The sequence below is a fragment of the Micromonospora sp. MW-13 genome (assembly GCF_003434305.1).
GTDB lineage: Bacteria > Actinomycetota > Actinomycetes > Mycobacteriales > Micromonosporaceae > Micromonospora.
Window position 1 is genome coordinate 57,672 of sequence record NZ_QKKX01000032.1, and the last position, 42,746, is coordinate 100,417.

Below are 42,746 nucleotides of genomic sequence, written 5' to 3' on the forward strand. Positions count from 1 at the left end.
CGCGATGAGCTGGGTCAGTCGGGTGCGGGCCTCACGCAACGGCAGGGCACGCGGCGGGGTGGGCTCGTGGGCCAGGGCGGGGGCAGCCATGCGTCCATGCTGACGGCGGGGTACGACAATAAATGTCCGGCGACCGTCCACGGTGGCCCCGACCGGCCCTCTGGTCAGTCGACCAGGTACCGGGCGGGGACCGCGTCGGTCAGCCAGACCCCGTTGGCGCTGCGGTGGAAGACGTGCCCGTCCCGGGCCATCGCCGCCGCGTCGACGGTGAGCACCACGACCTGACCGCCGCGCCGCGCGCCGACCCGCCGGGCGGTCTCGACGTCCGGCGACAGGTGGACGTGGTGACGACCGCCCCGGTGCAGCCCCGTCGCCCGGATCGAGTCGAGGGCGGCGGCGCCGGTGCCGTGGTGCAGCCGGTCGGGCGGCACGGCCGGCGGCAACCCGAGGTCCACCGGGATCGAGTGCCCCTGGTTGGCCCGGATCCGCTCGACCCCGTCGGGGCCACGCTCCACCGCGAAGCGCTGCTTGTCGTTGCCGGCGACCACCGCGTCGAGTTCGGCCCGGCCGGTCCGCAGGGCGGCGAGCAGGTCGTCGACGGGAACCCACCCCGCGCCGTCCGGCGCGAGGCCGAGGCGGTACGGCTCGTGCCGCAGCGCCCGGGAGATCCGCTTGCTCAACTTGACCATGGCTCGGTGATCCACCCGGGCATTGTGGCGTCACCACCGCGCCGCCGCACGGAATTTCCGGGCGTCCGGCGGCGACGTGGACCCGGACCGGTGACGACGCGGCACCGGGAAGGGAGCGGCACCGCGCGGCCGGGCCGCGGCGACGGACCCGGCCCCAGAGGAAAAGGCGGTACGGGCGGCGGACGGGCTGCTAGCCTCTCGCGTTGACGCGGAACCACCACCGGGAGGCCGACCGTGCCCAGGGAGACCGGACGCACCCTCGTCGCGTCGAACAAGAAGGCCCGGCACGACTACACCATCCTCAAGACGTACGAGGCGGGGCTGGTGCTCGTCGGCACCGAGGTGAAGTCGCTGCGGGCCGGGCGGGTGTCGCTGGTCGACGCCTTCGCCCAGGAACACGACGGCGAGCTGCTGCTACACGGCCTGCACATCGCCGAGTACGGCTTCGGCACCTGGACCAACCACCAGCCCCGCCGCACCCGCAAGCTGCTGCTGCACCGCGTCGAGATCGACCGGATCCTCGACCGGACGCGCGAGGGCGGGCTCACCCTGGTGCCGCTGTCGCTGTACTTCGCCGACGGCTGGGCCAAGGTCGAGCTGGCCCTGGCCAAGGGCCGCAAGTCGTACGACAAGCGGCAGGCGATCGCCGAGCGGGACGCCAACCGGGAGATCGCCCGCGAGTTCGGCCGCCGGCTCAAGGGCGCCCGCACCCGCCGCGACTGACCCGGCCCGGGCGACGCCGACCTGGGCGCGGTGGTATCAACGAACCGGAGTCGGCGGAGGAGGGGCCGTGCAGAGCTTCACCCGTACGTTCGTCCGAAACCTCGTGATCTTCACCGTCTGCGGGCTGGCGGGGCCGGTCTTCCTCGTCGTGGGTGCCCTCGGCGTCAGCGACGTCGGCTGGGGCGAGCAAGGCGTCCCGCTGGCCTTCCTCCTCACCGGCCTGGTGCTCACCCTCGCGATCCCGGTCGGCGCCTTCCTGTTCACCCGGGCGCACTACCGGGTGATCAACGACCGCGACATGGTGTACGACGCGCACCGGCGCGACGACGACAGCTTCGCCATGTGGACCCCCACCGCCCGGATCCCGATCCAGGACGGCCGGTTGGCCACGGCCGAGGTCCGCGAGGCGACGCTCGTGTCGTACGGCCAGGACTGGGAGGCGACGTACCAGAGCTACGGCGGCGACCTCGACCCCGACGAGCCCAAGCCGCGCATCCGGCTCAGGCTGTGGGTTCACCCCGAGGGCGGCGAGCCGTTCGAGTCGACGGCCACGTGGCGGGTGCCGGCCCTGTGCCTGGCGGCCGTCACCGCGGGACGACTCGTCGCCGTCACCCACCCGGGCGTCCCCGCGGAGTTCGGCATCGACTGGCCGCGCAGCGCCCTGCTGTCGGGCGCCCGGGCCTGCAAGCTGGTCGGTCTCGACGGCCGGCGCGTCGACCTGACCGGGCACCCGGATCTCCTCCTGGAGCAGATGAGAACCGCGATGGCCACCGGCCGGATCGCCCTGGACGGCGACACGATCGACCTGCGACGCATCGACCCCGCCGCGGCGACGCGGCTCCAGAGCCTGGTCGAGCGGGCCGCAACCGGTCGACCGCAGCCCGAGCCGGTGCCGGACGGCAGGGCCAGGTGGGTGATCGACCGCCTGCCCGGAGCGGAGGGGGCGTTCGGCGGTGTCGACCGCCGGTGGGCGCGGCACGGCGGGCAGCTCGTCCGGGGCCGGTTCCTGGAGCTGCGGGGCACGGACACCTTCCAGTACGAGGGCCCGGTGCTGGAGACCGTCCTGCGGATCTTCCCGGCCGACGGCGGCACTCCGTTCGACGTCCGGAAGAAGCTGACGGTGCCGATCAACTACCTCGCGCTGCTGCACCGGACGAAGCAGCTCGTCGTGCAGGTCGGCGGGGACCGCCGGTCGTACGAGATCGACTGGGAACGCACCAACCTCGCCGCCGGGGTCAGCCCCGCCGTCGTGATCGGTCCCGACGGCCGGCAGTTCGACCTGACCGGCCGGTTCGACCCCCTGCTGGCGATCATGCGGCTGCTGGTGACCCACCGCGTGGGCGTCCCCGGCACCGTGCTGGACCTGCGCGACCGCCGTCCCTCCGGCGCGGCGGCGCAGGTCATGGACGTGATCCGACGCACCCCGCTGAGCCTTCGATCAGGCTGACCCGAGGCTCGCGCTGCGAGCGGAGGACTCGAACCTCCATCGCCCGTTCCAGAGACGGGTGTGCTGCCCATTGCACCAGCTCGCAAGGGTCCCGGCCGGCGCCGGAGAGGGCGCCGGCCGGGCCGTCTCAACCCTTGACGCAGACCACCTGCTTGAGGTGGGCGACCACCTCGACCAGGTCCTCCTGCTGCGCCATCACCTCCGTGATGTCCTTGTACGCGGCGGGGATCTCGTCGACCACCCCCGCGTCCTTGCGGCACTCCACCCCGGCGGTCTGCCGCGCCAGATCGGCCGTGCTGTACGTCCGCTTAGCCTGCCCGCGCGACATCCGCCGCCCGGCCCCGTGCGAGGCGGAGCAGTACGCGTCCGGGTTCCCCTTCCCGCGCACGATGTACGACCCGGTGCCCATCGAGCCGGGGATGATGCCGAGGTCCCCGGCGCCGGCCCGGATCGCGCCCTTGCGAGTGACCAGCACGTCCACCCCGCCGTACGTCTCCTCGGCGACGTAGTTGTGGTGGCACGAGATCGGCTCCTCGAAGCGGACCTGCGGGAACTCGTCGCGGACCACGTTGCACAGCAGGGCCAGCATCACCGCCCGGTTGCGGCGGGCGTACTCCTGCGCCCACCACAGGTCCCGCCGGTACGCCTCCATCTCCGGCGTGCCGGCGAGGAAGACCGCCAGGTCCCGGTCGGGCAGCTCGGCGTTGTGCGGCAGCCGCCGCGCGATGCCGATGTGCCGCTCCGCCAGTTCCTTGCCGATGTTGCGCGACCCGGAGTGCAGCATCAGCCAGACCCGGCCGGCGTCCGGGCCGTCCTGCTCCAGGCAGACCTCGATGAAGTGGTTGCCACCGCCGAGGGTGCCCATCTGCTGCCGGGCCCGGGTCTCAAGCTGGGCCACGCGCTTGTCGAGGGTGCCGAAGCGCACCCAGAAGTCGGTCCAGCCGCGCTGCTCCAGCCCGCGTACCCGGCGCGGGTCGACCGCGTCGTCGCGCCTGGCGAAGCCGACCGGGATGGTCGCCTCGATCGCGGACCGCAGCCCGGCGAGGTCGTCGGGCAGGTCGGCGGCGGTGAGCGAGGTCCGCACCGCCGACATGCCGCAGCCGATGTCCACGCCGACGGCCGCCGGGGAGACCGCCTGCCGCATCGCGATCACCGAGCCGACGGTGGCGCCCTTGCCGAAGTGGACGTCGGGCATCACGGCGACGCCCTCGACCCAGGGCAGCGCGCCGATGTTGCGCAGCTGCCGGGCGGCCTGCTCCTCGATGGCGTACGGGTCGGTCCAGACCCGGACGGGCGCGCGGGTGCCCGCAAGCGGGGTGAATGCCATCGTGTTCTCCTTGTTCGTTCTCGTCTTTCGCGGAGCGGCTGGCCGGATTCGAACCGGCGATCTTCACCGTGGCGGGGTGACGCGCTGCCGGGCTGCGCTACAACCGCGAGGCCGACCCACCGGTGGCGGGACGGACGTGGGCGATACGTTCTGGCCGGCGGGCGGGCACCGGGGACGAAAAAGCCGCCCGGTCCCGGATTCGGGATGGGCGGCTGCGCGTGTCGCGCTGGCGCTATCCGCGCCACCACCCGAGTTGTCGGCGCTGCAACCGGCCGAGGGTCTGCCCGCCGGTGAGCAGCGGGGCACCGCCGCGCGGCGTTGGCCGCGAGGACGTGGTGCGTTTGCGCTGCGACACGGCATGCTCCCTGGATCAGCTCGGGTTGACCTTGCTCGATGACCGTAGGCGAGGGCCCACGGTGGCCGCAATGGATATTCGGCCGCCCCGGGAGAGAGCGGGCGAACCGGCGAACGAACCCGGCTCCTCTTGAGCGGGCGCGGCCAGAAGAGCGCACTACTCCTGGCCGCAGGCGCCCATTCCGCCGGCCCTACCGACGGTGACATCTCAGCACAGCCGGGATGAGTACGTCCGACGTCGCGGAGGTGGCGGCCCTCGGCGCGGTCGGGGTGGCGGTCAGGCCAGGGCGCGGTCCTCGCCGACCGGCTCGGTCACGTGGTCGAGGAAGGGAAAGCGGGCACGCAGCTCGGCGAGCCCCACGCCGGCACGCCAGGCGTCGGCGATCCGCACGACCTGCTCCAGGTCGGTGGTGTCGCCGTCGGCCCGGGACCCGTCCGATCCGGCCATGTCGATCATGAAATAGCGGGCCTGGGACCCCAGCCCCACGCAGATCGTCCCCCGCTCGGAGGTCAGCTCGGCGCACGTGAACCGGCTCCGCCCCTGCTCGGGAGCCTTGATCCGGCCCACGTCCACCTGACACCGGGTGGCGGTCAGGGCCAGCGCGGACGCGAGCCCACCCAACTCGACCAGGTCGGGGTAGAGGCGCACACCCAGGGCCGCCGACACGTCGCTCATCACTGACTCCCACTTCCCTGTGACAGATCCAGCAGCGCGGACGTTACAGCCTGGTAAAGCTTTGATCTAGCCTCATGCACGCCCCAGGGCAAAAACACTCCTCCGTGGCCGGTCCCGATTGCGACGCCGCGGCGGACCGGGACGCCGCAGCGCCAGCCGCAGGACGCCGGCCCGCGCCGCGTAGCATCCACGCCCATGGCGCTGATCCGCTGCGACTTCCACTCCGAGGCGCTGGGCATGGGCACCTCGATGACCGTGCTCCTGCCCGACCCGGCCGGCTCCGGGATCGGCCTGGCCGGGCGCGCGCCGGCCGGTGACCCGCCCGTGCTTTACCTGCTGCACGGCCTCAGCGACGACGACACCGTCTGGACCCGGCGCACCGCCATCGAGCGGTACGTCGCGCCGCTCGGCCTGGCCGTGGTGATGCCGCAGGCCGGCCGCAGCTTCTACACCGACGGGGAGCACGGCAACCGGTACTGGACCTTCCTCAGCGCCGAGCTGCCCGAGCTCTGCCGGTCGTTCTTCCGGCTCTCCGAGCGGCGCGAGGACACCTTCGTCGCCGGCCTGTCGATGGGCGGGTACGGCGCGGTCAAGTGGGCGCTGCGCGCCCCGGGCCGGTTCGCGGCGGCAGCGAGTCTCTCCGGGGCGCTGGACTTCGCGCAGCGGCGCGACCACCCGACCAGCCCGGTGGACCCGGCCGTGTGGCACCCCATCTTCGGCGACCGGCACGTCCCGGGCAGCGACGACGACACGATCGCGCTGCTGGAGCGCGCCGGGGACGACCTGCCGGCGCTGTACGTGGCCTGCGGCACCGAGGACTTCCTGTTCGACGACAACACCCGGTTCGTCGAGACGGCGCGGCGGCGCGGCGTGCCGCTGACCGTGGACTTCTCCCCCGGCGCCCACGACTGGGCGTACTGGGACGCGAAGATCCGCGACGTGCTGGCCTGGCTGCCGCTGCGCCCGCCCAGCGGGGCGTGACGACCGGGTCCCGCAGACGCTGCCGGGAGACGGCCCCGGCGGGGCCGGCGTCGTCCAGGAGTTCCGGGTAGCCCCTCGACCGGGCGCGGCGGGGGGTCACACGCCGACCGAGCCGTCGACGGCCTCGCGCAGGAGGTCGGCGTGGCCGTTGTGCCGGGCGTACTCGTGCATCATGTGCAGCATCACCAGGCGCAGCGACACGTCCTCGCCCCAGCGGGGGTTGTGGGCGACGACGGCCAGCGACTCGGCCTCCCGCTCGATGCGCCGGGCGTGTTCGACCTCCCGCCGCCACGCCTCGAACGCCTCGGCCCCGCTGGCGGTGCGGGCGTCGTAGGCCTCCTGGTAGTCGCCGGTCGCCGACCAGACCAGCGGCATGTCCTCGCCGCCGATCACCCGGCGGAACCAGGTGCGCTCCACCTCGGCCATGTGCCGGAGCAGGCCGAGCAGGCTCAGCGTGGACGGCGGGCATGCCTGCCGGCGCAGTTCCCCGTCGGTGAGACCCTCGCACTTCATGGCCAAGGTGGCGCGGTGGAAGTCCAGGAACGCGCGCAGCATCTCGCGCTCGTCGGCGATCAGGGGTGGGCCGATCCGCTCGGTGGTCATGTCCGGGTCCTCTCGGGTCGCCGACGGCCCGGTCCCCGGGCCGGCGGAGCGGAGGCCGCCGAGGGGCGATGCTCGCCGGGCGAGCCTAGCGCCGGGGCCGCCGGGCGGTCGGGCAGGACCCGCCGGGTCAGCGGGACGGGCAGGCCACGGGAAAATCGAAGTACGTCTCGGGGTACGGCTCGTCGTCGTACCGGTAGTGCCACCACTCACGCGGATAGTTGGTGAACCCGCCGTCGGCCATCAGCCGCTTCAGCAGTTCGCGGTTGTCCCGGGCGGCTCCGGTGACCCGACCGTCGGCGGTGTGGGCGCGCGGGTCGAAGCAGTCGAAGCCGGTGCCCATGTCGACGCCGTTGTCCGGGAAGCGGTCGTCCTTCGGTGCGGTGCAGGCGACCAGGGGCTCGCCGGGGACGTAGGGGCGTTGGCCGGGCGGCGGGTCGACGACCAGGGTCAGGTCGACGGTGCTGCCCCGGCTGTGCGCGGTGGGCGCGCCGAGGTAGCCCTCGGCGAACAGCCGCGACTTCGCCACCCCGGGGTAGAACTCGGCCTTCGCCTGCTCCTCGCCGGGACGCTTCGCCCAGGCCACGAAGTCGTCCACGGCGCGTTGCGGGCGGTAGCAGTCGTACACCTTGAGGCGGTGACCCGTGGCGCGGGCGGCCTGCTGCACCCGGCGCAGCGCCTCGGCGGCGGGCCGGGTGAGCAGGCACAGGGGCTCCCGGTAGCCGGCGATCGGCCGGCCGACGAAATTGTGCGCGGTGGCGTACCGGATGTCGGAACCGATGGTCGAGTCGATGTCGGACAGGACCACGAACCCGGCCGGCGGGGGCGGGGCGGGCGCGGGCCGCTCCGGCGCGGAACAACCCGCCAACAGCAGCGCGCCCCCGGCACCCACCCGCCCTGCGGCGGTGATCAAGAGGTTTACGTCAGGTCTGACGCAGAATCCTGACGTAAACCTCTTGATCGACCCGCGAGGGGAGCCCTGCGCCGCCATTTGTCCGTTCTAGCAGCATCAGGCACGGTTCATGGCGGACCGGTGGATTACGCTCCGGGGTGGGGTTGGCCGGGTGTCACAGCCGGCGGGCCGCCCGGCAGATCTCCACCGGCAGCGCGGGCGCGCCGTCGACCGGGGCCGGGTCCTCGGCCGTGGGGGCGATCCCGCCGGCGGCGATCCGGTCCAGGGTGGCCAGGCCGGCGGCGTCCACCTCGCCGAAGACGGTGTAGTTGGGGCGCAGCGCCGAGTTGGCGTACACCAGGAAGAACTGGCTGCCGTTGGTGTCCGGGCCGGCGTTGGCCATGGCCAGCACGCCCCGGGCGTACACCTTGCGCACGCCCGTCGGGTCCGTCGGCGCGGGCGGCAGGTCGGTGGGCAGCTCGTCGGCGTACCGGTAGCCCGGCCCGCCCGCCCCGGTGCCCGACGGGTCGCCGCACTGGAGCACGCTGAGCGTCGGGTACGCGGTGAGCCGGTGGCACGACGTACGGTCGTAGAAACGGTGCCGGACCAGGTGCAGGAAGCTCTGCACGGTGCAGGGCGCCTGCTCGCGGTCCAGGGTCAGGCCGATCGGGCCCTGGTTCGTCCGCAGCGTGACCCGTACGGTGCCGTGACCCGGCGTCCGGCGGGGGTCGGGTGGCAGCGGGACGGGCCGGGCGGCCGGCTCGTCCGGCGTCTCGGTGTACGCGCACGGGCCGGGGGTCGTCCTCGGCGGCGCGGCAGCGGCCGGGACAGCGGCGGCCGGGGCGGCCGGAGCGGCCACGGCGGCCACGCCGCTGCCGCCGACCAGGGCGGTGGCGAGCAGCGCGACACCGGTGAGGCGGGACAGCGTACGCGTTCTGGGGGGATGGGCCGGGAACAGTGGGACCGGCTGCCGACGGGATGACCTCGACACGGGGCGTCCTCCTGGGCTGGCGACTCCAGAAAGATCGCAGTCTATGGATCCGGCGGTCCTCCTGTCGACGGCGACACGCGCCCACCCGACGCGGCCGACCGCGGGGACGTGCCGGCGAGCCAGACGCCGGCCACGATGGCGGCCACCGCCAGCGCCAGCACGACGATCCGCGGACCGCCCAGGGTGACGGCCTCCCGGAACGCGGTCACCCCGAGCACGACGCTCACCACCGGGTCGGCGAGGGTGAGCGCGGTCAACGGAGCGGCGATCCGGCCGCTCTGGTAGGCGCTCTGGTTGATGATCAGACCCGCCAGCGCGACCAGGGCCGCGGCGGGCAGCAGCGGATCGACGAGGAGGGCGCCGAGGTCCCCGTGGAAGCCGGCGGCCAGCGCCTTGACGAGGGCGGCGGCGACGCCGTACAGGATGCCTGCGGCGAGGCCGAGCAGCGCGCCCCGGGTCGCCCCGGCCACCACCGCCGACAGCGCCAGCGCGACCGCGACGACCCCGCCCGTCCCGAGGGCCACCGCCCACCAGGCGTGCGCCGTCGGCGCCGGGACGCCCGCGCGGGGCTCGGCGGCGGCCAGGAGCACCGCCAGGCCCAGCAGCCCCGCCGTCGCGCCGAGCAGGTCCCGCCGTCCCACCCGCCGCCGGCTCCAGCCGGCCTCGACGAGGATCGCCAGGAACAGGCCGCTGGCCATCAGCGGCTGGACGAGCGTCAGCGGCCCGAACCGCAGGGCGAGCGCCTGGAGCCCCGCCCCGGCGACGTCGGGCGCCCAGCCGAGCCGCCACAGGCGGGTCCGCAGCAGCCTCAGCAGCAGCCGGGGGTCCAGCGCGGCATGCCGCCGCTGGCGTTTCGCCGCGCGCTGGTGCATCACCGTGGACACCGCGAAGCAGGACGCGGCGGCCAGGGCGCAGGCCACGGCCAGGATCGTCACACCGGGTCCCAGTGCTCGCCGAGCGGGCCCACGACCCACCCCCGGCGGCGGCACTCCGCCAGCAGCCGGGGCAGGGCGGCGAGGCTCGCCCGCCAGGCGCCGGGGGCGGTGGCGCTGTCCGCGTCGTGCAGCAGGACGGTGCCGCCGCCGGCCAGCCCGGCGGTGACGGTGCCGAAGACCGAGTCGGCGCTCGCCGTCGCCGTCCAGTCCCGGCCCCAGCAGGTCCACAGCACCGGCGCCAGCCCCAGCCGCGCGCTCGCCACCAGCGCCGGCCCGGTCAGCACCCCGTACGGTGGGCGGAAGAAGCGTGGGGGACGGCCGCTGGTGGCCTCGACGAGCGCGCGGGCCCGGGCCAGGTCCCGGTAGGTGGCCAGCGGGCCCCGGCGCAGCAGGGCGCGGTGGGTCCAGCCGTGGACGGCCACCTCGTGTCCCCCGGCGGCGATCTCCCCGGCCAGCCGGGGCGACCGGGCGAGCATCGTGCCCAGCAGGAAGAAGGTGGCCCGCACCCGGTGCTCCGCGAGCACGTCGAGGAACCGGGGGGTGGACTCGGGGTCGGGCCCGTCGTCGAAGGTCAGGGCGATCCGCCGTGGCTCGCCCGCCCCGGCGAGCCGGGGGAACAGCCGGCGACGCACCGCCGGCACCGCGGTGACCGACGGGGCGAGCTGGGCGGTGGCGAGCGCGACGGTGGCCGCGCCGACCAGCGCGGTGGACCGCCTTCGCGGCGGCCGTCCGGCGGGGGCGATCACCGCCGGCCCGTCCAGCGGATCGACGGCAGGACCGTGGCCAGCACCGCGACCGCCTCACCCACCGCGTCCAGCACCGACCTGCGGCGGTACGCCTCAGACGCGGCGACGGCCGACGGCCGGGCAGCCACCTCGGCTACCAGCCCGGCGGGGTCGGCACAGCGGGTCATCCCCCCGTCGGCGGACTCCAGGCCGGACGTGGACAGCACCCGGCGCAGGTGGTCGGCGGACGGTGCCAGCCGGGTCAGGCCGACTTCGGCCAGGATCGCGGCATTTGCCCGGCCATGACCCGGTATGGGGCGATAGGTGACCACGGGCAGTCCGCAGCTCAGCGCCTCCTGGCAGGTCAGCCCGCCCGCGTTCTCCACCACCACGTCGACGGCCCGCATCAGCGTGGGCATGTCGTCGACCCAGCCGAGGGCGTGCTGCGTGAACCGCCGCAGCCGCTGGCGCAGGGTTTCGTTGCGCCCGCAGACGACCACGGTACGCACGCCCTCGACGGCACCGACGTCCGCGACCGTCGCCTCGATGTCGCCCACCCCCCACGCCCCGGCGACGACGAGCGCCAACCGGCCCCGCTCCGGCAGGCCGAAACGCCGTCGCGCCTCGCTGCGGCTCGTCCCCGTGGCCGCCTGGAAGGCGATCGACACCAGCGGCTGGACCGTCCGGACGTCGAGGTCGGGGCCGGCCGTGCGGGGGCGGGCGTGCCGCAGGGCGCAGTAGACGTCGACGCCCGGCGCGACCCAGGTGGGGTGGATGACGAAGTCGGTGACGTAGGTGACCAGCGGGACGGCCAGCCCGCCGCTGCGACGCAGCGGCCCGAAGAGCTGGTTCGCGAACGGGTACGTGGTGACGACCGCCCGGGTGCGTGGCGGGACCGCACGCCGGGCCCGGCCGCGCAGCGGCGTGAGCGCCCCCCGCAGCACGGCGACCACCAGCCGGGACCGGCCGGTGACGGCGAACAGCGCATCGTAGCCCCACGGAGCCCAGCGCAGGACGCCCCGGTACGCCTCCCGGCACATCCACCGCACCGGGCGCGGCAGCAGGTCGAGGAAGTTCACCCGGTCCACGACGAAACCCTGGTCGGCGAGCCGGCGCGTCAGTTCAGCGGCGGCCGTGTCGTGGCCGGCGCCGACATCGGCCGACACCACGACGATCCGCCCCCGGTGCTCCGCGGTCACCGCCCGCGCTTACCCGCCCGACGCGGGTTGACTCCCCCGGGCCGGGCCGGGCGGACACCGGCCGGCGCCCGGGCCGCCTACTGGTGGTGTCGGCGGCGGGGACTCAGGCGCGGTGGCGTCGGCGACGCAGGAGCGCCGTGGTGAGCAGCGCGGCCACGACGACGGCAGCGGCGGCAGCCCCCACGACCACCGGCCACGACGCGGTCAGGCCGGGGCGGGCGACCCGGTCGGCGGCCACCGCCCGGGGCTCGGGCGTGGCCGCCGGGCCGACCGCCTCGGACGCCGACGGCGAGCCGTTCGCGGCCGTCTCCCCCGGGGAGACGAGGCGGCCCACCGAGGCGTCCCGGGGCAGCGAGAAGCCCCAGTCCAGCAGCGTGGCGCCCTGTTCCCAGCCGCGCATCGGGCTGGGCTCGGCCCCGACCAGGGTGACCACCAGCCGGCGTCCGCCGCGCTGCGCCGCCCCGACGTAGGTGTGCCGGGCGTAGTCGGTGAAGCCGGTCTTGCCGCCCAGCGCTCCGGGATAGCGGTAGATGAGCTGGTTCTCGTTCTGGATCTGGAAGCCCTTCTCCCGTAGCGCCGGCTGGGCGGGGATCCGGGTGCTCTCGGTCAGCGCGTACCGGCGGAAGGTGGGGTCGGCGAAGCAGACCCGGGCGATCAGCGCCAGGTCGTACACGCTGGTGAACTGGCCGGGGCCGTCCAGGCCGGAGGGGGTGACGGCGTGGGTCTGCAGGGCGCCGAGGCGCGCCGCCTCGGCGTTCATCGCCCGGACCCCGCCGGCCGCCCCGTCCGCGCCGCCGACGAGCCGGGCCAGCACGTTGGCCGCCTCGTTGCCGGACTGGAGCAGCAGCCCGAGGAAGACCGTCTCGACGGTGTAGCGACCGCCCTCCAGCAGGCCCACGGCGGAGCTGCCCGGGGCGATGTCGAGGTCGGCGTGGGTGACCGTCACCACCTGCTTCGGGTCCAGCCTCGGCAGCGCAGTCGCGGTCAGCAGCAGCTTCTGCACGCTGGCCGGGGTGGCGTACTCGTGCGGACCGCAGCCGCCGAGCACCGTGCCGGTGTCCAGGTCGGCGACCAGCCAGGAGGTCGCGGTGACCGCCGGCGGGGCGGGCACGCCGGCCGGCACGACGAGGCCCGGGGTGGCCAGCGCGACGCCGCCCACCGCCTGCTGCCCCGGCACCGACGGCGGGGGCGTCGGCTTCGCCGAGCGCGGCACCTTCGGCGCCACCGCCCTCGGGCAGGGCACGGTCGCGGCGGCCCGGCCGGCTGGGACGGCGCGGGCCGGGACGGCCGTCCCGACGCCGGCGATCAGGACAGCGGCAGCGGCGGCCAGCACCGGGGCTCTCATGCCAGCACCATAACGGGCAGGATCCGGCGGCGTCGGGAGGCGCGGTCGTCCGGCGGACCGCGCCACCCGCCCTGCACCCGGCAGGGCGGCGACGATCGGGAACGGGTAGCCGCCCCGTCGCAGCGCGACCGCCCGCAGCCGCCGTCCCGCTCGCCGCTCCGCCACGACGTCCGCCGCACTACTTGCGTGCCGTTTGAGACTTCCCGGCGCTTCCACCGCCGGTGACACGGGAAACGTCGCGGAAAGCCTCAACGGGTACGTCAATGAGACAATTGAATCGGCCAGGCCCCCAAGCAGCAACCGGGCAGGGTTCCCCCTGCCCACGATCGCCCGAAGGGTTCGCATGCAGCAGGCAACTCGGACCGTCGCCGACAACCACGACATGATCGAGGTACGTGGTGCCCGGGAGAACAACCTCGCGTCCGTCTCCGTGGACATCCCCAAGCGCCGCCTCACCGTCTTCACCGGCGTCTCCGGCTCCGGCAAGTCCTCGCTCGTCTTCGGCACCATCGCCGCCGAGTCGCAGCGGATGATCAACGAGACCTACAGCGCCTTCCTCCAGTCGTTCATGCCCAGCCTGGCCCGGCCGGACGTCGACTCGCTGCGCAACCTCAGCGCCGCGATCATCGTCGACCAGGAGCGGATGGGGGCGAACTCGCGCTCCACGGTGGGCACCGCCACCGACGCGTACGCCATGCTGCGCATCGTGTTCAGCCGGCTCGGGCAGCCGCACGTCGGGGCGGCCGGCGCGTTCAGCTTCAACCTCCCCGAGGGGATGTGCCCCACCTGCGAGGGGCTGGGCCGGGTCTCCGACCTCGACGTGCGCGAACTCGTCGACGTCGAGCGGTCGCTCAACGACGGGGCGATCACGGTGCCGAACTTCGCGGTCGACTCCTGGTACTGGCAGTCCTTCGTCGCCTCGGGCCTGTTCGACCCCGACGTCAAGCTCCAGGACTACACGCCCCGGCAGTGGCAGGACTTCCTCCACAAGCCGGCCACCAAGATGAAGGTCGGCGGCGGCAACCTCACGTACGAGGGCCTGGTCGTCAAGGTCCGCCGGCTGTACCTGAGCAAGGACAAGGAGCCGGCCCAGCCGCACATCAGGGCGTTCGTCGAGCGGGCCGTCACGTTCACGACCTGCGCCGACTGCGACGGCGCCCGACTCAACCGGGCCGCCCTGTCCTCCCGGATCGCCGGCCGCAACATCGCCGAGTGCTCCGCGATGCAGATCAGCGACCTGGCCGGGTTCGTCCGGGGCGTCACCGACCCGTCCGTGGCGCCGCTGGTGGCCAACCTGCGCGACCTGCTGGACTCGCTCGTCGAGATCGGCCTGGGCTACCTCAGCCTGGACCGGGAGGCGGGCACCCTGTCCGGGGGCGAGGCGCAGCGGGTGAAGATGGTCCGGCACCTCGGCTCCAGCCTCACCGACGTCACGTACGTCTTCGACGAGCCGACCGTCGGGCTGCACCCGCACGACATCGCCCGGATGAACGGCCTGCTGCTGCGGCTGCGCGACAAGGGCAACACCGTGCTCGTGGTGGAGCACAAGCCGGAGACCATCGCGATCGCCGACCACGTGGTCGACCTCGGCCCGGGAGCCGGCCCGGACGGCGGCCGGGTCTGCTACCACGGAGACGTCGCCGGGCTGCGTCGCTGCGACACCCTGACCGGCCGACACCTGGACCACCGGGCCAGCCTGCGCGAGCAGGTCCGCCCGCCCACCGGGCAGTTGCCGATCCGCGGCGCCGACCTGCACAACCTGCGCGACGTCGACGTCGACGTGCCGCTCGGGGTGCTCACGGTGGTGACCGGCGTCGCCGGCTCCGGCAAGAGCTCGCTGATCCACGGCTCGCTCCCCCGCCGCGTCGGGGTGGTGGTGGTCGACCAGTCGGCGATCCGCGGCTCCCGGCGCAGCAACCCGGCCACGTACACCGGTCTGCTCGACCCGGTCCGGGCCGCCTTCGCGAAGGCCAACGGGGTCAAGCCGGCGCTGTTCAGCGCCAACTCCGAGGGCGCCTGCCCGGCCTGCAAGGGCATCGGGGTGATCTACACGGACCTGGCCATGACGGCCGGGGTCGCCTCGACGTGCGAGCAGTGCGAGGGTCGCCGGTTCACCCCGAAGGTGCTCACGTACACCCTACGGGGGAAGAACATCAGCGAGGTCCTCGCCATGTCGGTGACCGAGGCCCGGGACTTCTTCCCCGGCGGGCCGGCCCGGTCGGTGCTGGACCGCCTCGCCGACGTGGGTTTGAGCTACCTCAGCCTCGGCCAGCCGCTGACCACCCTCTCCGGGGGCGAGCGGCAGCGGCTCAAGCTCGCCATCCACATGGGCGAGAAGGCGCACACCTACGTGCTGGACGAGCCGACCACCGGCCTGCACCTGGCCGACGTCGACAACCTGTTGGCCCTGCTGGACCGCCTGGTGGACGCCGGCAACACGGTGGTGGTGATCGAGCACCACCAGGCGGTGATGGCGCACGCCGACTGGATCATCGACCTCGGTCCGGGCGCCGGCCACGACGGCGGCCGGGTCGTCTTCACCGGCACCCCGGCCGACCTGGTGGCGCACGGCGACACCCTGACCGCCACCCACCTGCGGGAGTACGTCGCCCACTGAGGACCGGGCCGGGTCCAGCACGCCCACGGTGGACCCGGCCCGTCCTCGACCTACCCGCGAGCGCACCGGCCGTCGCCGGGTCCTGCCAAGCCCGGTGCTCGCACCACCCGGAACCTATCGGCGGCCGGCGCGTGCCACCGTTCCGATCCGGTTGACGGCCGCGCCGAGGGCCTGCCGCGCCGCGTCGAGTTCCTGTATCGCCGGAAGGAGAAGTTGACCGTTCTTCTCGTCCGCGGCGCGTGCACAGTCCTGGGCACTCTGCTCAAGCTGGGTGATGAACGTCCGCCAGTAGGACTGGGCCTCCGGGTCGGGGATGCGGAAGTAGGCGCGGGCGTCCCGCGCGACCCCGTCGAGGTCCAGGCAGTGGGAGCGCACGACGGAGCTGTCGAGCTTGGGCTTCCCGGAAGCGTCGGGCGTGGGCGCCGCCAGATATTCCGCGAAGCCTTTCGACTCGGTCAGGAACCGCTCCAGGAGGTCGCGCCCGCCGTACTGCATCCAGGCGGACACCTGTCTCATCCTGACCTCGGCGGACGCCACCTGTTGGTCGGCGGCGCCCATCCGTTGCGGGGCACTGGCGTCGAATCCCGTCGAACGCTTGGGTGCGGGGTGCGTGACCTCCAGCGCGATGGCTGCCAGCGTTGCGGCGCACAGCACGCCCACACCGACGCGGCGGATGACCAGTCCGCCCCGTCGGGTAACCCGCGACGGTACGTCCGCCGTACGTCGCGCCGTCGAGCGTCGCGCCGCGCGGACTGCCGATACCCCCGCCGTCGCCACCACCGAGGCGATCACGGCGAGTACGGGGCCGGCCTTCAGCACGAACGGGATCTCCTGCCACAGCGCGCCGGCGGGGTGCCGGTCACAGGTCGCCCGGATCGTGCCGAGCAGCCCGAGGCATCCGTCCAGGGAGGCGAGGACCAGCACTCCGGCGGTACCCACCACGATCGCGGTCTGGGCGGCGATGAGCGCCAAGATCAGCCGAAAGCGGCTCGCCGACACGCTCGCGACGACGGCGGCGACCATGGCCGCCGCCACGAGGGCCACGAGCACCCAGGCGAGGTAGGTCCAGACGTGGAGGACGCCGCGCTGCCCGGGCAGCGGTTGCCAGGCGTGCAGGTAGGCCAGCACGGCCACGACGGCGACCCAGCATGCCGCCGCCCCGGTCAGCAGGCCCGGCAGCAGCGCCCGCCGCAGCGGCGGCAGAGCACCCCCGGCCGCCTGCGCGTCGTCGACGGCACCGGCCGGGGCGCCGGCCGGGCGGACCGTCCAGGCCAACAGCGGTACGACCCACAGGGCGGCGAGCGCCAACAGTTCGAGAGGGCGGGTGGGCAGGGTGTACAGCAGCGATCCCACCATGGCGAGCACGGACAGGGCGGCGCTGTGTTCCGCGATGTCGCCGGGCGCCCGCCCCTGCTCCAGCAGTTGGCGCAGTCCCGCGCTGTCGAACGGCCACCCGTACGCGAAGAGCACGCCGTTGAGCCGCCACCACCCGAACCACGACGACAGCAGCAGACCCGCGGCCGTCAGGGTCAGGACCATGACCAGGCGGTTCGTCCGCCCCTGCCACACCCCGGCCCACAGCTGGGCGCACTGCGCGGTCCACCACGCGAACACCACTCCCACGAGCACGACCAGCAGCAGGACCTCCGGCCGGGTGGGCAGCCACTGGAGAAGCGCGAGGTCACTTATGACCACGTTGCTCGTCGCCATCCCGGCGCCCAGCCACAGCCCTGCCCGCACCCCGGAGGGCACGGCCCGCGCGGTCAGCACGGCATGGGTGACCGCCCGCCACAACACGATGCCCACCGAGCCGGTGACCAGGACCGCCGCGACGAGCGTCATCGCCTGCAGCGCCCAATCCTCGGTAAGGTCACGCGCTCCCAGGATGTCGGCGGCCTGGAAGGTGAACAGCGAGGTGGCGACCCCGGTCAGGAACATCGGCAGTGCCCGTACGCCGAACAGCGCCGCGGGATCCGCCAGAGCGTCCCGACGCAGATCCCAGCGCGGATGGGTCCGCCACAGTTCGACGAAGCGGCCGACGATCCGCCTCAGCCTGCCCCCGACCCGATCCGGTGCCGTGACCGCCCACGCTCGGGGCGCAGCACCCCAGCGCACGGCGGCGAGGTCGGCGTAGACCTCACGGCTGCGCAACACGTCCGACCGGGCCAGGTGGACCAGTCCGACCAGGACGACGGTGAGCAGGAACCCTCGGACGAACATGGGCAGCTCACCGACGAGGAACGGCGATCGCAGGGCGTTGACGAACATGGTTGTGTAGATCGCCAGGTAGGGCAGGAGCACCATGCCGACGAACACCCGCCACAGGGCGACGGTGAGGTAGGTGATCGTGACGTCGCCGTTGCGGATGTGGGCCAGCTCGTGCAGGAGCACCGCCCGGAAGCTGTCGGGGTCGGTGGTCCTGCGGGCGAGCAGGCCACCGTGCAGGCACATCGTCGGCCGGCGGTTGCGGCCGAAGACCACCGCGCCGGTCGAGGCCGCCCCCGGATCCACGACGACCCGCGGCACACGTGCCAGGCCCGCCGCCGCCGCCAGGTCCGCCAACGCGCGCAGGACCTCACCGTCCTGGTCGACCGCGGCCAGCGGGACGACCCGACCGCGCCGTGCCTTCCAGGCCGGCAGGCCGAGGAACAGTACGCCGGCGGCGACCAGCAGCCCGGCCGGCCAGGCAAGGCTCCACCAGCCCGGCACCGACTCGTAGCGGGCCACGCAGGCATCGAAGGCGTCCCCCTGGTCGAGGACGGCGGCGATGGCCGTCAGATCGCTGCTCCGGCTGGGATCCACGCCTGCGGCAAGTGAGCAGCCGTTACCGGACGAGTCACTGAACGTCCAGAGCGTGCTGTCCATCATCGATGAGCTGGCCACCACCAGCAGGGCGATCAGCAACACGAAGCGCAGGGTCGTGCCTGCGGCCACCACCCGCTCCGCGGCCCGCGCATGGGGAGTTTCGGTCACGCTGCCGTCCCCCCGTGCCCGCCACCGTCCGGGCCCGTCGCATCCCGGCAGGGCTCCTCCGGCGCGATCGTCGATGGTGGATTTCTCACGGCGGCACCTCCACACACCACGGTCCGACATGTATACCGGTTGAGCCAGGCATTGACTGTCGGCAATCCGCACAGCCCGGAGCCCGAACGGGCGCGCGAGCCCTCACCAGCGCCGGGACGCACCCCTCGGCGCGGCGGCGGTCAGCGCGGCACCCGTCGCACCCAGCGCCGCTGCCAGGGCGTCTCCACCGCCTGCGGGTGGTAGTGCTCGCGCACCCACGACACCGCCCGATCGGCCGGCAGCCCGTCGAGCACGGCGAGCGCCGCCAGCGCCGTGCCCGTCCGGCCGATCCCGCCCCGGCAGGCCACCTCCACCCGCTCCCCCGCGTACGACCGACGCAACGCCTCCCGCAGCGCGTCCAGCGCGTCGGCCCGGTCGAGCGGCACCAGGAAGTCGGGCCAGCGGATCCGCCGGTGCGCCCACGCCGGAGCCGGGCCCGGCGCGAGCAACAGCGCGAAGTCGGCGGGCGAGGCCGGATCACCGATCCGGCGTCCGCGCACCGCCGATCCGCCCGGCAGTACGACCACCCCGGCGCTGCCGGCCCATCCCGTCACCTCGTCCATGACCCCCATTCTCCAACCGGCCGGAAGGGTCCCCGGCCAGACGGGACGAAGGGGAGCAGACCGGACTGGCCGGGCGGGACCGGGCAAGATGACCGGCTCGGTGGCGCCGACAACGGGGTTTCCAGGGCGCCGGCCACCGCCATGTCGCCCACCCACAGTTGATCGAGGCAGAGCGACGCGCGCGGGCACGGCGACGGCTCCGACGGGCGGGGACCACCGAACGACCCCGACCAGGCGTTACCCTGACACCATGCAGGGCGTAACGTCCCCCACCTCGACCGGCGTGGCCTCCCCCACCTCGACCGGCGTGGCCTTCCTGGCCCGCCCGGGCCGCCCGGCCGTCGTCACCCCCACCCTGGCCGAGCTGACCGGCCCCACCCGGGGGGTCGTCGAGCTGCCCGTACACCTGATGTGGAACGCCAACCGCAGCTTCGACCTCGGCGATCCGGACGACCTGCTCTGGATGTACGAGAACGTGTTGCGCGAGACCACCCACGCGGGCGAGCTGCGGGAGCTGGTCAACGGTCACCTGCTGCGCCAGGTCTGGCCGATGCTCAACCTTCCGCGTGGGGTCCGCGCGGCGTGGGAGCACCGCCACCGGGTCCTACGGGGCGACGGGGCCCTGCGGGCGGCGTGAGCGACGCCGCCCCGCTCGACGAGTTCTACCGCGAGGTCGCCCGGGTGGCGCTGTCGGCCGCCGGCCGGCACCGGTTCGTCCTCGGCGGCGGCGTCGCGTGGGCCGCGCACGGGCTGGTCTCCCGCCCCACCGAGGACGTGGACCTGTTCGCCGACGTGGAGGGGGCCGCCGCCGCGGCGGCGGCCGGGGTGCGTACGGCGTTGGAGCACGCGGGCTTCGTGGTGGCCGACGCCGATCCGGACAGCGACCTCGCGGAGCTGTTCGCCGGGTTCGACCGGGACATGAAGGACTTCGTGGTGAGCCGGGGACCACGGCAGATCCGGCTGAGCCTGGGCCGGCTCGACCGGTACCGCAGCCCGGTGGTGATGGACCTCGGGCCGGTGATGGACGTGCGGGACCTGGTGGCGAACAAGACGGCGGCGCTGGTCAACCGGCGGGAGGTCCGAGACTTCATCGACGTGGCCGCAGCCGTCGAGCACTATCCGGTGGCGGAGCTGCTCGCCCTGGCCCGGCAGCTCGATTCCGCGCTGGACCCGGTGGACGTCCGGGCCGCGGGCCGCTACCTGGACCGCCTGCCGGACCGGCGGTTCGCCCGGTACGGGCTGGACGCGACGCAGGTGGCCCGGCTGCGGGCCCGGCTGGCCGGCTGGCCCCGCTGAGGTCCGGCACCGCCGCACACCGGCCGGCGGCCGACCCGCCGGGCGGGGCCCGGGGTCGGGACCCCGGCGGTGGCCGGCGTGTTACGCCCAGGTGGCCCGTGCCGCTGGCCGGGTGAAACATCTCGGGCCGCTGTGGCAGGAGTGACGCGGCCTCGTTATGGTGCGCAACGGCGCCTACGAGGCGCGCCCACCCCCATGGAAAGGCACCTAATGACCTCCTCCTCCGGCGCGTCGCGCCGCCAGGTGCTGGCCGTCGCCGCCGCCGCCGCGACCGCACCCCTGATCGCGGGCACGCCCGCGCGGGCGGCCGGGTCGAAGGGCCCGAAGACCTGGGACCTGACGATCCTGGGCACCTCGGACACCCACGGCAACGTCTACAACTGGGACTACTACCAGGACGCCGAGTACGACGACAGCAAGCACAACGACGTCGGCGTCGCGAAGCTGGCCACCCTGGTCAACCAGATCCGGGCCGAGCGCAGGGGCAAGGCGACCCTGGTCCTCGACTCCGGCGACACCATCCAGGGCACGCCGCTGGCCACGTACTACGCGAAGCAGGAGCCGATCACCACCACCGGTGAGACGCACCCGATGGCCAACGCGATGAACATCCTGAGGTACGACGCGGTGACGCTCGGCAACCACGAGTTCAACTACGGCCTGCCCCTGCTGGCCAAGTGGATCGAGCAGCTCGGGTTCCCGGCCCTCGCCGCGAACGCGGTCAACGAGGCGACCGGCAAGCCGGCGTACCTGCCGTACGTGATCAAGGAGGTCCGGCTCGGCGGGCCCGGCGCGCCGAAGCTGAAGGTCGGCATCCTCGGCCTGACCAACCCGGGCGTGGCGATCTGGGACAAGTCCAACGTCGAGGGCAAGCTGGTCTTCGCCGACATGGTGCAGACGGCCGCCAAGTGGGTGCCGGTCATGCGGGCGCGCGGCGCCGACGTCGTCATCGTCTCCGCGCACGGCGGCGACAGCGGCACCTCCAGCTACGGCCCGGAGCTGCCGAACGAGAACCCGTGCACGATGATCGCCGAGCAGGTCCCCGGCATCGACGCGATCCTCTTCGGCCACGCGCACAACGAGGTCGTCGAGAAGTTCGTGACGAACACGAGGACCGGCGCTCAGGTGCTGCTCTCCGAGCCGTCCAAGTGGGGTCAGCGGCTGACCCGGATGGACTTCACCCTCACCCGGGAGCGGGGCTGCTGGAAGGTGGCCAGCAAGCACGCCACCATGCTGAACACCAACACGGTGGTCGAGGACCCGGCGGTACTCGCGGCCGTGCGCGGCCAGCACACCAAGACCGTCACGTACGTCAACACGGTGGTCGCCCAGTCGACCGTGGAGCTGTCGGCGGCCAGGTCGCGGTACCAGGACACCCCGATCCTGGACTTCATCAACCACGTCCAGACCGAGGTCGTCACGGACGCGCTGGCCGGCACCGCGTACGCGGGGCTGCCGGTGCTGTCGATCGCGGCGCCGTTCAGCCGCACCGCCGTCTTCCCCGCCGGTGACGTGCGCATCCGCGACGTGGCCGGGCTGTACGTCTTCGACAACACCCTGGAGGCGGTGGTCCTCACCGGCGCCGAGGTGCGGGCCTACCTGGAGTACTCGGCGAAGTACTTCACCACCCTCGCAGTCGGCGCGCCGGTCGACCCGGCGACGATCAGCGACCCGGCCGTCCCGGACTACAACTACGACGTCTTCTCGGGGCTGGACTACGACATCGACATCAGCAGGCCGGTCGGCCAGCGGATCACCCGCCTGGTCCTGCCCGGCGCCGGCACCCCGGTCGCCGACGACGCGCGGTTCGTGGTCGCGGTGAACAACTACCGGCGCAGCGGCGGCGGCAACTTCCCCGGGATCGTGAAGACCCAGGTCTACAACGCGCAGCAGGAGATCCGCCAGCTCCTGATCGACTGGGCGCAGTCCCGGGGCACCATCGACCCGGCCGAGTTCTACGTGCCGAACTGGAAGCTGGTGCGCGAGGGCGTGCCGGTCTTCTGATCCTGGTCCCGCGACGGGCCGTGGGGGGTGACCACCCGCGGCCCGTCGCGGCATCCGGGCCGCCGGATCAGCCGGTGCCGGGACCGAGACGCAGGATCACCCCGCAACTCGCGCCGGCCGGCCCGGGCGAACACAGATCACCGGGTCAGGACGGCCGCCGGGCGGACCTGGCGGGCCGGCGGCAGCCGGTCCAGCAGCGCCAGCGCCGCCCGCACCGGCGCCCGGTTCAGCGTCTCGTCGAAGCTCGCCCGCCCCTGACAGAACCGGACGAACATCCGCCACCCGGCCGGGGTGGCCAGCAGCGCGTGGAAGACGTCCGGCCGGCGGGCGAACACGTCCAGCAGCCGGTGACCGGCCCGCATCGACGGCACCAGGTCCCGGTCGACGGCACGCGGATAGCCGTCCAACTCGCCTTCGACGACCGCCGCGCCGGCCAGCGCGCCGGAGCGCAGCGCGTAGCTGATCCCCTCCCGGCTCCACGGCTCCAGCAGGCCGGCCGCGTCCCCGGCCACCAGCACCCGGCCGCGGCGCAGCGGCGAGTCGTCGGCGCGGCACCGGGTCAGGTGCCCGGAGTCGTGCTCCGGGGTCGCCCCGGACAGGCCCAGCCGGTCGACGAAGTCACGCAGGTACTCCCGGGTCCGCTCCCCCTCGCCCCGGCCGGCGATCACCCCGACGGTAAGCCGGTCGCCCTTCGGGAACACCCACGCGTACGAGCCGGGGATCGCCCCCCAGTCCAGCAGCAGCCGGCCGCGCCACCGGCGCTGCTCCTCCTCGGGCACCGGAAGCTCCAGTTCCAGCCCCAGGTCCACCTGCCGGTACCGGACGCCGACGTGCCGCGCGGTCACCCCGGAGGAACCGTCCGCGCCGATCACCGTACGGGCCCGCACGGTGTCGCCGTCGGCGAGCCGCAGGCGTACCTCGTCGGGGCCCTGCTCCAGGGCGCGGACGGCGACCCGCTCGCGCACCTCGGCCCCGGCGGCGACCGCCGCGGCGCGCAGCCGGTCGTCGAACTCGTCGCGGCGCACCATCGCCACCAGGGGCCCGCCGACGTGCCGGCGGGTGAACTCGCGTCGCCCGTCCCGGGTGAACGTCACCCGGTCCACGCGGTCGTGCGCCGGCACGTCGATCCGGTCACCAACCGCCGCGAGGGAGGTGCCGATCAGGCCACCCCCACAGGTCTTGTACCGGGGGTGTGCGGCCCGCTCGACGACCAGGGTGCGCAGCCCGGCGCGCGCCGCGACGTGGGCGGCGGAGAGCCCGGCGGGGCCGCCACCGACGACAGCGAGGTCCCAGATGATCACGGATGCAGCCTAGGGCACGGCCCGGCGGAAAGCCGGGCGGCGCAGCGGGTACAGGCCGGCGGGAACCCCACGATCGGGCGGGCATCAACGGCGGGGCGGCGGGTAACCGCGCAGCGCAGTCCCGCCCCCCAGCCGGGCGGTCACGCTGAGGAGGAAGTCATGCAGCAGGTACGGCTGACGGACGTCGAGGAGCGGGTCTACCAGGCGGTGGCCGCGCTGGAGGCCCGTGGGCAGGTCCCCTATCCCGACATGATCGCGCAGGAGTCCGGGTTGCCCCAGGACCAGATCCACGCGCCGCTGCACATGCTGACCGAGAAGAACCTCCTGCACCGGGAGGACTCCCCCATGGCGGGGCTGGACTTCGGCCCGCGCTGGTGCGCCCGCCAGATGGCGTGAACCGCCGCGAGGCGTCGGTTTGCCCCCGGGGGGCCCGGGTAGCGGTCAGGGATGCGTGATCGACGGCCGACGGGGGACACCACCATGAGCCCAGGGCGGCCGGACCGGCCGGCGGACGTGGCCGGCGGGACCGGCAACGCCGACAACCGGCGGCGCTGGCAGGCTCTCGGGGTCGGCCTGGTCGCCGCCTTCATGACGCTGCTCGACGTGAGCATCGTCAACGTCGCCGTGCCGTCCATCGACCGGGCGCTCGGCGCGACCCCGAGCGACCTGCAGTGGATCCTGTCCGGGTACGCGCTCACCTTCGGCCTGGTGCTGGTGCCCGCCGGACGCTTCGGCGACGCCCGGGGCCGCCGCAACGCGTTCGTCCTGGGGATCGCCCTGTTCACGCTGACCAGCGCCCTTGCCGGGCTGGCCCGCTCGCCCGCGTGGCTGATCGCCGCCCGACTGGTGCAGGGCGCTGCCGCCGGCATCGTCAACCCGCAGGTCACCGGCCTGATCCAGCAGTTGTTCCGGGGCCCCGAACGGGGTCGGCCGTTCGGCCTGCTCGGCGCCACGATCGGCATCTCCACCGCCGTCGGCCCACTGTTGGGCGGGCTGCTGATCCAGGCGGGCGGCGAACAGCACGGCTGGCGGTGGGTCTTCTTCGTCAACGTACCGGTCGGCATCGTCGCGGTGCTGCTCGGCTGGCGGCTGCTGCCCGGCCGGCCGGCCGGCGCGGCCCGGCACCGGCTCGACCCGGTCGGGGTGCTGCTGCTCGGCGTCGGCGTGGTGCTCCTGCTGCTGCCGCTCGTGCAGCGGGAGCAGTGGCACAGCCCGTGGAAGTGGGCGCTGATTCCCGCCGGCCTGGTCGCGCTCGCCGGCTTCGGCCTCTGGGAGCGGTGGTACGCCCGGCACGAGACGCCGCTGTTCGACCTCGGGCTGTTCAGGTTCCGGTCGTACGCCCTGGGGTCGCTGATCGCGACGGTCTACTTCGGCGGCTTCACCGCGATCTTCTTCGTCTTCACCCTGTACCTACAGATCGGCCTCGGCTACAGCGCGCTGGTGTCCGGCCTGGCCATCACGCCGTTCGCCCTCGGCTCGGCCGTCGCGTCCGCGCTGGGCGGGCGGATCGTCAACCGGTACGGCCGCCCACTGGTCGCCGTGGGCCTGCTCGTCGTGCTCCTCGGCCTCGGCGCGGTGGTGGTCGTGCTGCGCGGCGGCCCGCACGGGTCGGTGCCCGTGCTCACGGCGGCACCGTTGCTGATCGCCGGGCTGGGCAGCGGCCTGGTCATCACCCCGAACCAGACCCTCACCCTGTCCCAGGTGCCGGTGGCGCAGGCGGGCGGGGGCGCGGGGATGCTCCAGACCGGCCAGCGGATCGGCGCCGCCGCCGGCATCGCGGCGGTCGGCGCGGTCTTCTTCTCGTCCCTGGCGGGCGCGGGCGGAAACTGGTCGACGGCGTTCCGGAACGCGCTGCTGCTGGCCGCCGGCATCATCGTGCTCGCCCTGGTCGCCGCCCTGATCGACATTCACCGCAGCCGCCGGGCCCCCACGCCCACCACCCAGCACTGACCACCCCGCCGCAGGCCCACCCACCGGCAACGCCCCTTCCCCGAAGCGCAGACGCCGCTGGCCGGTCCCCGGGGTGTCGGGGACCGGCCAGCGACCTTTTCAGCGGTACGGGTCAGCTGTTCCAGTGTTCGGCGACCAGGTCGGCGGCCTGCTGCTCCCACTGCGCGTACGCGTCGGGGTACGCCGACACCTGCACCGTCTGCGCGGCCTCGGTCAGCGGCATGTCCCGCCACCCGTCGACCTGCTTCAGGCCCTGCAGGAACGCCAGGGTCGAGTGCTCCGGGTCGGTGATCTGCTCCGGCGAACCCCACCCGGACGACGGGCGCTGCTGGAACAGGCCCAGCGAGTCATGGTCGTTGCGGTCGCCCAGGTGACCCAGGTTCTCCAACTTCGACTCCTGCAACGCGGTGCCGACCGAGACGACCGCGGCCCGCTCGTCCAGGCCGGCCTTCTTCGTCGCGGCGACGATCGCCTTGACGTTGGCGGTCTGCTCACCGTCGAGCGTGATACGCGACTGGTCGCCCCGCACGCCGTGCGGGATCAGCTTGCCCTTGTCCACGCCCGGCTTGTCCACACCCGGCTTGTCGGCCTGCACGGCGACCGCGACGGGCTTGGCATCAACGGCAGTCGGGCTGGTGGTGGTGGTGGTGTGGTGCAGGGGACCGGCGGCCAGACCACCGGCGAACGCGAGACCAGCGATACCGAGAACGCTCTTACGCATGATCGTGTTCATGGGGGTGACTCCAATTCGGGGGTCGACACACCAACACCCCACGGGGGCAGGGCGGGCATGTGAGCACCACGTCGAGGCGCCCAAGAAGATCAAAAGGGGGGAGATCCATCCGGCGCCGGCCTGCGAAGGCTCGTGGCGCCGGGTCCAGATGTAACGACCGACAGCCGGCCCGCATTCCCACCCGACGACCCGGGGGGGTTCACGGGTCCGGGCACGTCAGCAGCACATCCGCTACTCGATCGTCCGCCATGTGTAACGCCCCCACCCCACCCGATGTTCCACCCCCGCCATGCCCCCGCTCACACCCCCACCCCGGCCTCTCGCGGTGATCAAGAGGTTTGTGTCGGAATCGGGGCACAAACCTGACGCAAACCTCTTGATCACCGCCGCCGAAGGCGGACGGACGGCGCGGGGGTGGTGCGGCCGGGGGTGGTGCGGACCGGCGGTGGTGCGGGTGGGGTTTGTGGGGAGCGGTGGGGCGTGTCCGGCGGGCAAGGCGGGGCGCGGACCGGGTGGGGCCCGCCGTGACCGGCGCAGGGATCAAGCCTGACCGCCCGGAGCCGGGCACGGCGGGCCCCACCCCCACCGCAACCACCCGACAACGCCGAGCCACACTCCCACCACCACTCTCAGCCGACGACGGCGAAGCCCGACCGGCGACGGCGCAGCACCGCCGACGACGGCGAGCCACAGCCCACGACGGCGCAGCACAGCGACGACGGGCAAGCTGCGTGACGGTGCCCGCCGGGGTACAACCCGGCGGGCACCGTCACGCGGTAGCTCGGGCACTGCCCGGCTCAGGGACGGTCAGCGCGTCGACCCCATGCCGAAGCGGTGCCGACGACGCCAGGCCAGCCCGCCGAGCATCAGCACCACACCGGCACCGACCAGCCCACCACCGACGGCCAGTGGCGTGCTGATGTTGCCACCGGTCACGGGCAGCCCGCCGTTGTGCGGTGGCTTGTGGGTCGGCGTCGGCTGGTGGCGTGCGAGCACGGTCAGGGTCGCGGTGGCCGTCCTGCCCGTGCTGAGACCGACGGCCGTGAACGTGAGCCGGCCGGTGACGCTCGGCGTGTAGGGAACGGAGAATTCCCCCGCCGCGTCGGCCTGCGCCGTGAACTGCAACGGCGCCGCCGCCTGGTAGGCCACCGGAGCCATCGCGACGGTGCTGCCGTCGCTGCGGCGGGCCGGCGCCTGACCGGGCAGGCCGGCGGCGAGCGGCGACACCGACACGGTGAGCTCGACGGTCTCGTTCGGCCCGAACCCGGCACCGGTCAGGGTGACGGTCTGGCCGATGACGATCGTTGACGAATCGATCGTCAGCACCGGGGGCTGCGGCGGGTACGGCGTCGGCTGTTGTGGGCCGGACGGCGACGGTGTCGGCTGCGGCTGCGCCGCCCCCGCCGCGGTCGGCGCGGCCACGACGGCAAGGCCGACCGTGAGCGCCATGATGATGCGGGATAGCCGCATGATTGGTTCCCTCCTACTGGTCACAATGTGGTGCGGACTTAACTTGGGTGGTCCATGGGGTGGCGGTCGGGGTGAGCCAGAGGTCGGCGTCGCCGATGCCAGTCCTGCCGGTCAGCACGTCGACCTCGAGGGTCCGGGTGGCGCCGGGGCGCACCTCGACGTTGGCGATGACGACCTGGCGCCGCCGTTCGACGCCGCTGCCGACCCGCAGGTCGGCTCCGTCGAGCCGGCTGGCGAGCACCGCGCCGCCGGCCGGGCTGTAGACGGAGACCAGGGTGCGGGCCGTGTAGGGGTCCCCGGCCAGGCCCAGGCCGAGGACGGAGGGGGAGAGCCCCTTGGCGGGGGCGGTCGAGTGGAGCGTGAAGCTCAGTCGTAGCTGCCGGCGGCCGTCGGGGCGGCACTCCCCCACGGCCAGCGTCGCCGACGGCCGCAGGTAGTAACCGAGCTTCGCGCCGCTGCCGTCGTTGAGAAACACGCCGACGGTGGGCGTGGTCTCCTGCTCGGGCAGCGCCCCGCCCAACCGGTTGCCGGCGATGATCCGCTGCTCGGCCGGGTGGGCGCTCCAGAACAGGATCCGCCGCTCGTCCATGGCACGGTCCAGTGCGGACAGCAACGCCCGGGGGTTCACCTCCCGGGTGAAGAAGGTGCCGAACACCGCCGCCGCGGAGGCCGCGAAGAACTCGTCCTGCTCGGCCTGGTCCAGCCGCTGGTACGTGTCGGAGAGCAGGGTGTGCACCACCTTGTCGTCGACCAGGGTGGCGTTGCCCGGCACGGGCACCGGTCCGGTGGCCTTGAGCAGGTACGACAGCACCACCGGGTCGACCGCGAGCACCCCGTCGACCGTGCTGCCGCTGCGCTTGCGGTACATCTCCCGGAAGAGCGCGGCGGCGGTCGGGAAGTGCGGGGTCAGGTTGACGTCCGCCGGGTACGTCCCGACCAGGTCGGTGTAGAGGTTGCGGACCTCGGCGCTCACCTTCGCGGACAGGTCGAAGTGGCCCAGGCTGCTGGCGGCGGCCTGGGCGCCCATCCGGAGCCGGCCGTCCTCGGCCCGGATGACCGCGTACGCGCCGAACATGCCGCCGGTGGCGCGCAGTTCCGCCGGGTTCTGCGACACCAGCAGGTAGCTGCGCGGCCCGTCCGCGCCGAGCAGGGTCGGCAGCAGGCGGGCGGCCTGGTCGGCGGCCCGGGTCAGCGCGGCCAGCCGGCCGATCTCGGCGCGCAGGTCGGTCACGGCCTGCCGGACCTGGTCGACCAGTCCGGCGCTGGGCACGGCGGCGAGTCGGGCGTTGGTGCGCCGGACGACCTCGTCGGTGTCGGTGAGCTGGGCCGAGACGGCCCGGAGCCGGTTGACGTCCAGCCGTCCCTTGCCGGGCAGCAGGGTGGACAGGTCGGTGCGCAGCAGGGCGGGGAACGCGTCCCGGGCGAGTTCGTCGACGGCCACCGCGATCTCGCGGACCGCGGCGAGGTCGTCCCCGGCGTACGGTGCGTGCCGCCCGACCCACCAGCCCGGGTCGCCGGTGGCGGCGCGGGCGGCGGCGGCCTGCTCCTGGAGCGCGGCGAGGGTGCGGTGCGCCCGGTCGGCGTCGGCGCCGACCACCTCGGTGCTGAGCTGCCGCGCCAGCCCGGCGGCGTTGAGCAGGTGGGCCCGGGCCTGCCAGCCGCGGAAGCCGACCCAGCCGCCGCCCAGCAGGACGAGCGACCCGACGATCAGGCCGGTGAGCAGGACGCGGCGCACCCGCGCCCTGGTGCGCCGTCGGGATCTTCGCCGACGACGGTGGGGCCGCACACTTTCGCTCACACCTGCTCCCGTCAACAAAGCGGACAGAAATGACGATTCATCATTTTCTAGCACGCATCGTACAAGTCATGTCGGAGTATCGCGGTTTTTCAGGCCTGGAGTCGCGTACGAGGACTTTCCTCCGGCGAGTCCGAATCGCCGCGTCGCGCGACGACCTCGTGCAGCAACTCCTCGATTCGGTCCACCCCGCCGCGCGTGGACATGTCACGCAGGTAGGCCTCCCGGCCGCGCCGCCCCATCTCCAACCGCGCCGGGGGCGGGATGGTGGCGGCCAGCCAGAACCGGTCGGCCAGGGTGGCCCAGTCCTCCGGCGGGCAGGACAGCCCGGCCCGGGCCCGTTCCACGATCTCCACGGTGTCGCCCCCGGCGGAGGCCACCACCGGCGAGGCGGAGCTGAACGCCGCCTGGAGCTTGCCGGGGACGCTCCCGCGCAGCTCCGGCAGATCACGCAGCATCAATAGCTGGTAGTCCGCGGCGGCGTACAGGTCGGACATCTCCAGCGGCGACCGACGCGCGACGAACCGGACGTTGCGGGCCCCCAACTCCTCGGCGAGCCCCCGGACCCGCCCCTCGTCGGGGCCCGAGCCGACCAGGACCAAATCCATCGTGCCGCGCAGCGGGGCGGCGGCCCGGACCGCCGTCTCCAGGCCCTGCCGGGCGCCGATGGTGCCGGCGTACATCACCGCGCAGCGGCCGTCGCCCCGGACCAGCCGGCGGGCCTCCCGGGTCGGCTCGGCGGGGCGGAACAGCCGCTCGTCGGTCCAGTTGAGCACCACCCGCACCCGGTCCGCGTCGGCGCCACCGGCGACCACCAGGTCGCGCAGGGCGGGGGCGGCGACCGCGACCAGGTCGGCGCGGCGGTAGAGCCGACGGGTGGCCGCGGCGAGCCGGCCGGCCCAGGGACGGGCCAGCTCCGCCGGCCCGGGCAGCTCCGGATGCACGTCCTGGACGTGCAGCAGCGTCGGAACCCCACCCAGCAGGCGCAGCAGCCCGACCGCGGCGAAGGTCGTCGGCGGTAGCTGGTGGACGTACAGGGCGTCGACGCCGGCGAGCTGTCCCCGGCCGATCGTCCCGGCGCTGGCGGCGAAGGACAGCCAGCTCGCCATCCGGGCGCGGACGGAGGCGTCCCCACCGGTCCACCGCGGCACCCGGCGCACGGTCAGCCGCTCGCTGCGGCTCTCGTAGCGCCACCGCTGTCGCCAGCCCGGATAGGCGTGGCCGCCCGGGTAGTCGGGAAAGCCGGTCAGCACGCGGACCTCGTGGCCGCGGGCGGCCAGCTCCTCCGCGAGGCTGCCAGGGACGAACGCCGGCTCCGGCGGGAAGTGGTACGCCAGGATGCCGATCCTCACCGGACACCCCCATCCCGAAGGTCACCTTCCGGCGCGGCGCGGACACCCTGCGTGGCGTCGCCCGCGTACGATGCCGGCAGTGCGCCGCCCACCGGCGCCGTCTCGGCCCGCGCCGTCGCGGCACCGGGCCGTCCCGGCACCGCGAGGGGGCCGGGCCGACGCGCGACCACACCGCTGGGAGAGTCTCCGATGGCCGACCGGATCCTGTTCGTCTGCCACGCCAACCTGTGCCGCTCGCCGATGGCCGAGTACCTGGCCGGTTGGCTGCTGGCGAAGCTGCCGGTCGAGGTGGCCAGCGCCGGCACGGCCGCCGTGGACGGCCGGCCGATGCACCCGTACGCGGCGCAGGTGGCCGCCGGGACCGGGCGGGATCCGGCGGCGTTCCGCAGCCGGGCGCTGACCGCCGGCCAGTTGGCCGACGCCGCGCTGGTGCTGACCGCGACCCGCCGCCAGCGGGCGGCCTGCGTGTCGCTGGCCCCCACCGCGCTGCACCGCACCTTCACCCTGCGCCAGTTCGGTCGGCTCGCCGGGCTGGCCGACGCGCCGGACACCACGGACGCCGGGGCGCTGCGCGCGGCGACGCGGGCGGCGGCCCAGGCCCGGGGGAGGTTACAGCCGACCACTCCGGCTGAGGACGACCTCGGCGACCCGATCGGTGGCACGCCGATGGACTTCCGGCGCTGCGCGCGGGAGATCGAGCGGTCGTTGACACCGGTCGCGGCGCTCATCGACGCAGCCGGGTGAGCTCCTGCGTCGGGTCGGCGGTCTGCTCCTGACCGAAGAACCCGCTGCTGTGGGGGGTCGCCGGGGGGGCCGTCCGCTCGGCCGGGGCGGCGTGCGCGGGGGCTACGTCGATCCGGTAGCTCTCGTACTGGTCGGTCTCGGCGCGGCCGAGCTTGGCCATGTTGAGCACACAGCCGAGCAGCCGGACGGAGACCGACTGGAGCGCCTGCGCGGCGGCGGCGACCTGACCGCGGTCGGTGCGCCCGGACCGGCTGACCACCAGTGCCCCGTCGGCCTGGACGGCCACCACGACGCCGTCGGTGACGGTCCGCAGCGGGGCGGTGTCGATGACGACGATGTCCGCCGACTCCCGCAGCACCAGCAGCAGGTCCGCCATCGCCTTGGAGCCGAGCAGCTCGCTGGGGTTGGGCGGGACCGATCCGGCGGGCAGCACCAGCAGCGACCTGTCGCCCCACCGCTGCACCACGTCGCCGACACTGACGTCGCCCAGCAGCACGTCGGTCAGCCCGACACTCGCCTCCAGGTTCAGGTACTCGGCCACCTTCGGGCGGCGCAGGTCGGCGTCGACCAGCGCGACCCGCCAGCCGGCCTCGGCGAGCGCGATGGCCAGGTTGCAGGAGAGGGTGGTCTTCCCCTCCCCCTGCAGCGCGCTGGTCACGGCGATGACCCGGGCCGGTTCGTGGACGTCGACGAAGCGCAGGTTCGTCCGCAGCTTGCGGACCGCCTCGGCGCGGGGCGAGTTGGCCGCGTCCCCGACGATCAGCGGCGCGGTGCGCGCGACGGGGTCGAACGGGATCTCACCGAGCAGCGGGCTGCCGGTGGCGCGCTGGAGGCCGACCGCGTCGCGTAGCCGGGTGTCGAACCGGGTCCGGAGCACGGCCAGACCGAGGCCGGCGAGCAGGCCGGCGAGCGCGCCGACGGAGAGGTTGAGCGCCGGCCTGGGCGACACCGGGGCGGAGCCGACCCGGGGTCCGCTGATCACCTCCACCTTGATCGGGGCGGTCCCTCCCCCGGCAGGGGTCTCCACCGCCTTGACCAGCTCGACGAACTGGGTGGAGACCGCCTCGGTCAGCCGCAGCGCCCGCGTCGCGTCGGTGTCGGTGACGGTGCCGCGCAGCAGGACGGTGTCGGGGATGGTGCTGGCGTTGATCCTGGCCTGCACCTCCTCCGCCGTGAGCCCCAGCGGGTTCTTCGCCACGACGCTCTGCGCCAGCCGGTCGCTCTCCAGCAGGTCGGCGTACGACTTGACGCGCTGCTGCATGAAGATGCCGCCCTGGTACGCCTCGCTGACCCCCTGGTTGGGGACGGTGACGAAGTAGGTCACCGAGGCGACGTACCGGGGCTTGGTCTGGACCGTGACCAGCGCGGCCACGCCGAGGCTCACCATGACGACGAGCAGGACCAACCACCAGCTACGTCGAACGGCCCGGAGGTAATCACGAACGTCCATCAGCCGGGAAGCCCCCGTCCGGTCCGTGCGGTCGACATGTCAAGCACAAGAGCTCCTCAGCAGTCACGGGGCGGTCACCGGCTCCGACAGCCCCACCCAGCGCATTCGGTTCCACCGACTGTAGAGGAGGTAAGCGGTCGAAATACCACAAACAGCCCATTCAGCGAGGCATCGCCATTTAATGGGGCCACATGCATCGCCGAGTCGTTCGGAACAACTGCCCCGCGACCCGGGAAGTGACGTGGCGGACGGCCGGCGGGGCCGCCAGCCGGCACCGCCGGGGCAGGCCCGGTGACCCTCCCCGGCCGTGGCGCGCCCGCTCCCCCGGGTACGGCGACGGGGCGGCGGGCCACCGCCGCCGCCCCGCATCGGTGGACTCAGCGACGGCGCTCGGCCGGCTCGTCCTCCTCGGCCGGCCCGGTCTCCTCGGCCGGCTCGGTCTCCTCGCTCACCGCTTCGCTGAACGGTTCGGTGAGGTCGTCGCCCGGGACGGCCACCTGCTCGGCGAGGTCCTGCTCGTCGGGCCGGCCGCCGGGCTGCGGCTCGGGCGCGGTGGCCTCACCGGCGAAACCGTACTCGTTGGGTTCGTCGTGCCGACTCATACCGTCATCCTCCCGCTTTATCCGGATTTGCCCTTGGCGCCCACGGTAGGCCGTGATCGTCTTCGGCGCAGCGCGACCGCCACCAGGGCGACCAGTCCGGTCGCCCTGGTGGCGGGTCTTCTGCCACCTCACCCCGGGCCGTTACCCGCCCCGGCAGGCGGTAGTCGGGGATCAGATGAGCGCGGCGACGGCCTCGAAGATGAGCCAGAGACCGCAGATGGCGAAGAGCACCGCCGCGCCGTACCGGATGGCGCGCTCCGGCAGGTGCCGGCCGAGCATCCGGCCGACGACGATCGCCAGCGCGTCCGCGGCCACCATGCCGATCGTCGAGCCCAGCCAGGTGCCGAACCAGCCGTACTTGGTGGCCAGGGTGATGGTGGCCAGCATCGTCTTGTCGCCCAGTTCGGCGAGGAAGAACGCGACGCCGACGGCGACGACGGCGGACTTGCTGCTCCGCTCGGCCTTGCGCTTCTCCTCCTCGGTGAGCTTGTCGCCGCGCAGCGTCCACGCGCCGAAGCCGAGGAACGCGAGGCCGGCGATGAGGGAGATCCAGCCGGTGGGCAGGGCGGCGCCCAGCCCGTAACCGATGGCCACCGAGGCCAGGTGGACGAGGGCGGTGGCGATCGTGATGCCGATCAGCACCGGGACCGTCTTGAACCGCGTGGCGAACGTCAGCGCCATGAGCTGGGACTTGTCGCCCAGCTCGGCGACGAAGATGACGCCGAAGCTGACGACCAGCGCGACGAGGAAACCTTCCATGACACCCTTCCCGATGGTGCCGGGCCGGGGTGTGGGGCGCCCTCGACCCGGCCGTTGTGCACAGCCTGGGTCGAAGGTCTCGCCCGCCCCACCTCAGGTGGGGCCGCGTGGCCGGATGCGGAACGCACCAGTGTGTCGACCACGACATTGGGGGCTACTCCCCTTCGCCCCGCCAGCCTAGCCGATCGGCGTGGCCGGGCCCGACGCGGGTGGACGGCGGCACCCGCGTCGGGCCCGGCCGCGTCACCCGCGTCGGGCCGGCGGGAGCGGCTCAGTCGGCGCGGGCCAGGGTGACGCCGAACCGGCCGTCGGCGTCGGTCCAGAACTCGTGGGCGGTGAAGCCGGCGGCGGCCAGCTCCGCCGCGATCCCCTCCGGGCGGAACTTCGCCGACACCTCGGTGCGCAGTTCCTCCCCCGCCGCGAACGCCACGTCCAGGTCGAGCACCCGGACCCGGTGCGGACGATCGGCGCGCAGCCGCATCTCGATCCACTCCCGCTCCGGGTCCCAGAGCGCGACGTGGGTGAACGCCTCCGGGTCGAAGTCGGCGTCCAGCTCCCGGTTGATCACCCGCAGCACGTTGCGGTTGAACTCGGCGGTCACCCCGGCCCCGTCGTCGTACGCGGGAACGATCACCGCCGGGTCCTTGACCAGGTCGGTGCCCAGGAGCAGCCAGTCGCCGGGCTCCAGGGCCGCGCGCATGGCGGCGAGGAATCCGGCCCGCTCGGCGGGGAGCAGGTTGCCGATCGTGCCGCCGAGGAAGATCACCAGTCGGCGCCCACCGGCGGGCAGCCGGTGGAGGTGCCGGGTGAAGTCCCCGACGATGCCGCGTACCCGCAGCCCGGGGTAGTCGGCGGCGATCTGCTCCGTGGACTGGCGCAGGGCGCTGACCGAGACGTCCAGCGGCACGAAGGTGCCCAGCCCGCCACGGCGGGTGAAGGCGTCCAGCAGCAGCCGGGTCTTCTCCGACGAGCCGGAGCCCAGCTCGATCAGGGTCTTCGCCCCGGTCAGCTCGGCGATCTCGCCTGCCCGCTCGGCCAGCACGGAACGCTCGGCCCGGGTCGGGTAGTACTCCGGCAGCCGGGTGATCTCCTCGAACAACTCGCTGCCCCGGGCGTCGTAGAACCACTTGGGCGGCAGCCACTTCGGCGCCGCCGTCAGCCCGGTCCGTACGTCCTCCCGCAGCCCGCGGCCGAGGTCCTGCTCCTCCAGGTAGATCTCCAACGGTTCCGCGCTCATCAGGTGTCCCTCCGTCACTCGTGTCGTGTCCCGCCTGCCGCCCGGTCGGCGGTCCACCCGCCGGGCAGGGCGTCGATCCGCGCCCCGGCGGCCGTGGCCACCACCAGCCGCCCCTCCGGCACCGCCTGCCAGCCGGGCTCGTCGTCGTGCGGTTCCGAGGCCAGCAGCACCGCGCCCGGGCTGCGCCGCAGCGACAGCGCGTGACCGGCGACGCTGGCCACGACGGTCTGCCCGTCGGTGAGCAGCAGGTTGAGCCGGGATCCGGGCGCCACCGCCGCGACCTGCGTCACCGTGCCGGCGACCGCCCGTGCCGGGTCGTCCCCGGCGCGCAGCCGGTGCCGGACCAGGGCCCAGAGCAGCGCGGCGTCGGTCGGCGCGTCGAGGGTGAGCAGGTCGCGGACGGGCAGCCGGCCGGCGAGCCCGGTCACCGCGTCGGGCCAGCCGCGGACCACCCCGTTGTGGCTGAACAGCCACGGTCCCTCCGCGAACGGGGCGGCGGCCGTGTCGAGCACGGGCATGCCGACGGTGGCCGACCGGACGGCGGCCAGCACCGCGCCGCTGGTGGTGGCCGCGGCCAGCTCCGGCAGCGTCACGTCGCTCCAGATCGGCGTGCCCCGCCGATAGCGCACCGGCTCGCCGCCACCGGGCGGGTACCAGCCGACGCCGAAGCCGTCGGCGTTGACCGTCCCGCCGCCGCGCATGTCCCGGGGCGCCCAGGACTGCCGCGCCAGCGAGTGCGGCGGGTCGTACAGCAGGGCGCGCAGGCTCACCGGCGGCCCGACGTACGCCAGGTGCCGGCACATCAGGCGGCCCCGCCGCAAGGGTGCGCGGCGCCGGACGGCCGGGGCGCGGCGGCCACCGGGTGCGGTGTCACCGGGGCGACTCGTCCGGCCGGGCGTCGCGGGCGCAGCGGAAGCCGCTGAAGATCTGCCGCCGGATCGGGTAGTCCCAGTTGCGGAACGTCCCCCGGCAGGCGGCCCGGTCGGTGCCGAACGATCCGCCGCGCAGCACCCGGTGGTCGTCGCCGAAGAACACCTCCGAGTACTCCCGATAGGGGAACGCGGCGAACCCGGGGTGCCCCCGGAAGGCGCTGGCGGTCCACTCCCACACGTCGCCGACGAGCTGGTGCACCCCCAGCGGCGACGCGCCCGCCGGGTACGCGCCCACCGGCGCCGGCCACAGGTGCCGCTGCCCGAGGTTGGCGTGCTCGGCGGTCGGCTCCTCGTCGCCCCACGGGTAGCGGCGGGACCGGTCGGTGGCCGGGTCCCAGCGGGCGGCCTTCTCCCACTCGGCCTCGGTGGGCAGCCGCTTGCCGGCCCACGCGGCGTACGCCTGCGCCTCGTACCAGCAGACGTGCACCACCGGCTCGTCGGCGCGCACGGGCGACCACCGGCCGAACCGCCGGTACGCCCACCCGTCGCCGTCGCGCCGCCAGTGCAGCGGGGCGGTCAGCCCGGCCTCGGTGCGGTGCCGCCAGCCGGCCTCGCTCCACCAGCGCGGGTCGTCGTAGCCGCCGTCGGCGATGAACTCGGCGTACCGGCCGTTGCCGACCGGGGCCGCGTCGATGACGTACGCGGGCAGGTGGACGGTGTGCGCGGGGCGTTCGTTGTCCAGCGCCCACGGATCGGTGGAGGTGCCCATGGTGAACCCGCCGGCCGGGACGAGGACCTCGTCGGCGACCCGGGCGCGCGGCTCCGGCGGGGGCGGGGCGTGCAGGGCCGGCGGGCCGAGGCGGAGCTGGTGGGTGGCGAGCATGGTCTCGTCGTGCTGCTGCTCGTGCTGGACGATCATGCCGAAGGCGAACCCGTCGGCGACCAGCGGCCGGTCGGTGAACGGCACCCGGTCGAGCAGGTCGTGCACCTTGTCCCGGACGGCGGCGAGGTAGGCGCGGGCCTCGGCGGGCGGCAACAGCGGCAGCGCCGGGCGGTCCCGGCGTGGCTGCTTGAACGCGTCGTACAGGTCGTCGATGTCCCGCCGGACGGGCTCGCGCCCGCCGACGTCCCGGACCAGCCAGAGTTCCTCCTGGTTGCCGACGTGGGCGAGGTCCCACACCAGCGGGGACATGAGCGGCGAGTGCTGGCGCATCAGGTCGGCGTCGTCGACCGCCTCGGTGAGCAGGGCGGTGCGCGCCCGGGTGCGCTCCAGCTCGGCGGCGATTCGGTCGCGCAGCCGCTGCGTGCCGAGTTCGTGGATGGTGGTCACCTCGGTCCCCTCTCCGTGGCGGCCAGTCGCCGCCGTAGTGCGCGGGTGGTCTCGTCGTGCAGCGGGGCGGGCAGGTCGAGCCGGGGCAGGGCCGCCAGCGCCAGGTCGAGCAGGCCGGCGGCGGCGCGCGCCAGCGGGGGGTCGGCCAGCCCGTGCCGGGCCGCGGCGTCCCACCGGTCGGCCACCGGCGCGGCGACGCCCGCGGCGCGGGCCACCGTGGCGGGGTCGGCGAAGAGCGCGGCCAGCACGGCCAGCGGGAGCCGCCAGTCCGACCCGGGCTGGGCGTCCAGGTAGCGGATCTCCAGGTAGCCCCGGGGCCGGACGACCGGGAACAGGGTGCTCAGGTGGTAGTCCAGGTCGTCGGTGGTGGGCGGGCGAGGCAGCGCCCCGGCGAGCCAGTCACCGAAGGTCACCCCCGCCGGCGGGGTCCAGTCGGCGGCGTCGCCGCGCAGGCAGAGCAGCGGTGCGGCCAGCGCGTACGCCGTCCAGGCCGGCACCGGGTCGGCGTCGGGCCGGGCCGGGGACCAGACCGGCCGGGTGCGGGCGGGGTCGATGGCCAGCCAGGCCGCCATCCGGGCGGACGCCCAGCCGGTGCGCCGCCCGGCGTGCCGGCCGGCGGTGGCGAACGCGGCGAGCAGCGGCGGGCCGACCGCGTGCGCAGCCGCCCAGCGGGCCGCCACCTGGGCCGGCTCGCCGGCGTCGAGGCAGACCTGGAGGCCGGCGGTGCTGTACATCATGGTCCGGCCGGCCGGCCCACCCTGGTCGAAAACGCAGCGCATCGCGCGGTAGCGCGGGGTGTCAACGACCGGGCGCGGTGCCCGGAACGGGTCGATGCCGGTGCGGCCGAGGACCAGGCCGGCGGCCCGGAGCAGGTCGGTGAGCTGGGCGATGTCGGCGTCGGTGGCCTCGATCAGCGCGGCGACCGAGGGTCGCGGCGGGGTGGATATCTCAAGCTGGCCGCCGGGCTCCACGGTCACGGCGCTGCCGTGCCGGAGCGGTGCGGCGGGGCTGGAGTCGTCGATGGTGACGGGGCTGTGTGGCCCCAGCGCCGCCAGCAGCCGCCCCCGGTCGACGGGGAGGGCGGGGTCGGCGGCGTCGTGCACGGTCCATTCCAGTTCGACGCCGGTGTGGGTGGGTGGGCCGGTCTTGAAGCAGATCCGGGCGATGTGCCGGGCGGCGTCGGCCGCCTCCCCCAACAGGGTGTTCCGGTCCAGCTCTGGTGATGTCACCACGAGACGATTCCTCCCGCGCTGGTCGACTGACGATCGCCCCGGGCCGTGCGTGACCGTGACCGGTCGGACGTCCGCGGTGCCACCATCCTCTGTCTAGCAGACGAAATCCGCTCGCCTTGCTGTAACAGGTGTTTCGTCCCGGTCGGGTGTCCAGGGGCCGCCGACCCAGGTCAGGATGGGAGCGTCGCCCCGCCCGGGGTCTCGCCGGTCACGGCCTACGCCCCGTCTCTGTCGGGCCGGCCGGGGTAGCCGGGATGGCCGGTGGGGGCCGGCCGGAATCCGCCCGGGACAGCAGGTCCCGGCAGAAGTTCTCCACCTCGGCGGCCCCGCCGGCGGCGGCGACCAGGGGCGCGAAGCCGGGCTTCGCCAGCGCACTCTCCCGCTGGGCGGCCGACTTGGCCAGGTACGCCCGGCACAGCCCGGGCAGTTGGACGCCGGCGCCCGAGTGTCCCGGGCCGGTGGTCCGGCCGGGGGCGCGGGTGTCGGCGCTCGACGCCCCGGGCCGCGCCGGGGTGGACGGGCCGACGCCGCCCGGCGTGGCGGTCGGGGCGGGGGACCTGCCGGGGTCGGATCGGGTGGGGCGGGGGGTGACGGGACCGGAGTCGGTGGGGCTGACCGGCGCGGTGGACGGCGCCGGCGGGGGCGCCGGTTCCTCCGTCCGGTCCAGGGTGCCCGCCGCGACGGCGACGCCCGCGGTGGCGGTGGCGGCCAGCGTGCCGATCCAGGCGACCGCGCCGACGGTGAGCCGGCGCCGGCGGGGCGCCTGCGCCGGGGTCGGCGCCGGGGCCGCCCGGGCGGCCCGGAAGGCCGCCAGCGCCGCCTCCTCCCCGGCCAGCTCGCCGGGGCGGGTCGGTCCGGCCGCGGCGGCGAGCAGGCGGGCAAGCGGATCCCGGTCGGGACGGCCGAGGCCGGCGGTGTCCTCGCGGCCGGCGGCTGGACCCGGTCGGGACGCCGCAGCATCCCGGGCGGCGCGGGCCGCGTCGAGGAGCCGGTCCGACTCGGACCGGTCGGCGGGGCGCTGCCCGGGGCGGGCGGGTTGACGGAAGGTCATCGGTTTCCCCTCACGTCACCGTCCGCCGGCCCGACGTGCGGCGTGCCGGACGCCGACCGGTCCGCCCGGGGACGGGGCGGGGTGGCGGACGGCACCGCGGTCGGGGGCGGATCGTGACGTTGCACGAGTGCGGCGAGCCGACGCAGGCCGCGGTGGGCGGCCGTGCGTACCGCGCCGGCCCGGCGGCCCAGCACCCGGCCGGCGGTCTCGGCGTCCAGGCCGATCACCGCGCGCAGCAGCACCGCCTCGGCCTCCCGGGGCGGCAGGGTGGCGATCAGTTCGAGCGCGGCCTCGGTGCCGAGCGTCTCGCCGGCCCGCTCGGCCGTGTCGGCGTCACCGGCCAGGTCGCTGAGCGCCTGCACCGGCACCGGCACCGAGGGCCGCCGGCGCTGGCGGCGCAGATGGTCCATGGCCCGGTTCCGGGCGATGGTGACGGTCCAGGCGCGGAACTCCCCGCCGGTGAAGGTGGGCAGGTCGCGGGAGATCTGCAACCACGTCTCGGAGGCGACGTCCTCCGCCTCGGCCCCGACCAGCGCGGTCAGGTAGCGCAGCAGGCCGGGCTGGAGGCGACGGTAGAGGAACCGGAAGGCCTCCTCGTCGCCGGCCTGCGCCGCGACGACCGCCTCGTTCAGCTCACCGGCCATGGCTCCGCCGTTCCCGTCGCCCGGTCCTCGAAGACCGGCACGCACCGACCGCCGCGCACGCGACGCCGACCCGGTCCGGCGGCCGGACCTCCTCCCGCACCATCAGCCCCCCGCTGACCAGATCACGCCCGACGCCGGTACGGCGCGGACGACATGTCGGGCGCAGCACGTGGCGCAGCCGTCAGCGGACGTTCCGCGCAACCGCCGCCGGTCCCGAGCCGGGCTAACGCTAGGAGTGGGGGGTCGGGGGGACAAGTCACCGACCGCCGGAAAAAGAGTGAGAATTATCAACCCGCGCACCCGGCGAGTCGCCGTAACACATCGGGGCCGGGCCGCGCCCGCGCCCGCCCGCGCAAGGGGCAGGCGGCCGGGTGATCCAGTTCACGCAGGCCACGACCCGTCCGACCAGATCGCGTGACCGGCTGTCGCGGACCGGTCACAGGATATCCGGTGCTGCGGGCCGCCCACCGCCCGGCCGCCACGAAGGGCCCGTCCGACTGGGCCGGATCACGAGAAGTACTCCGCGCCGGCTCTGGGTACGGTAGTGCCGTGCTGTCTTCGGGAGTCGTACTCAGCGGTCGGTACCGCCTGGACGACCGTGTCGCCACCGGCGGCATGGGTGACGTCTGGCGTGCCACGGACCAGATCCTCGGCCGCCAGGTCGCGGTGAAGGTCCTGCTCCCGGCGCTGGTCTCCGACCCCGACTTCATCGCCCGGTTCCGGGCCGAGGCGCGGATCATGGCAGCCCTGCGGCACCCGGGCATCGTGCAGGTCTACGACTGCGGCGAGGACGACCTGCCCGACGGCGGGCGGGCCGACTACCTGGTCATGGAGTTCGTCGAGGGCCAGCCGTTGTCCCGGCGGATCGAGGCGGCCGGGCAACTCGACGTCGCCGAGACCATGTCGATCGTCGCCCAGGCGGCGCAGGCGCTGCACGCGGCACACGACGGCGGCATCGTGCACCGCGACGTCAAGCCGAGCAACCTGCTGGTGCAGGAGGACGGCACCGTCGTCCTGGTCGACTTCGGGGTGGCCCGGTCGGTCAACGTCACGAGCATCACCAGCGCCAACGCGGTGCCGGGCACCGCGCTCTACATGGCTCCCGAGCAGGCGGCCGGCCGGCCGGTCTCCGGGGCCACCGACATCTACGCGCTCGGCGCGGTGGCGTACTGCTGCCTGACCGGCGGGCCGCCGTTCACCGGTGACAACCCGTTGCAGGTGGCCGTCCGGCACCTCGACGACGAGCCGCCGGAGTTGCCGCGGGAGATCCCGGCGCCGGTGCGGGACCTGGTGGGCCGGGCGCTGGCGAAGGACCCGGCCGAGCGGTTCGCCACCGGAGCGGCGATGGCCGAGGCGGCGCGGGCCACCATCGCGGACGGCTCGGCGCCGACCAGCACCGTGCCGGTCCCGCTGCGCGGGGCCGCCGGCGTCGGCGTCGCCCCGGGCGCCAGCGGCACCACCCGCGACGACCTGCCACCGGTGCTGCGGCCCACCCCCTCCGCCGCCCGGCGCGGCGGGCGGCGCGGCACCCTGTTGGGCGCGATCGCGGCGGTGCTGGTGGCGCTGGCCGGCCTCGCCGCGGCCCTGGGCGCGGCGCAGAACGCGGACGCCCCCGCGACGAATTACCGGCCGACCGCCCCGGCGGCCGTGCCGACGCCGGGCGGCGACTCGGCCGCCACCGAGGAGGCCGCGGTCGACGGGGGTCGCACCGACCGGCCGGGCCCGGTCCGCTCCTCGGCCCCGGCCAGCGCCACGGCGACCCCGCAGCCGAGCGAGTCGGCCGCCCCGGGGTCGACC

Annotated in this window: 38 protein-coding genes, 2 tRNA genes and 1 pseudogene (1 of these 41 only partly in view); 11 read left to right on the plus strand and 30 right to left on the minus strand. The window is 74.3% G+C overall.

Annotated features, from left to right (window positions below):
* A protein-coding gene (locus tag C5N14_RS17240) for a type II toxin-antitoxin system Phd/YefM family antitoxin (RefSeq protein ID WP_117669123.1) crosses the window boundary here: on the minus strand, positions 1 to 90 show its 5' end (the start). It extends 324 nt beyond the left edge of the window; only the first 90 of its 414 coding nucleotides appear in the window; it begins with the start codon at positions 88 to 90; its stop codon lies beyond the left edge, outside the window.
* Positions 91 to 164: 74 nt separating this feature from the next.
* Entirely contained in the window at positions 165 to 704 is a 540-nt protein-coding gene (locus tag C5N14_RS17245) for an RNA 2'-phosphotransferase (protein WP_117669124.1), read from the minus strand.
* Positions 705 to 923: 219 nt separating this feature from the next.
* On the opposite strand from C5N14_RS17245, the gene smpB reads away from it, so the two are divergent.
* Both smpB and C5N14_RS17255 read left to right on the plus strand, forming a co-directional pair.
* A complete protein-coding gene (gene smpB / locus C5N14_RS17250; protein ID WP_117669125.1) occupies positions 924 to 1,412 on the plus strand; it encodes an SsrA-binding protein SmpB in 489 nt (162 codons plus the stop codon).
* Positions 1,413 to 1,479: 67 nt separating this feature from the next.
* Entirely contained in the window at positions 1,480 to 2,859 is a 1,380-nt protein-coding gene (locus tag C5N14_RS17255; protein WP_117669126.1) for a hypothetical protein, read from the plus strand.
* Between the two features lie 13 nt (positions 2,860 to 2,872).
* On the opposite strand, the gene C5N14_RS17260 is transcribed toward C5N14_RS17255, so the two are convergent.
* The 5 genes from C5N14_RS17260 to C5N14_RS17275 all read right to left on the minus strand — a co-directional run bounded on the left by C5N14_RS17260 (position 2,873) and on the right by C5N14_RS17275 (position 5,216).
* Positions 2,873 to 2,944: transfer RNA gene (locus tag C5N14_RS17260), tRNA-Gln, on the minus strand.
* 42 nt (positions 2,945 to 2,986) lie between these two features.
* On the minus strand, positions 2,987 to 4,186 hold the full coding sequence (locus C5N14_RS17265; protein ID WP_117669127.1) for an RtcB family protein: 1,200 nt from the start codon (positions 4,184 to 4,186) through the stop codon (positions 2,987 to 2,989).
* A gap of 33 nt (positions 4,187 to 4,219) precedes the next feature.
* Positions 4,220 to 4,293: transfer RNA gene (locus C5N14_RS17270), tRNA-Gly, on the minus strand.
* A 125-nt stretch (positions 4,294 to 4,418) separates the two neighbouring features.
* Entirely contained in the window at positions 4,419 to 4,541 is a 123-nt protein-coding gene (locus tag C5N14_RS33785) for a hypothetical protein (protein ID WP_256371527.1), read from the minus strand.
* Positions 4,542 to 4,817: 276 nt separating this feature from the next.
* Positions 4,818 to 5,216 carry a hypothetical protein gene (locus C5N14_RS17275; RefSeq protein WP_117669128.1) on the minus strand — a complete coding sequence of 133 codons (399 nt, stop codon included), beginning with the start codon at positions 5,214 to 5,216 and terminating at the stop codon, positions 4,818 to 4,820.
* A 195-nt stretch (positions 5,217 to 5,411) separates the two neighbouring features.
* Between C5N14_RS17275 and C5N14_RS17280 the strand changes: the two genes are divergently transcribed.
* The gene (locus tag C5N14_RS17280) at positions 5,412 to 6,197 is read left to right on the plus strand and encodes an alpha/beta hydrolase family protein (RefSeq protein ID WP_117669129.1); all 786 of its coding nucleotides are present in this window, start codon (positions 5,412 to 5,414) and stop codon (positions 6,195 to 6,197) included.
* Positions 6,198 to 6,293: 96 nt separating this feature from the next.
* Here C5N14_RS17280 and C5N14_RS17285 read toward each other — a convergent pair whose 3' ends face one another.
* The 7 genes and pseudogenes from C5N14_RS17285 to C5N14_RS17315 all read right to left on the minus strand — a co-directional run bounded on the left by C5N14_RS17285 (position 6,294) and on the right by C5N14_RS17315 (position 12,884).
* Positions 6,294 to 6,800: a DinB family protein gene (locus tag C5N14_RS17285; protein WP_117669130.1), complete on the minus strand. Its 507-nt coding sequence runs from the start codon at positions 6,798 to 6,800 to the stop codon at positions 6,294 to 6,296.
* Between the two features lie 127 nt (positions 6,801 to 6,927).
* Entirely contained in the window at positions 6,928 to 7,710 is a 783-nt protein-coding gene (locus tag C5N14_RS17290) for a M15 family metallopeptidase (protein ID WP_243639698.1), read from the minus strand.
* 154 nt (positions 7,711 to 7,864) lie between these two features.
* The gene (locus C5N14_RS17295) at positions 7,865 to 8,647 is read right to left on the minus strand and encodes a peptidylprolyl isomerase (protein ID WP_243639705.1); all 783 of its coding nucleotides are present in this window, start codon (positions 8,645 to 8,647) and stop codon (positions 7,865 to 7,867) included.
* Between the two features lie 74 nt (positions 8,648 to 8,721).
* Positions 8,722 to 9,615 carry a DMT family transporter gene (locus tag C5N14_RS17300; RefSeq protein WP_117669132.1) on the minus strand — a complete coding sequence of 298 codons (894 nt, stop codon included), beginning with the start codon at positions 9,613 to 9,615 and terminating at the stop codon, positions 8,722 to 8,724.
* Positions 9,612 to 10,361, minus strand: a complete 750-nt coding sequence (locus tag C5N14_RS17305; protein ID WP_371685860.1) for a polysaccharide deacetylase family protein — start codon at positions 10,359 to 10,361, stop codon at positions 9,612 to 9,614. Before C5N14_RS17305 ends, C5N14_RS17300 begins: the two co-directional genes overlap by 4 nt.
* 125 nt (positions 10,362 to 10,486) lie before the next feature.
* Positions 10,487 to 11,597: pseudogene (locus C5N14_RS17310) on the minus strand (glycosyltransferase); the annotation flags it as partial.
* A 45-nt stretch (positions 11,598 to 11,642) separates the two neighbouring features.
* The gene (locus tag C5N14_RS17315) at positions 11,643 to 12,884 is read right to left on the minus strand and encodes a D-alanyl-D-alanine carboxypeptidase family protein (protein WP_117669134.1); all 1,242 of its coding nucleotides are present in this window, start codon (positions 12,882 to 12,884) and stop codon (positions 11,643 to 11,645) included.
* A 343-nt stretch (positions 12,885 to 13,227) separates the two neighbouring features.
* Between C5N14_RS17315 and C5N14_RS17320 the strand changes: the two genes are divergently transcribed.
* The gene (locus tag C5N14_RS17320) at positions 13,228 to 15,501 is read left to right on the plus strand and encodes an excinuclease ABC subunit UvrA (RefSeq protein WP_117669135.1); all 2,274 of its coding nucleotides are present in this window, start codon (positions 13,228 to 13,230) and stop codon (positions 15,499 to 15,501) included.
* A 114-nt stretch (positions 15,502 to 15,615) separates the two neighbouring features.
* Here C5N14_RS17320 and C5N14_RS17325 read toward each other — a convergent pair whose 3' ends face one another.
* Together C5N14_RS17325 and C5N14_RS17330 are read right to left on the minus strand one after the other, a co-directional pair.
* A complete protein-coding gene (locus C5N14_RS17325) occupies positions 15,616 to 18,474 on the minus strand; it encodes a M56 family metallopeptidase (RefSeq protein ID WP_165878142.1) in 2,859 nt (952 codons plus the stop codon).
* Between the two features lie 230 nt (positions 18,475 to 18,704).
* The gene (locus C5N14_RS17330; protein WP_117669164.1) at positions 18,705 to 19,127 is read right to left on the minus strand and encodes a protein-tyrosine phosphatase family protein; all 423 of its coding nucleotides are present in this window, start codon (positions 19,125 to 19,127) and stop codon (positions 18,705 to 18,707) included.
* 250 nt (positions 19,128 to 19,377) lie between these two features.
* Between C5N14_RS17330 and C5N14_RS17335 the strand changes: the two genes are divergently transcribed.
* The 3 genes from C5N14_RS17335 (at position 19,378) to C5N14_RS17345 (ending at position 22,427) form a co-directional block, all read left to right on the plus strand.
* Positions 19,378 to 19,764, plus strand: coding sequence for a hypothetical protein (locus C5N14_RS17335; protein ID WP_243639700.1), 387 nt, complete (start codon positions 19,378 to 19,380; stop codon positions 19,762 to 19,764).
* On the plus strand, positions 19,761 to 20,423 hold the full coding sequence (locus C5N14_RS17340) for a nucleotidyl transferase AbiEii/AbiGii toxin family protein (RefSeq protein ID WP_117669137.1): 663 nt from the start codon (positions 19,761 to 19,763) through the stop codon (positions 20,421 to 20,423). The genes C5N14_RS17335 and C5N14_RS17340 overlap by 4 nt, the downstream gene beginning before the upstream one ends.
* Before the next feature lie 210 nt (positions 20,424 to 20,633).
* On the plus strand, positions 20,634 to 22,427 hold the full coding sequence (locus C5N14_RS17345; protein ID WP_117669138.1) for a bifunctional UDP-sugar hydrolase/5'-nucleotidase: 1,794 nt from the start codon (positions 20,634 to 20,636) through the stop codon (positions 22,425 to 22,427).
* Between the two features lie 137 nt (positions 22,428 to 22,564).
* On the opposite strand, the gene C5N14_RS17350 is transcribed toward C5N14_RS17345, so the two are convergent.
* On the minus strand, positions 22,565 to 23,728 hold the full coding sequence (locus C5N14_RS17350) for a geranylgeranyl reductase family protein (protein ID WP_117669139.1): 1,164 nt from the start codon (positions 23,726 to 23,728) through the stop codon (positions 22,565 to 22,567).
* A 159-nt stretch (positions 23,729 to 23,887) separates the two neighbouring features.
* On the opposite strand from C5N14_RS17350, the gene C5N14_RS17355 reads away from it, so the two are divergent.
* A complete protein-coding gene (locus C5N14_RS17355; RefSeq protein WP_117669140.1) occupies positions 23,888 to 24,124 on the plus strand; it encodes a hypothetical protein in 237 nt (78 codons plus the stop codon).
* 84 nt (positions 24,125 to 24,208) lie between these two features.
* Positions 24,209 to 25,678, plus strand: a complete 1,470-nt coding sequence (locus C5N14_RS17360) for an MFS transporter (RefSeq protein WP_117669141.1) — start codon at positions 24,209 to 24,211, stop codon at positions 25,676 to 25,678.
* A gap of 112 nt (positions 25,679 to 25,790) precedes the next feature.
* Here C5N14_RS17360 and C5N14_RS17365 read toward each other — a convergent pair whose 3' ends face one another.
* The 4 genes from C5N14_RS17365 to C5N14_RS17380 form a co-directional block, all read right to left on the minus strand.
* Positions 25,791 to 26,411: a hypothetical protein gene (locus C5N14_RS17365; protein ID WP_117669142.1), complete on the minus strand. Its 621-nt coding sequence runs from the start codon at positions 26,409 to 26,411 to the stop codon at positions 25,791 to 25,793.
* 807 nt (positions 26,412 to 27,218) lie between these two features.
* Positions 27,219 to 27,881, minus strand: coding sequence for a hypothetical protein (locus tag C5N14_RS17370; protein WP_117669143.1), 663 nt, complete (start codon positions 27,879 to 27,881; stop codon positions 27,219 to 27,221).
* A 13-nt stretch (positions 27,882 to 27,894) separates the two neighbouring features.
* A complete protein-coding gene (locus tag C5N14_RS17375; RefSeq protein ID WP_243639701.1) occupies positions 27,895 to 29,616 on the minus strand; it encodes a DUF4012 domain-containing protein in 1,722 nt (573 codons plus the stop codon).
* A gap of 152 nt (positions 29,617 to 29,768) precedes the next feature.
* Complete coding sequence (locus tag C5N14_RS17380) at positions 29,769 to 31,028, minus strand: glycosyltransferase family 4 protein (protein WP_117669145.1); 1,260 nt, start codon at positions 31,026 to 31,028, stop codon at positions 29,769 to 29,771.
* Between the two features lie 189 nt (positions 31,029 to 31,217).
* Between C5N14_RS17380 and C5N14_RS17385 the strand changes: the two genes are divergently transcribed.
* Positions 31,218 to 31,772, plus strand: a complete 555-nt coding sequence (locus C5N14_RS17385) for a low molecular weight phosphatase family protein (protein ID WP_117669146.1) — start codon at positions 31,218 to 31,220, stop codon at positions 31,770 to 31,772.
* Here C5N14_RS17385 and C5N14_RS17390 read toward each other — a convergent pair.
* The 9 genes from C5N14_RS17390 to C5N14_RS17435 form a co-directional block, all read right to left on the minus strand.
* On the minus strand, positions 31,753 to 33,222 hold the full coding sequence (locus tag C5N14_RS17390) for a polysaccharide biosynthesis tyrosine autokinase (protein ID WP_117669147.1): 1,470 nt from the start codon (positions 33,220 to 33,222) through the stop codon (positions 31,753 to 31,755). The genes C5N14_RS17385 and C5N14_RS17390 overlap by 20 nt on opposite strands.
* Positions 33,223 to 33,599: 377 nt before the next feature.
* Positions 33,600 to 33,824, minus strand: coding sequence for a hypothetical protein (locus C5N14_RS17395; protein WP_117669148.1), 225 nt, complete (start codon positions 33,822 to 33,824; stop codon positions 33,600 to 33,602).
* Between the two features lie 171 nt (positions 33,825 to 33,995).
* Entirely contained in the window at positions 33,996 to 34,583 is a 588-nt protein-coding gene (locus C5N14_RS17400; RefSeq protein WP_117669149.1) for a TMEM165/GDT1 family protein, read from the minus strand.
* A 271-nt stretch (positions 34,584 to 34,854) separates the two neighbouring features.
* Positions 34,855 to 35,820 carry an L-histidine N(alpha)-methyltransferase gene (gene egtD / locus C5N14_RS17405; RefSeq protein WP_117669166.1) on the minus strand — a complete coding sequence of 322 codons (966 nt, stop codon included), beginning with the start codon at positions 35,818 to 35,820 and terminating at the stop codon, positions 34,855 to 34,857.
* A gap of 14 nt (positions 35,821 to 35,834) precedes the next feature.
* A complete protein-coding gene (gene egtC, locus C5N14_RS17410; protein ID WP_117669150.1) occupies positions 35,835 to 36,623 on the minus strand; it encodes an ergothioneine biosynthesis protein EgtC in 789 nt (262 codons plus the stop codon).
* Between the two features lie 67 nt (positions 36,624 to 36,690).
* Entirely contained in the window at positions 36,691 to 38,022 is a 1,332-nt protein-coding gene (gene egtB, locus C5N14_RS17415) for an ergothioneine biosynthesis protein EgtB (protein WP_117669151.1), read from the minus strand.
* Complete coding sequence (egtA, locus tag C5N14_RS17420; protein ID WP_117669152.1) at positions 38,019 to 39,254, minus strand: ergothioneine biosynthesis glutamate--cysteine ligase EgtA; 1,236 nt, start codon at positions 39,252 to 39,254, stop codon at positions 38,019 to 38,021. Before egtA ends, egtB begins: the two co-directional genes overlap by 4 nt.
* A gap of 208 nt (positions 39,255 to 39,462) precedes the next feature.
* Positions 39,463 to 40,305, minus strand: a complete 843-nt coding sequence (locus C5N14_RS32235; protein ID WP_165878143.1) for a hypothetical protein — start codon at positions 40,303 to 40,305, stop codon at positions 39,463 to 39,465.
* Entirely contained in the window at positions 40,302 to 40,949 is a 648-nt protein-coding gene (locus C5N14_RS17435) for an RNA polymerase sigma factor (protein ID WP_117669155.1), read from the minus strand. Before C5N14_RS17435 ends, C5N14_RS32235 begins: the two co-directional genes overlap by 4 nt.
* A 549-nt stretch (positions 40,950 to 41,498) precedes the next feature.
* Between C5N14_RS17435 and C5N14_RS17440 the strand changes: the two genes are divergently transcribed.
* On the plus strand, positions 41,499 to 42,746 hold a 1,248-nt coding region (locus C5N14_RS17440; protein ID WP_165878144.1), incomplete at its 3' end, for a serine/threonine-protein kinase.

Excerpts from the sequence above, each read along its gene's own strand:
- C5N14_RS17265 (WP_117669127.1), bottom strand. The coding sequence starts at position 4,186 with ATGGCATTCACCCCGCTTGCGGGCACCCGCGCGCCCGTCCGGGTCTGG.
- C5N14_RS17275 (WP_117669128.1), bottom strand. The coding sequence starts at position 5,216 with ATGAGCGACGTGTCGGCGGCCCTGGGTGTGCGCCTCTACCCCGACCTG.
- C5N14_RS17280 (WP_117669129.1), top strand. The coding sequence starts at position 5,412 with ATGGCGCTGATCCGCTGCGACTTCCACTCCGAGGCGCTGGGCATGGGC.
- C5N14_RS17285 (WP_117669130.1), bottom strand. The coding sequence starts at position 6,800 with ATGACCACCGAGCGGATCGGCCCACCCCTGATCGCCGACGAGCGCGAG.
- C5N14_RS17315 (WP_117669134.1), bottom strand. The coding sequence starts at position 12,884 with ATGAGAGCCCCGGTGCTGGCCGCCGCTGCCGCTGTCCTGATCGCCGGC.
- C5N14_RS17320 (WP_117669135.1), top strand. The coding sequence starts at position 13,228 with ATGCAGCAGGCAACTCGGACCGTCGCCGACAACCACGACATGATCGAG.
- C5N14_RS17330 (WP_117669164.1), bottom strand. The coding sequence starts at position 19,127 with ATGGACGAGGTGACGGGATGGGCCGGCAGCGCCGGGGTGGTCGTACTG.
- C5N14_RS17335 (WP_243639700.1), top strand. The coding sequence starts at position 19,378 with ATGCAGGGCGTAACGTCCCCCACCTCGACCGGCGTGGCCTCCCCCACC.
- C5N14_RS17345 (WP_117669138.1), top strand. The coding sequence starts at position 20,634 with ATGACCTCCTCCTCCGGCGCGTCGCGCCGCCAGGTGCTGGCCGTCGCC.
- C5N14_RS17355 (WP_117669140.1), top strand. The coding sequence starts at position 23,888 with ATGCAGCAGGTACGGCTGACGGACGTCGAGGAGCGGGTCTACCAGGCG.
- C5N14_RS17360 (WP_117669141.1), top strand. The coding sequence starts at position 24,209 with ATGAGCCCAGGGCGGCCGGACCGGCCGGCGGACGTGGCCGGCGGGACC.
- C5N14_RS17365 (WP_117669142.1), bottom strand. The coding sequence starts at position 26,411 with ATGAACACGATCATGCGTAAGAGCGTTCTCGGTATCGCTGGTCTCGCG.
- C5N14_RS17370 (WP_117669143.1), bottom strand. The coding sequence starts at position 27,881 with ATGCGGCTATCCCGCATCATCATGGCGCTCACGGTCGGCCTTGCCGTC.
- C5N14_RS17385 (WP_117669146.1), top strand. The coding sequence starts at position 31,218 with ATGGCCGACCGGATCCTGTTCGTCTGCCACGCCAACCTGTGCCGCTCG.
- C5N14_RS17390 (WP_117669147.1), bottom strand. The coding sequence starts at position 33,222 with ATGGACGTTCGTGATTACCTCCGGGCCGTTCGACGTAGCTGGTGGTTG.
- C5N14_RS17395 (WP_117669148.1), bottom strand. The coding sequence starts at position 33,824 with ATGAGTCGGCACGACGAACCCAACGAGTACGGTTTCGCCGGTGAGGCC.
- C5N14_RS17400 (WP_117669149.1), bottom strand. The coding sequence starts at position 34,583 with ATGGAAGGTTTCCTCGTCGCGCTGGTCGTCAGCTTCGGCGTCATCTTC.
- egtD (WP_117669166.1), bottom strand. The coding sequence starts at position 35,820 with ATGAGCGCGGAACCGTTGGAGATCTACCTGGAGGAGCAGGACCTCGGC.
- egtC (WP_117669150.1), bottom strand. The coding sequence starts at position 36,623 with ATGTGCCGGCACCTGGCGTACGTCGGGCCGCCGGTGAGCCTGCGCGCC.
- C5N14_RS32235 (WP_165878143.1), bottom strand. The coding sequence starts at position 40,305 with ATGACCTTCCGTCAACCCGCCCGCCCCGGGCAGCGCCCCGCCGACCGG.
- C5N14_RS17435 (WP_117669155.1), bottom strand. The coding sequence starts at position 40,949 with ATGGCCGGTGAGCTGAACGAGGCGGTCGTCGCGGCGCAGGCCGGCGAC.